We start from the raw sequence: 57671 nt of genomic DNA on the forward strand, positions 1-57671 counted from the left end.
ACCCGGGCCTCCAGCCGCCGGACCCGCTCGTCCGGATCACTGGGCGACACCGCCGCCCCGTGGCCGGCAGCCTGCATCACAGCAGCGGCGGTGACGCCACGACGTTCGCGGTCCCGCAGCACCCACTCCCGCAGGGTCGCCCGATTGACGCCCAGGTCAGCGGCGATGCCCTTGTACGTCGCACCGGGCGTGGACTCGTACAGGGCCACAGCATCTGCCTTGAACTCGTCCGAATAGTCCTTCAGCGCGATCGGCGGTCTTCTCGCTTCCTCCGGATCAACCAAGATCCAGTATCAGCGTGTCCCCCACTCAGGGGGAGGCCCCCTGTGCGGTCTGCGCTGGGAGATCCAGGGTCGGGACGGTGATGAGGATCTGGCCGCCGGGGAAATAGTCCAGGGCATTTGCTACTGCGGCCGCGATTGTCTTCCCTGACCCGGACTGCCGGCTACGCGCTGCCACGGCGCTCCGTGGACATCCAGACCCTTGCTGTTACTCGGAGGGCTGCGGTCCCCTCCGTTCCACATCGCCTTGGTCAGCTTCATACGCCGTCACCAGCCAGGCGGGAAGTCGACCCCGCTCCCCGACCCGGTGACCGTTTGCAATGCCCCAGAGCCGGATGCGCGCGGAGCGATTCCGTACCCACGCTGCGGCAGCGTCTTGGGCGTTCAACCGGGCGTAGACTTCGGCTTGCTTGCGCTCGTGTGACTCCCGAACTACTGCCAGGCGATCTTGCGAGCGGAGCCATCGATCGTACAACCGGTATTCGGCCGCGGTAACCGGCGTTCCGTCGTTCCTTTCTACCAGGCCCCTCCTTACCGCGTGTCCGCGCACTTCCTCTGCCGTCATCTGGGCGTACGGGAGTCTGTAAACACGGATGACTGGCCAGCCAGGTCTGACCCTGACCAGATCGCTGAGGAGCACTCCCCTGTTCTCCATGGCCACGAGGTCAAGGCGTTTCAATCCTGTCTCCCGTATGAGCCAGGCAGCAGGCATTGAAGTACCTTCGTCCTTCAGGGCTTGGTGGACCCTGCTCTCAGTCTCTTTAGTCATGTCGCCCTCCGTTCGACCTCCCTCAGTGGGCCGTCACTACAAGGAGCGTGCCTCCCCTAAGGGGACAGTGCTTCGGCGTAGTTTCGGCGCGCCACATCCGGCGCCTACGGTAGATGTCAAGCCAAATGAGATGTTCGTGTCGCTATGAGGCTTTTTGTTCGGGTTCGCTTCTTTTGGCCGGGTCGTTGATCCAGACCATGCCGGGTATCTCGGGTGGCCGTGGCCGTCGGGCGAAGCGTTCGGGGTGGCGCTCGAATGGCTCGGCCAAGGTGACGGCCCGCTGGTCACGGACCTCCTCGGCGGTGCCGAAGTGGGCCGAGGCAGGGGTGTGCAGGCCGCTCCCGGAGTGTCTGTGATCGTGGTTTTAGTACGCGATGAAGGCGTCCATCCACTCCCGTGCGTGCGCCAGGGAGTCGAACCGTTCGGGATAGTCGGCGGAGTACTTCGTGGTGCGGAACTGGCTCTCGGAGAAGGGGTTGCCATTGCTGACCTTGGGGCGGGAGTGACTCCTGGTGACACCGAGGTCGATCAGCAGCTGAGAGACCTTCTTGCTGGTCATCGAGGTGCCGCGATCCGCATGCGCGGTCTCGGGGACGATGCCGTTGCGGTCGATGGTCTCGCGGATCAACTCCTCTGCCCGCTCGGCGGTTTCGGCTACTTCGACGGTGTGGCCAACGATGTAACGGCTGTAGATGTCGATGATCACGTAGGCGTGGTACCAGATCCCCTTCTCCGGCCCGGGCAGGCGGGTGATGTCCCAGGTGACGACCCTGCGAGGGTCCGGTGGCGAGAAGTTCGGGCACGGTCTTGGCGGGGTGGGTGGCCTGGCGATGACGCTCTCCGCTCTGACCGGCTGCCTCGAGGATGCGATACATGGTGCGGCTCGAGCAGTGGTAGCGGCCCTCGTCCAGCTCGCGGGCCCAGATCTGCGTGGGCGGCAGCTCCGCGTAGCGCGGGGAGTCCATCCCCGCGAGGATCGCCTCGCGCTCTGTCCCGCTCTGCGCGCAGACCGGTGCCGGTCGCGCCTCACGCACGGTGGGCCGCGGGTGGAGACGACGGTGGTGGGTGGCCCGGGACCGGCCGGTCAGCCGGCAGGCCGCCACCGCCCCAACCAGCGGAGTCAACTCCCCCGTGGAGATGTCGAGATGCTCCTCGACCTCTTCGTTCAGTCCGCGCTCTCGGCAAGCAGTTCCAAGAGCGCGACCCCTTTTCCCATGACCTCCAGGGCGGCGTCCCTCTTCGCCAGTTCCCTCTCCAGGCGCTCGAGCCGCTTCCGCAGCTTCTCCACCTCGGCCTCGGCCAGGGACTTCTTCGACCGCACCGCGCTGGTCCGCTTGTCGGTCAGGTTCTCCAGCCCGCCGGCGTCCCTGGCCTGGCGCCACTCGATGACGTGGGAGTGGTACAGGCGCTCACGGCGCAGGATCGCGCCCTTCTCCCCCGGCCGGGGCCGCGTCGTACTCGGCCACGATCCGCAGCTTGTACTCCGGGGCGAACGAACGACGCCTCGGCTTCGCCGCAGGCTCTATCGCGGGGGACTTCTTGCTGGCCATAGGGGGTGATGCTCCTGTCTCGCCCTACCAGGCCAACCCGCCAAAACTGGATGTATCATCCAACGGTGACAGGGAGGGCTTCGCTGCGGATTGCTCTACGAGGCGAGCCCGCTGTCAGTCACGCTGCTGAAGCGGCAGTAGAACCCGTCGCGCTACCCTGCCAGCGGACCGCAGAGCGGTGCTTCCGATACCTGTCAGGATTCTGGACCACACTGTACGACTCGACCACGAAGTCATAGGCGTCCTCAACGGCGTCAGCGGCTTGAAGCCCCTCTGCCCACTGCACGGGGAAAACATCGAGGCGGCCTACATTCCGACCCGGGTGACCTTGGTTCGCGTTCACGTGTGCGCCACCCTTCGTCGGAGGTTCCTCCTTCTTCCGTTCTACGCTCGACCAGTCCCACAATCCCCCCACCAACCGGCGGAGAGACCGGTTGTCACGCCACCACTGGTCGGAGGAAACCAACCGAAAATGGTGGCCGGGGCCACGGTATTGATGCCACCGGACGTGACTCGGTTTGTTCAGGTGGACGCGTCTGCTCCCGTTGCCGGGTGGGCCCAGCGATCGGCGATGCTCAGCGGGCGGGGTTCTCCGGCCCGAATGGCGTGAATGACCGCGTCGTGCAAAGTGCGGCTCTCTGCCTCCCCGGGGCAGAGGACGGGGCTTCCGGCAAGCTGGAGCCACTCGGCTCCACCACTGTACTGAACAGTAACGTGTGCCAGACAGTCGTCCTTGGTCCAGGTCGTGTGGACATCCAGCTCGCCGGTAAGAACGGGACCCACTTCTGCGGTCTTCACACCATCGGGGTGGGCGAAGACCGCGCGGGTCGTCCACGATGCCCAGCTCATTTGACCTCCCTGACCATCTCGTTGTCTCGCCAGTGTGACCGCGTCCGCTTTCACTCGCCCGTCCTGGCCACAGAAAGCGTGTCCGCTCGACTTTCACTGCCCTCTGGATGGGCACTGTCACGTTAACGTCGCATGGCATGCCTAGGTCAATAGATCTTGCGGCGAGCGACCTAGCTGCACAGCCGGACGGGAAATTCTCCTCGTCGGCAACCTCGAAAACGATCGAATTTCCTGGCATGCCCACGCTATTTTCAGCAACGTGACAGTGCCTCCAGGCGCGGAAACAAGCAGCTCAAACAGGCTTTCTCCCTCTCCGTGTTCGCCGCCTTGGCCGACCCGGCCTCCAGGGCCTACCACGACAGGAAGACCAGCCAGGGCAAGCACCACACGCAAGCCCTTCTCTGCATCGCGAGACGACGTGCTCTTCGCGATACTCGCGACGGCACCTTCTGCGAACCCCAACCCGCCCCATCAGCTTGACCAACCCCATAGGGGACCCCCCCTGCACCACCGCGCGCACCGGCCTTGCCGCACGCGTCAGGGCTTGTCCTCTAGCCCGTCGCCGTGCTCGACGAGGCGGCGGCGGAAGGCAACGGTGAGCACCGCCGCCAGTGTCATGAATGCGGCAACCGCCCACATGCCGGCACGGAAGTCGCCGGTGGCGTCCTTGAGCCAGCCGGTGACGAAGGGAGCAGCAAATCCGCTCAGGTTGCCGCAGGAGTTGATGAGGGCGATGCCGCCTGCTGCACCGACGCCGCCGAGGAAGCCGGCCGGCACCTGCCAGAACACCGGAAGGGCGGCGAGTACCCCGGCGGTGCAGACGGAAAGGGCGATGACGGCCAGGTAGGGGGACTGCAAGTACAGCGAGCACGCCACGCCCACCGCACCGATGAATGACGGGGCGGCCAGGTGGAAAACGCGCTCCTCCTTGCGGTCGGAGTGCCTGGCGTTCCAAAGCATGCCGGCCGCGCCGCAGGCGAACGGGATGGCGGACACAAGGCCGACCTCGACGAGGTCGAGCCGCACGCCGAAGCCGCTCTCGAATCCGGCGATGACCTGCGGAAGGAAGAAGGTCAGGGCGTAGAGCCCGTACACGACGCCGAAGTAGACGGCGCACAGGACCAGGACGCGCGCATCTCGCAGGCTGCGGCGCAGCCCCGGGGGGTCGGGAACTCGCACACGGTCTTCTGCCTCGATGGTGTCCGCCAGCGCCTGCCGTTCCTGTGAGGTCAGCCATTTCGTCTCCTGCGGCCGGTCCGGCAGGAAGGCCCAGCAGGCGACGGCGAGCAGAATGGAGGGCAGTCCTTCAAGGAAGAACATGGTGCGCCAGCCAGCATCGAAGCCGAGGAGCCCTGCCCCGTGTTCCATGATCAGGGTGGAGACCGGGGCGCCGATGACCGAGGCCATGGGCAGCGCGAGAAGCAGCAGAGACATCATGTGGGCGCGGTGGCGGCGGGGGAACCAGTACGTCAGATACAGGACCATCCCGGGGAAGAAGCCCGCTTCCGCGACCCCGAGGAGGAACCGCACGATGAAGAAGGCGGTGGGACTGTCGACAAAGGCCTGAGCGCTGGCTGCGATGCCCCAGGTCAGCGCAATTCGTGCGATCCAGCGCCGGGCACCGACGCGGTGCAGGAGGAGATTGCTCGGTACCTCGAAGAAGAAGTAACCGAGGAAGAACAGGCCCGCGCCCAGCCCGAACGCCGTTGCGCTCAGTCCGATGTCGGCATTCATCCGCAGAGCGGCGAAGCCTACGTTGGCGCGGTCGAGGAAGTTCATTGTCGCCAGTGCGCCGAGCAGCGGCAATACGCGGAGCGCCGCTTTGCGAACCGCACCTGAAACGATCGGATCGGGGGTGGTCATGGAGGAACCGTTCCACCGTGGCGCTGATGGATGCAGGCGCAACGTGAACGGCGCGCGTCTGGGTTAAGACGTTACGTCGTTTGCTTGCGGAGTCGACGCAACGCGGCCCTTGACCCCGGATTTTGAACACGTCTATGCGGCTCGGGCCAGGGTAGTTGCTGTTGGTTGGAGGTCGTTCTCGTAGGCGATCGGGGACCGCTGGCCGAGGCGGGAGCGCCGGCGGCGGGCGTTGTATCGGGTCAGACATCCCATGCCGTCGAGCCTGGCCTCGCGGTCGCTGGACCAGCCTTTGCGGCCTTTGAGTGTCTCCCTCTTGAAGGCGGCGTTGAAGCTTGCCGCTATTGAGACCCGTGGTCCGTGTGCATGATCGCTTCATCGAGACTGCCGCGGGTTCGCCCGGCAGGCGCCAGCGCGTCGACGACGAGCTGGGCTCGCATGTGGTCGGCGATCGCCCGGGCGTGCTCGGTCTACGTCAGCAGCGACGGTGCCGACCAGCTCCAACGGGGGGGGGCAGGGACCGGAACGCGGTGATCTCGTTGCTCTTGGAGTCGACCTGACGCTGGGCGATCACCGTCTTCTCGCCGTGCAGGACCGCGGCAAGCAGGTGGACGGCGACGGGATCGTGGGTGCGCGAGCCGCGCAGGGACTTGCCGTCCACGGCCAGGGCCCGCAGTCCGTCGGCGGGCTCCAGCTGGCCGGCGAGCCAGTCGCCGACGGCCCGGTCCAGAGCATCGGCGTCGATGCGGGCCAGCAGCCGCCCCAGCGTGCACGCCCCCGGGACACTCCTCTCCAGGCCGAGGCGGGTCCGGATTTCGGGCGGGGCACCGGCCGCGAACCGGGCGATGGACACCAGCGCGGCAGCACCGCCAAGGACAGCGACGGCACACAGAGCCAACAGCGCGCCGAGGGTACCGACGCCCCTGCAGCCGACGCGGATCGGGAAGGACCTCCAGTACCTCGGCGAGATGGACCAGGTCCTCCGGCTCTGCGGCCGGCAAGTCCGCTATGCGGGCACGATGGCAGGACAGGACTTCGATCGTGGAAACTGACATACGGACGCGACCCCTGAACGATCAATGGCTTCAACACCTTGATCATCAGAGGTCGCGTCCTTCGTGCATCCACCGGCCCATCAGGTCGAACACCCACGATCAGGACCAACCAGCCATCTCGACAGACGAGAACGCTTCAGCCCTGGGGCCGACAACATCGCCAAGACCACCCGGGCGATCCGCTACGAACCCCACCGAGCACTCCGCATCCTCGGCATCACCCACAATCCGAACACCTACGGAACTTGATCAAGCCCTGCCCTGACTCGCCATCAAACGATCATTCTGGCGACGACGTGACAATGCCCTGCTGAATGAGTACATCAGCATCGCTGAATTCAGCACAAGCCTCAACACGCGGAAAATTCCGCGGATGCGCTCCATCCATTTCCTGGGGCTTCTCACGCCCCAAGTCGACAATCATATCCCACGCAAAACCGCCTCGGCTGCCCAGGTTCTAGGGGCGCTTCCCGTTAGCCCAGACATCCGAAAGTCATGCGCATCCGAACCTGAGTGCGTCCGAATTGAGTAGTGGTGCACTGCAGCCGCTCGAATGCTGTCACCGCTTCCTGCCGAAAATATCCCCCTTTCAGGCAAGCTTTTCACCGACGCCCGAACCCCAGGGTCGGCCCACCATGAGCGTAGAACCGGGCTTGCATTGAATGATTTCACGCCAAGACTGTCTGACGTTGCCCTCCAACCGCCCCGCGCCTCTCTCGCTGGAGTCACGGGAGCCCTGAACGCTTCGCCGCACCTCAGCGGGATATGAGCACTGCAGTGCAACTGGCAGTAGGTCTCCTTCGGTCACCTACTGCTCCGGTCGGCAGCCCCAGCGCACGACGAATACCAGACAGCACCGTGCCGGACTCCCGCACCAAAGAGACTAGTACCACTGCCCTTTGATGTCGTGCCGGATTGGCGAAAATCTGACGGAACGGACACATTTGACTCTATCTACCCATTACGGGGAAATCCTCACAGTTCACGCCATGCACGAAAACGGTCCCGCGCTGACCTCGAATCACCCCTCGGCCGGCGCAAGCGCGAGCAACCGGTCTGCCGTAAGCGACCTTTGGTGTTCAGCCGATGAAAAAATCGATTCCCAAGGCGGCCCACCGAGCTCTTTGATCAAAATAGGTCATGTTTGACAAGAGAGGTGGCATCACGCCGTCGAGGCACGGCAAACGCCCGTCGATGCCCGCTGACGACCCTCACGCATGGGGTCGTTATCGCAGCCCATCACGCGTTCTTGTCCGCGGACCCTCAAGGACCTGTTCTTAGTCCGCCAGACACTTCGAGACTGCAGTCGAGGTCCACGAGGATAAAAGCTCGAAGAGGACCCGCACCTGCCATTTTCGCAGCGTGGCGCCCCTTTATCCTCGATTCTTCACTTGCGGTGTGACGCTGGTCGGCTCGGTGGTTTGCCCGTAATGTCCTCTGTCGTTCGAGGATGGGCCGTCGCGTGACGCTGCGGGGCGTCGGGTTCCACGGGCCCGAGGGTGCTGCGGGTCCTCTCCTCTGCGGTGTCGTTGGGGTGGTGGCTGTCCGTCAGGTGAGGGATGGGAGCTGGGTGGCCCGCTGCCAGGCGGTGGCGAACGCCGGCGCCCAGGGCCAGGCGCGGTCGAGGTGCAGGGTGCGCCGGCGGGCGTGGGTGGTGAGGCGGGCGGGCAAGTGGTAGAGCTTCGTCCGGATCGTCTCCGGTTCGGCGGCGGCGAGTTCGGGTTCGTCGTGCAGGAGGAGGAGCCGGGTCCAGGCGTCCAGGTCGGCGGCGATCGTGGCGGCCAGCATCCAGGCGGCGTTGAGCTGTAAGGACTTGGAGGGCAGCAGCCCGAGCCCGACCCTCTTGATCGCTTTCACGCGGTCCTCGACCTCGGCGTGATCACGGTAGAGAGCGTCGACGAACCACACCTGTCCGGAGCCCGGAACCCCGGAAAGTCCCTGGTGGGCGGGGATGTTCGTGGCGATGATCTGGTAGCGCCAGCCGGTGTGCTGCTCGAAAGCGGTCAGCTTCTTCAGGTCGCGGCGCGAGGGTTTGACCCGGCGCACGATCAGCCGTATCCCCTCGGGCCAGCCGCCAAGGTCGCGGACCCCGGTCAGCTCGGCTGCCTGGTAGGTGACTTTCTGTCCGTCCGGCCCCTTGATCTCGTGGACCTCGCCGTCTTGGCGCAGGGCTTCACTCCATACGTTGTCGGGCAGCAGCGCGATCGCGGCCTCGTCGGCGGTGTTGATGGCCCAGCCCGTCACCCAGCGCACCCGGCGGCGGCTGGTGCTCAGCGCCTGCAGATGCTCAAGGAGGCCGTGGCTGAAGGCCGCGCCGTCGATCCTCACCAGCAGCTTCGACCACAGCGGCAGCGGGAGCTGACGTAGCGCGGCGGCCAGGACGCTCTTGTGGTCGGCGATGTCGTTGGACGCCGCGTTGCCCGGCCGCAGCAGCATCGTCACGCATTCGCGGGTGTTGGCCACCCACGCGCCCAGCGGATGATGCCCATAGCCGCCCTTGAACGTGCCGGCCGCGCCCTCCTTGCCACTGGTGCAGGTCACCAGGGTGGCGTCGAGATCGAGGACGTACCAGCCGGTGAGCTTGCGCCCGCATACCGAGATCCAGGGGAACCCGCCGGGGCGCAGGGCGAGCAGCGTCCACACCCCACGCCGTATCACGGCGCGCACGCGCTCCACCCGGGCTACGACCGGACCGTCGATGGCTTCCAGCGTGCGCCACAGAGTGCTGTCCGAGACCGGACGGGGGAACAACGGCCGCCAGTGATGCTGCAGTTGCTCGGCCTGCAGGATGTTCCTCGCGCCGAGGACGATCGCGCAGGCCAGCTGGACCAGCACCATCCCGCGATCCCGCCACCCCGGCCCGACGCCCTGCGGCAGCGCGACGGTCAGGGCCCGGGTCAGCCCGACGCGGTCCGCTGTCCGGCGCAGCAGCACCACGCCCGCGTGCCCGACCAGGTTCCTGCCGTCGGCCCGCACGACGAGCCGGTGATCCCATTCGGTAGCCTGCACCTGTTGGGTGCCCCCACTCTGCGACGTTCTTGATCTAGGAAATCCAGATCATCGCAGGTCAGGGGCACCCTTCCACTGTCAGGGCGTCACATCACTGACGAACGGCCCTCGTAGCTGAATACACGAGGTTATTACCCGGCTCTGCCAGCGCAGCGTCTCCTGGCCGGATTTCGTCGCCGGGAGTGGCGCCTGAGGTGACACCAACGGCACGGTGAATGAGAACGAGATGAAGGAGTTGCCAACGATGCATCGTCCCCCTATGGCTGTTCCGGCCGCTGCCGCTGTGCTGGCCGCAGGAGGAGCGTTGGTTACGTGAACCAGTACGAGCAAAGGACGAGTCAGTCCTGCACCCAGGTGAACCTCACGGTCACCCCCCTGGCTTCGTTCTAGCCCGCCTACCAGGGTGTCCCAACAGCGATCTGCTCGGACTGGGGCATTCCTGGGTGACAGCTCCGACGGCGGGGGCGCCGGTAGTGCTGGCGGCCCCGCGAAACAGGACGGTCGAGCAACCACTCGGTCTGACGATGGCATTAGGGCCCCTCCGGGCCAAAGTCGACGCGCGTAGCGCGCCAGCCTTCGTGTCAGCCGGCTCGGCCGTGCCGCGGACACACCGTGTCCGATCGGCTTACGTACCCCTACACGAAAGGGTGAGGCGACACCATGAGACGGAAGATTCTGTCGACGCTCGGCATGGGAACGGTGCTGCTGCTGAGCAGCGCCGTTCTTGCAGGCGGGCCTGCACACGCCGGCACGTTGGGCGTCTCGAGCACAGCGCTCGACAACTACCTGCTGGGAATGTCCTACGACAAGGACAAACTGCTGACCCACCAAGGGGACAAGGTCACCAACGTCCCGCCCAACCAGTCGGAGGAGAAGGACGGGAAGTTCATCGTCCTCACCAGGGAGAAGAAGTCCCTCTCCACGCGCACGGCCGACATAGCCGCGGTCGGGGCGAACGAGGACAAGACGTACCCGGGCGCGCTGCTTCAGGCCAACGTGTCCCTCCTGGATAACAACCCGACGCTCATCTCCGCACAACGGGCGCCGGCAACTCTGAGCGTCGACCTGCCGGGGATGACGGGGAGCACCAACTCGATCGTCGTCAAGCAGCCGTCCACCAGTTCAGCGCGGGCAGGCGTCAACACGCTTCTCGAGCGGTGGAACGCGCGCACGGCAACGACGTACCCGACCATCCCGGCAAGAATTCAGTACGACGAGACCATGGCCTACAGCATGTCCCAGCTGAAGGCGAAGTTCGGGCTGTCCTTCGACAAGGTGGCCTCGCCACTGAACATCGACTTCTCGGGCGTGGCCTCCGGGGACAAGCAGATCCAGGTGGTCAACTTCAAGCAGATCTACTACACGGTGAGCATGGACGCGCCCATCAGCCCGGGGGCGGTGTTCGATGCCTCGGTCACCCCGGAGGACCTGCGCGCCCGCGGCGTGTCCAACGCGAACCCTGCGGCCTACGTGTCGAGCGTGTCCTACGGCCGCTCGATGTACATCAAGTTGGAGACCGAAAGCCGCAGCACCCAGGTCCAAGCCGCGTTCTCCGCAGCCATCAAGGGAGGCGGAGTCAGCGGCGACACGGAGGTGCAGCACATCCTCAACAACACGTCCTTCTCCGCGGTGATCCTGGGTGGCGACTCCAGCGATGCCACGAAGGTCATCAGCGGCAAGGTCAGCGACCTCAAGCAGATCATCCAGGATGGGAGCCGCTACGGCCGTCTCAGCCCCGGCGCTCCAATCTCCTACTCCACATCCTTCCTCAAAGACAATCAACCGGCCACCGTCAACAACACGTCCGACTACGTCGAGACGAAGGCCACCGAGTTCTCCCGCGGGCGCATCTCCCTGCAGCACAAAGGGTGGTACGTAGCGCGCTACGACATCTCGTGGGACGAGCTGAGCCATGACAAAACCGGCAAGGAAGTCCTGACCCGTATGAACTGGTCCCAAAATGGTGTGGGCAAGACGGCTCCCTTCGGCGCGGAGATCCACCTCAAGGGCAACGCCCGCCACGTGAAGGTCCGCATCCAGGAGAACACCGGTCTGGTGTGGGAAGGCTGGCGCACCATCTACGACAAGGAAGGCCTGCAGCTGGTCGGCAACCGTGCCATCACCATCTCCGGCACGACCCTGCAGCCCTCCGTCGCCGAAGACATACAGAACTGAACTACGTGAGAGAGCCCGACTGAACGGGGTTCAGCGGCAGATGCCTCTCAGCCGCCCGCCGCTGAACCCCTACAACTCCAGAACCGGGATTCCGCACCGTAGGCGGAGCGCAGCGCTTCCTTTCCGTGTTCACCGGGATCTCACCCCACTTCCGACCCCACCGCCGCCCCATGACTACCGCCCGCAACCGCTTCGAAATGAGCCTCCGCTTCACCATCTGGAACCAGATCACCAGCAGCACCGGCCTGCCCGCCACGTCTGAATCGCATCCCCCACCGGACCTCGCACACGCGCCATCAAACGATCACGGCGTTGGGAAGGCGACAACGACCGTCATGATCGAGACGGCCATCGGCACCCCCTCGAGTCCCCTCGCACCGCTGACCAGCCGCAATACACACCGTCAGAACTATCTACAGCTGCCGTGTTGGCCTGATCTAGCGCACGGGTTTGTTTTTGCGGGGGCACGTCAGGCACATTGTTGAAGACTGAACGGCTGGGATGGGTTCGCGTGATCCGCGAAAGATATCCAGCCTGAACTCGAGGACGGGCGGAAGATCTCCGCCTGTCGGATGGAGCACTACATGAGTACCGCCTTCAAGGTCACAGGCATCATCGTCGCTGCGGTCGCCGTCGCCACCGCGGGACTGGGTACGGCTCAGGCCGCCCCCTCCCAGAATCAGAACTCCGCAGCCGCGAAGGTATCCTCGCCCTGCGTTCAGATCCAGCACGAGGTCGACGAGTGGCTTGCGGGAAACATCTACTATTTCGCAGATCCCCGTCCTGCGTGGCTGGAAGAGGCCCGGGAAAACGAGTGCACCATACAAGGTTTCAGCTAAACTCCTGCCCCGAAGCGGAAATGACATTCCACTCGCATTCTCTGCTTGGCCCCTGATCCTCTCCATCCCATCTAGGTGGGCCAAAGAGGCGGGTCCAGGTCGGTAGCGGCGTGACAGAGCCCCCGGCCGTTGTCGGTTTTCATTCCCTCAGTCAGCATCAGCGCCGCTCGCCTGGGGGCTCTGCTAACTCCGTGAACTCTTGGAACTTCGAAGCCAAAAAGTTCACATGAACCACAATCGCGAAAAGACCATGAAGAAGGTCCACCTCATCTAGACCAACACCATAAAACTCGTAACAAAAAGCGACACAAATGACATCACGAGACACTAGGAGCGGGTATGAGTTTCACAAAGCGGGCAGCCTGTGCGGCACTTGTGGCGCCCTTCATAGGGGTCGCCCTGCTGGGATCCTCTAGTACGGCGACAGCAGCCGAATCAACGAACGCAAGGTTCACCTCTTCCCAGGAGAACATGACCCCCCACGCCCTCGCGGCCGGGATAGAACTCAGCAACCTCGAATGGGTTGCCATGCGAACCATGAGCGGCTCGGTCACCTGGATGCTGCGCATCGACCACGACCCGCACGTCGAGCCTGGGGGCGTGTATTTCCTGTGGAATCCGGACACTTCTTCCCGCGCGGGCAACTTTGCGATCGGAGATGACGTCAGGATCGACACCGTCACCCGCTGGAAGGGTGCAATCTTCGCACCCACTCCCGGCGCCGATCACATCGAGGTCCGCTACGGGCAGGTCGACGCCCCCGGAGAAGCTGTAATCGTGGCAAGTATCGCGCGCTGCCCCAGCCACCTGATTTGCTGATGTAGAGCAGGTCGGTGGCGGTAAGGCAGCCGTCGATTAGGTGGGGCCGGCGCTGGATTCTGCGTAACTCTCTGCGGAGTTTGCGGTCGAGGTCGTCGGGTGTGCCGAAGGCGGTGCTGGCCATGGCCCTGCGCACGAGCGACCAGACGGCCTCGACGGGGTTGAGATCGGGTGCATAGGGCGGCAGGCGAATAGTGGTGAGCCAGTCGTGCTCGGCCTCATACCGCTTCAGCCCGGCGGCCAGGTGGGTGTTGAGATTGTCCCAGACCACCACGATCGGGCCGCCGAGCTGGATATGGGCTCTCACCAGCAGGTCTCGGTAGGGCACTGTCACGTTGTCGGTGGCGGTCTGGGATGATCTTCGGTCCGCCGCTGGTGTCGGAAGTCCGGCCAGACCTACGCCAACGCGCTGCGCCGCAGGCGTCCGCAGCCTGGTGACAAATGGCACCTGGGATGAGGTCTTCGTCAAGATCGGCGGGGTGCACAAGTACTTGTGGCGGGCCGTGGACGCCGACGGAAACGTCCTGGACACCCTGGTGCAGGGCCGGCGTGACAAGGCTGCGGCCAGGCGTTTCCTCCGCCGACTCCTCACCTCTACCGGGCAGGTGCCCCGGGTGATCGTCACCGACAAACTCGCCTCGTACGGGGCGGCGCATCGGGAAGTGATGCCGTCGGTGGAGCACCGTGCGCACAAGGGTTTGAACAACCGGGCGGAGAACTCCCACCAGCCCACCAGGCAGCGCGAACGCGCGATGAAAGGCTTCCGCAGCCCAGGCTCCGCGCAGCGGTTCCTGTCCGCGTTCACCGGGATCTCACCCCACTTCCGACCCCACCGGCACCTGACGACCGCCGGACGCCACCGCTTCGAGATGACCGTCAGGTTCACGATCTGGAACCAGATCACCGGCGCCGCCGGCATGCCGGCCACAGCCTGAGCAACCAGCCGTTGAAGGCCTCTTCCTACCCTCCCACGGTCACACCACCGACAACGTGACAGTGCCCCGGCAACACCTTGTGGTGGACCGTCGACTCGCCCACACCCAGCCACCGGCCGAGCTCCGCGCCCCAGGTCGAGGTCTGGAGGTCGTTCTTCTGGCCCTTCGGCGCCCGCGACTTCGCGTACAGCACCACGGCCGCCAGCTTCGGCGTGTCCTTCAACCCCGAGATCGACGGGTCCGCCAGCAGCGCCTCGACCGCCGCGAGCAGCCGCATCCTCCGACCGAGGCGCGGGAGTGTCATGAATCAGGTGGACACCCGCTCTGAAGGGATCCCTGATGGACGCGGAGAATGGTCACCTGATCGAGGACGCTGACGGCGTGTCGGTTGCGGTGCGGGATGCGAGTGTTGGCAGTGCTGGTGTGGCATCGAAGACGACGGCGACGAGCCGGGAAGCGGCGGCGGCGCACGGGCTGAGTCCCGCTCTGTTGGACGAGCTGGCCGAGCTCGCCGCGGGCAAGGCCCGTGACGGCGGGCTGCGGCTGATGGGCGAGGGCGGCCGGCTGGTCGAACTCACCCTGCACCTGATGCAGGCCGCTGTCGAGGCGGAGATGGACGTGCACCTGGCCGAGGGGCCGGCCGCACCGGCGGCCGGGGATCGCGGTCCGGGGCAACGCCCGCAACGGCGACCGGCGCCGGAAGGTGATGACGGAGGTCGGCAGCGTGACGGTGCAGGTTCCCCGGGACCGGCTGGGCACCTTCACCTCTGGCCTGCTGCCGAAGTACGCGCCGCACCGGCGGCCTGGAGGAGATGGTGCTCTCGCTGACCGCGAAGGGCCTCACCTCCGGGGAAATCGTCGCGCATCTCGCCGAAACGTACGGCATGGAGACCTCCAAGGAGACGGTCTCCACCATCACGGACAAGGCCCTGGACGCCATGGCCGACTGGCGCACGCGCCCGCTCGATCCGGTCCTGTTCGTGGACTGCGTGAACGTCAAGATCAGAGACGGTGCGGTGGCGAATCGCCCCATCTACGTGGTCCTCGCGGTCACCTGCGACGGCCACCGCGAGATCCTCGGACTGTGGGCCGGGGACGGCGGCGAGGGCGCCAAGTACTGGCAGAACGTCCTCGCCGAGCTGCAGAACAGCGGAGTGAGGGACGTCCTCATGCTCGTCTGCGACGGCCTCAAGGGCCTGTCCTAGGCCGTCAGCACCGTCTTCCCCGCCACGGTGGTCCAGCTCTGCATCGTTCACCTCATCCGCACCACGCTGAAGTACATCTCACGCGCGGACTGGGACAAAGCCGCCCGCGACCTCCGGCCCGTATATACCGCCGCCAACGAGGACGAGGCCCTTGCCCGGCTCGCCGAGTTCAGCGAGAAGTGGCAGGCCAAGTACCCGGCCGCGGTCCGTGCCTGGGAACGGTCCTGGAGCGAGGTGGTGCCCTTCCTGAGCTTCCCGCCGCCGATCCGGAAGATCATCTCGACGACGAACGCGATCGAGGGCCTGAACGCCCGCTGCCGGCGCTCGGTCAACGCCTGCGGGCACTTTCCGAACGAGACCGCCGCCCTCAAGCGCCTCAACCTCACCACCCTCGCGCCCTCGACCCGACCGGGAAGGGCCGCAAGCGGTGGACCAGCCGCTGGAAGGAGGCCATGAACGCGTTCGACATCGCCTTCGACGGCCGCCTCTCGGCCGAACGAGTGTGAGCCAACCAGACCAACAAGAAACCTCTACGCCAACCGAGTGGTGAACACGCTTTCGTGATACTCCCAGAAGATCAGCCAGCAACGCGACCAAGCCCTTCAGAAGGCCGAAGCCGCATAGGAGAGGACTCTACGATTCCAGGGGATTGACACACCACCGACAACGTGACAGCGCCGGCGTTGTCCTTGTTCGGCACGCCCGGCCATCGGCCGGGGTCAGTTTGAGGGACAGCGTCGCTCGCCACAGCCGCGGACGTAGAGCTCCGCCGAGGCGGTGATCTCGGTGAGGTTCCCGCCCCCGTTGATCAGGACACGGCCGTTGCGCAGCAGTGTGGCAGTCTGTCCCGCCAGTGCGGTGCTCATGGAGCCGGTCGGGCCGAACTTGCCGGTTCGCGGGTTGTAGACCTCAGCCGAAGCCAGGAAGGTGTTGCCAAAGCCCCCGCCCGTGACCAGGACCGTGCCGTCGGCGAGCAGTGTCGCGGTGTGCACGCTGCGCGCATCGGCCATGCTGCCTGTGGTGGTGAAGGTGCCCGTCTTGGGGTTGTACACCTCGGCCGAGGCAAGCGCCCCGGTGGTGTTGTCGCCGCCTGCGACCAGTACCTTGCCGCTGCGCAGCGTGGTCGCGGTGCGGAACTCCCGGGCCACGCTCATGGATCCGGTCGCGGTGAACGTGGCTGCGGCGGGGTCGTAGAGCTCGGCCGAGGCCAGTTCGCCGTCCTCGCCGTTGCTGTTGCCACCCGCGACGAGGACCTTGCCGTCGTTGAACCGGGTAGCCGTGTGTGTGTCCCGGGGGGTGGTCATGGGGCCGCTGGCGGTGAATGTGCCGGTGGCCGGGTCGTACAGCTCGGCCGACTCGGCGTTCCCGCCGAGTCCCCCGACGACAAGAACCTTGCCGCTGTGCAGTGGGGTCGCTGTCTGGAAGTACCGGGGCTGTGTCATGGATCCGGTGGCAACGAAACTGCCGCCGCCCGTGCCGTCGGCCGACGCCGTACCGGCAAGGGTCGCACCCGATCCGAGCAGCAGCGCGGTGAGGAGCAGGAGAGGCATGGCCCTGAGGCGGTGAACGATTGTGGAGAGTCGTTGGAAGCGGTACGCCACGGACGTCCCTGACCCTTGCAGAATAATTATATTCGACCTTCTTCGCCTGGCTGATGGAAGCCGCCGAGTCCTCGTCCGTCCTTGCTCAGACGGCGGGTTGGAGGACTCCGCGAGGCGCCATACTGCTTGGCTCCGATCACGTCGGCTCCGGCAATTCACTGCCGAAGAGGAAAAATCACCTGTTCGTCCCATCGGATGGTGCCGATCGTGAGTCGTGTAATGCGGGAGGGCGCCATTCCATGCCCCGGTCCGGCGGGTACCCGTGAAGGGTGTCTGTCCGTGGGTGGTTCTGGTCAGGGGTGCGCGTCGGCTGACGTGCCGGATGACGCCGGGTTCCATGGGCCCAGGGCTTGCGGGTGGGCCTCCTTTCTGGGCACTGTCACGTTGTCGGTGGTGTGACCGCGGGAGGGTAAGAAGAGGCCTTCAACGGCTGGTTGCTCAGGCTGTGGCCGGCATGCCGGCGGCGCCGGTGATCTGGTTCCAGATCGTGAACCTGACGGTCATCTCGAAGCGGTGGCGTCCGGCGGTCGTCAGGTGCCGGTGGGGTCGGAAGTGGGGTGAGATCCCGGTGAACGCGGACAGGAACCGCTGCGCGCCGCCGACGCTGCGGAAGCCTTTCATCGCGCGTTCGCGCTGCCGGGTGGGCTGGTGGGAGTTCTCCGCCCGGTTGTTCAACCCCTTGTGCGCACGGTGCTCCACCGACGGCATCACCTCACGGTGCGCGGCCCCGTAGGACTTCAGCTTGTCGGTGACGACCACGCGGGGCATCTGCCCGGTGGAGGTGAGGAGCCGGCGGAAGAAGCGCCTGGCCGCAGCCTTATCTCACCGGTTCTGGACGAGGATGTCGAGGACGTTTCCGTCGGCGTCCACGGCCCGCCACAGGTACTTCTGCACCCCGCCGTTCTTGATGAAGACCTCGTCGAGATGCCACTTGTCACCGGGCCGCGGACGCCTTCGGCGCAAGGCATTGGCATAGGTCTGGCCGAACTTCCGACAACAGCGCCGGACCGTCTCATAGGAGACGATCACGCCCCGCTCGAGCATCATCTCCTCGACCTCCCGGTAGCTGAGGGGGAAGCGGAAGTACAGCCACACACAGTGCGCAATGATCTCGGCCGGGTAGCGGTGGTTCTTGTTCGACGGCACCACAGACGACCGAACCCCATCCCTCCCCGGACACGGACAACCCGAAGATCATCCCAGACCGTCGGACAAGGTGACAGTGCCCGATCTGGGACCAAATCACCGGCGTCGCCGGCATGCCCTCCGCTGCCTGAGCAACCAGGACCCGACGGCTTCTTCACACCCTCAAACGATCACACCACCGACAACGTGACAGCGCCCGATAGCCCCCCCGTTATCTTTTTCGCGGTCCTGCAATGGGGCCGCTGGCCTCCGGGCCCGGTATGACTGTGTCCCCTCTGTCGAAGTGATGGCCTGGGGGGTGGTGTCGCCGGGGCCGTGGGGTGCCGTCGGAGATGCTGATGAGAGACCCGGCCACCGCCCGGTCCGGCGCAATGCCGGGCAGAGACGTGGGCGGCAGGTCTGCATAACGTGGATGCGCGAGCACGGTGCCAACGCCGAGGCCGGCCAGGTCAACCACCCGGGAGGGGTGCGATGTTAGACACCGGTGATGTGGGCGTCTTCCTGGGTATGGACGTCGGCAAGACAGCTCACCACGGCCACGGTCTGACGCCGGCGGGCAAGAAGGTCTTCGACAAACCGATGCCTAACAGCGAACCGAGACTGCGGGCCGTCTTCGACAAGCTGATCGCGAAGTTCGGCACGGTGCTGGTGATCGTGGACCAGCCCGCATCGATCGGGGCTCTGCCGCTGACCGTCGCCCGGGACGCGGGCTGCGAAGTCGCCTACCTGCCCGGCCTCGCGATGCGGCGGATCGCTGATCTGTATCCGGGCGAGGCGAAAACGGACGCGAAGGACGCGGCGGTGATCGCGGACGCGGCCAGGACGATGCCCCATGTCCTGCGTTCGCTGGAGCTGACCGACGAGGTCACTGCCGAGCTCACGGTGCTGACCGGCTTCGACCAGGACCTCGCCGCCGAAGCCACCCGCACCAGCAACCGGATACGCGGCCTGCTCACCCAGTTCCACCCCTCGCTGGAACGCGTACTCGGACCCCGGCTGGACCACCGGGCCGTCACCTGGCTCCTCGAACGCTACGGATCCCCGGCCGCTCTGCGGAAAGCCGGCCGCCGCAGGCTCGTCGAACTCATCCGCCCGAAGGCCCCGCGGATGGCCGTCCGGCTGATCGACGAGGTCTTCGACGCTCTCGACGAACAGACCGTCGTGGTCCCGGGAACCGGGACTCTCGACATCGTGATCCCGTCCCTGGCCGCTTCCCTCGCGGCGGTTCACGACCAGCGCCGGGCCTTGGAAGCGCAGATCAGCAGCCTGCTGGAGGCTCACCCTCTTCACCAGGTCCTGACCTCGATGCCGGGAGTCGGCGTCAGGACCGCTGCCGTCCTGCTGGTCACCGTCGGCGACGGCACCAGTTTCCCCAGCGCCGCCCACCTCGCCTCCTACGCCGGGCTCGCGCCGACGACGAAGTCGTCCGGGACCTCGATCCACGGCGAACACGCACCCAGAGGCGGAAACCGGCAGCTCAAACGCGCCATGTTCCTCTCCGCCTTCGCCTGCATGAACGCCGACCCGGCCTCCCGCACCTACTACGACAGACAAAGAGCCCGCGGGAAAACCCACACCCAGGCCCTCCTCCGCCTCGCCCGCCAACGCATCAGCGTCCTGTTCGCCATGCTCCGCGACGGCACCTTCTACGAGTCCAGAACCCCCGCCATCACCCTCGCCGCATGACCACCCCAAACAGCCCCATACCCGGCACCACGTCCTTGACGAAGGACATAGAGACCCCCCCAGCATCCACTGATCGGTTGATTTTCTAATGCACGGGGACTGGGATCCTGTCGCCTAAGCGGTTTTTTATTTACAAAGGAGGTAAAATGGAACAAATGAAAGAATTGTGGATTAATTGTGTTACCCACGTTCAAGACGTCGACCTCACCCCAACCCCTCAGGAATGTTCGACTTGCTATTCTTCTGAGCAAACGTTCCTCATCATGGCATGTAACGTAGATGCAAAGATTTGCGTTAACTGCATTATGAAAATGCAGGTGAATCCAACTTCCCACACGCTACTTTGTCCCTACTGCCGCACGAAAATTGAGGCTAGGTACTAGTTGTATCGCTTGGCCTCAGCCGGGGTCGCGGAAAGCTCTCATTCGGGGTGCTGTCACGTTGTCGGAGGCGGTCTGGATGATCTTCGGGTTGTCCGTGTCCGGGGAGGGGCTCGACCGTGTCGTCCGGAGTGCCGTCGTACAAGAATCACCGCTACCCGGTGGAGATCATTTCGCACTGTGTGTGGCTGTACTTCCGCTTCCCCCCTCAGCTACCGCGAAGTCGAGGAGATGATGCTCGAGCGGGGCGTGATCGTCTCCTATGAGACGGTCCGGCGCCGGTGTCGGAAGTTCGGCCAGACCTACGCCAACGCGCTGCGCCGCCGGCGCCAGCGACCCGGCGATAAATGGCATCTGGACGAGGCCTTCGTCAAGATCGGCGGGTTGCAGAAGTACTTGTGGCGAGCTGTCGACCAGGACGGCAACGTCCTCGACATCCTGGTCCAGAACCGGCGGGACAAGGCCGCGGCCAGGCGTTTCTTCCGCAGACTCCTCACCACCACCGGACAGATGCCCCGGGTGATCGTCACCGACAAGCTGAAGTCGTACGGGGCCGCGCACCGGGAAGTGATGCCGTCGGTGGAGCGCCGTGCACACAAGGGGTTGAACAACCGGGCGGAGAACTCCCACCAGCCCACCCGGCAACGGGAACGGGCGATGAAAGGCTTCCGCAGCGTCGGAGGCGCGAGGCGGTTCCTGTCCGCGTTCACCGGGATCTCACCCCACTTCCGACCCCACCGGCACCTCATGACCGCCGGACGCCACCGCCTCGAAATGATGATCCGCTTCACCATCTGGAACCACATCACCGGATCCGCCGGCCTGCCCGCGATGGCCTGAGCGCCGGTCCACGGAAGGCCTCGGCACACCCTGACCAGGACTGATTCATAGTCGTGTTGATCATGCTGCGTCGCAGGTCAGGGGCAGTCCGAGTAGGTCGAGCGGGCGGGTGAATGGTGTGTAGGAGACCTCTCGGAGCCCGGCGGCGATGTTGCGGTGGCCGGCGTCCCGCAGGGTGTTGATCGCGAGGTTGCGCAAGGTGGCCATGTTCTCCGGTCCGTGTCCAGTGCGGATTTTGGAGGCGTCCTCGGTGAACGTCGAGTCTCTGATGTGATGGACGGCCTCGATGCCCCACTGGGCGCTCCGTAGGAGGCGAGCTTGTCGGTGACGACCGCCCGGGGCACCTGCCTGGTCGTGGTGAGGAGCCGACGGAAGAAACGCCTGGCCGCGCCCTTGTCACGTCGGCTCTGCACCAGGATGTCCAGGACGTTTCCGTCGGCGTCCACGGCCCGCCACAGGTACTTGTGCTTCCCGCCGATCTTGATGAAGACCTCGTCGAGGTGCCACTTGTCACCGGGCCGCGGGCGCCTGCGGCGCAGGCTGTTGGCGTAGGCCTGGCTGAACTTCAGGCACCACCGGCGGATGCTCTCGTAAGAGACGATCACGCCCCGCTCGAGCATCATCTCCTCCACCTCGCGGTAGGAGAGCGGGAAGCGGAAGTACAGCCACACACAGTGCGAAATGATCTCCACCGGGTAGCGGTGGTTCGCGTACGACCGCGTGCTCGACGATATGAACGGGCCCCTCCCCAGACGGACAGTCCGAAGATCATCCCACCCCGCCACCGACAACGTGACAGTGCCCGATCGAGCGATCACGAACGAAGAGAAGTCGGACTTAACGACCACTCAAGCCGCTTTACACGACATAGCAGCCTCGGGGACAGCGTCGCGTCAGTCCAAGCAGCCCGGGACTGGGTTCTGACTTCCCCGGCAGTTGGCGGGAACGTTCTCGGAGACGACGAGGTCGCCGAAGGTACGCACCTGACCTTGGTTGTAGATTCCGCCAGGCTCGGCCTGCGAGGTGTTCCGCCTGACCTTGGTGTCGGTCAGCGTCACGGAGCCATCCGCAATGAAAACGCCCCCGGCCCTGCGGGACGCGGCCAGAGCTCGGTTGCCGTCCACGCGTGAACGCCGTAGAGCCACCTCTTGGGCGACGTTGATGTAAATACCGCCGCCGTCCGCGATCGTGGCGGTGTTGTTCTGCACCTTCGAGTCCTCCAACAGCGCGTTCCCCTCGATGTAAAGTCCGCCACCGAAGGTGTGGGCCGTGTTGTTGCTGACAGTGGTGTGGCGCAGGGTCAGGATGCTGGCGCCCTTGTTCATGATGCCGCCGCCGTCGTCTGCAGCTTGGTTGCCATCGACGACCGAGTCGATCAAGTCGAGGTTCGCGCCGCCGAAGTTGTAGATCGCGCCACCGGAATTGCCGTTGGCCCGGTTGCCGTTGAGGGTGCTGCCCTCGACCACAGATCGGGCCTGCAGGTGCAGCGCGCCACCCGTGTTGGTGGCGACGTTCCGGAGGAGATGGGAGTCGACAACGGTCAGCGCGCCGGAGGCATCGTTGTAGACAGCACCGCCGTCGTAGGCGGTGTTATCCACGAGCATGCTGCGTGCAATGTGCGTCACTCCCGAGTTCGCAATCGCGCCGCCGTTCGCTGAAGATCCATCGCCGCCGGAGTTGCCCTTGAGGGTGACCGTGTCCAGGTTCAGGCTGCCGCCCTTCTGTACCAGGACAGCACCACCTCCTGAGCCGGGCGCGGCGTGGCCGCCTGATAGCGTCAAGTGACGTAGAGTGAGGGCGCCGCCCGTTTCGACCTCCATGATCCGGAAGCTTCCGGCCGTGCTCGCCCGCTTGATGGTGGCGCCGTTCCCGTCGATGGTGATCTGTTGAAGCATCGCGGGAAGAGCGTTGCCGCTGCGTTCGGAGTCGATGGAGTACGTGCAGCCCTTGGCAAGAACGATGAGGGTTTCCGCCCTCGTGTTGGCCTGGTTGATCGCTTCGACGAGACGGGCGGGATCGCAGCGGACGTGGAGGACTTTCCCATCGGCGCCGTGACCCGGCACCACAGCCGGTGACCCCACGACACCAGGGGCGGCAACGGCTGGGGCCGCCACACCCGCCACCACGAGGAAAGCAGCAGTTACGGCCGGCACGCGGACCTTGGAGCGCTTCAAGATGACATCCCATCAGAGATTCCGATTGACACCCAGCATGCCTGCCCGCCTGCAGGTGGAGACCACACCGGCCGAAAGAGGGATCGGACAAGGCGCGCGGGTGAACTTGTTCCGCTTTGACGGACGCCTTGGTGCCTGAGTTCCGCAGTTGGCAGTGTTGCCTAAGGGCTTGCAGATCATCAAGGTGTTGCTTCCCGACCTGGGGCTCGTTGGTCTGGTAGGCGCATCCCGGACGAGACCCGTGACCAACTCTTCGCGAAGTTCGCGGTGTTGTTCCCGCATCTGGACGAGCGGCAGCGGCGGCTGTTGATGGGGGCCGAGGCCCGGCTGCTGGGGCATGGTGGCATCCGCGCTGTCGCTCGGGCGGCCCAGGTCAGTGAGACGACGGTCCGCGATGGCGTGTTCGAGCTGGAATCCGGCGACGAGCTGTTGGGGCGGGTCCGGCGTCCCGGCGGAGGACGCAAACGGGTCGCCGATCTGGACCCGGGGCTACGGCCGGCACTGCTGGCGCTGGTCGAGCCCGATGAGAGCGGCGACCCGATGTCGCCGCTGCGGTGGACGTTGAAATCGACCCGTACGCTCGCGGCGGAGCTGGCCCGGGCCGGGCACCGGATCAGCGCCGATACCGTGGGTGACCTGCTGCGGGAGGAAGGCTTCAGTCTTCAGGCCAACGCGAAGACGCTCGAGGGCAGTCAGCATCCGGACCGGGACACCCAGGGCGGATTCAACTGGGAGCAATGCTCGGAACCTGTGGATCGGCCTGGGGCGGGGTGCCTCGTGGGATGCGGAGGGCGTACCTTCCCGGGTGATCGACTCATGGTCACCGAATGGGCCCGCGTTCGAGCGCGGGTCGGGAAGGCACGCCCGTGCTCAGCGTAGTCAACGAAGACGGCACCACCGAGTCTGGTATCTCTCTGATCGACGAGATCGTCCGGGAGGGCGCCCGGCGGATGCTCGCGGCAGCCCTGGAGGCCGAGGTCGAGCAGTACATAGCCGAGCTCGCTGGCCAGCACGACGAGCGGGGCCGGAGGCTGGTGGTCCGCAACGGCCGTCACCGGCCCCGGTCGGTGACCACGGCCGCGGGACCGGTCGAGGTGGCCGCGCCGCGTGTGAACGACAAACGAGTCGACGCTGGGACCGGCGAGCGGGAACGGTTCTCCTCGAAGATCCTCGCGCCGTGGTGCCGGAAGTCCCCGAAGGTCAGCGAGGTCCTGCCCCTGCTCTACCTCCACGGCCTGTCCTCGGGTGACTTCGTGCCCGCACTCGAGCAGTTCCTCGGCGGCACGGCCGGCCTGTCACCGGCGACGGTGACCCGGCTGACGAAGCAGTGGACAGCAGATCATGCCGTCTTCCAGCGCCGTGACCTGGCGGAAACCGATTACGTCTATGTGTGGGCCGACGGCATCCACCCCAAGATCCGTCTGTCCCAGACCCATTCGTGCCTGCTGGTCTTGATGGGCGTCCGCGTCGACGGCACCAAGGAGCTGATCGCGATCGCCGAGGGGCTGAGGGAGTCCACCGAGTCCTGGGCGGATCTGCTGCGGGACTGCCGCCGGCGCGGCATGCGCGACCCGGTCCTGGTCACCGGCGACGGGGCAATGGGGCTGTGGCGGGCCCTGGCGGAGGTGTTCCCCGCCGCCCGCCATCAGAGGTGCTGGGTTCACAAAACCCGCAATGTCATGAACGCGCTGCCGAAATCCGCGCAGCCCGGCGCGAGGAAAGCCCTCCAGGAAATCTACAACGCCGAGGACCGCACCCACGCCCAGAAGGCGGTCACCGCGTTCGAGAAGACGTACGGGGCGAAGTGGCCGAAGGCGGTGAAGAAGATCACCGGCGAGGTCGACGAGCTGCTGGCGTTCTACGACTTCCCCGCCGAGCACTGGATCCACCTGCGGACCACGAACCCCATCGAATCAACGTTCTCCACAGTCAAGCTCCGGACCAAGGTCACCCGCGGCGCCGGCAGCCCCACCGCCGCCCTCGCCATGGTCTTCAAGCTCGTGGAATCCGCCCAGGCCCGCTGGCGCGCGGTCACCGCACCCCACCTCGTCGCCCTCGTCCGAGCCGGCAACCGCTTCGAGAACGGTCACCTCGTCGATCAGGACGAGACCCTCGCGGCATGAACCACCTCAGCTGATCCACAACTCTTGACTATTGCTCTTCAACTGGTCGTCGCAACACCTCGTGATCGTGGAGGTGTGGGGTGGTTCGTCGTCAGCAGGCAGCGGACAGGGCGGTGCGTCCGAAGTTGAGGTCTCCGGGGCATCCGAAGTACCAGCGTCATGTCGAGGCGGCGTTCTGGACGGAGATCGCCAAGGGCCTTCTTGCCGAGGAGGCCGCGGCCGTCGTCGGCGTGGCGCCGGCGGTCGCGACGCGCTGGTACCGCCAGTGTGGCGGCATGCGACCGTTCGATCCGAAGCCGCCTTCGGGCAGATACCCGTCGTTTCGCGAGCGGGAAGAAATCGCGCTTCTCAAAGCCCAGGGCAAAGGAGTGCGCGAGATCGCTCGAGATGTCGGTCGTGATCCTGGAACGAGTTCCCGGGAACTGAGGCGCAACGCGGCCACGAGAGCCGGCAGGCGTGACTATCGGGCGTCCGTTGCCCAGTGGAAAGCCGACATGGCTGCACGCCGCCCGAAAGCGGCAAAGCTCGTTGCCAACCCGCGGTTGCACGCCTACGTCCAGGAGCGACTGTCCGGTCAGATCAGCACGCCATGCGGCAGGGCTATCGCAGGTCCTGCAACAGGCAACTGGACGGGACGGAACAAGCCGCATCGCGCGGATCGGGCATGGGTCCAGGCTTGGAGTCCGGAGCAGATCGCGAACCGGATCAAGCTGGAATTCCCGGATGATGAGTCCATGCGCATCAGCCACGAGGCGATCTACCAGGCCCTCTACATTCAGGGCCGCGGAGCGCTGAAACGCGAGCTCATTCTGTGTCTTCGAACCGGTCGCGCTCTGCGTGCGCCGCGGGCGCGTTCACGCCGGAAGACCTGGGCGCACGTGACGCCGGAAGCGTTAATCAGCGAGAGGCCCGCCGAGGTCGAGGACCGTGCTGTTCCCGGCCACTGGGAAGGGGACCTGATCATCGGGCTGGAGCGTTCCGCGATCGGCACCGTAGTCGAGCGGTCGACCCGGTTCACGATGCTGGTCCACCTGCCCCGCGAGGAAGGGTTCGGGACAATCCCCCGAACGAAGAACGGCCCCGCCCTGGCCGGTTACGGAGCGATCTCCATGAAGAACGCACTCGCCAACACGATGTCGACGCTGCCCGAGCAGCTGAGGCGCTCTGTGACATGGGACCGCGGCAAAGAGATGTCGGCACACACGCAGTTCCGCATCGAGACCGGTATCCCTGTGTTCTTCGCCGATCCACACAGCCCATGGCAGCGAGGCACAAACGAGAACACGAACGGGCTCCTGCGTCAGTACTTCCCGAAAGGCACCGACCTTTCACGCTGGTCCGCCGAGGACATCGAAGCTGTCGCCCACGCACTGAACACCAGACCACGCAAGACACTCGGCTGGAAGACCCCAGCCGAGGCACTCAACGAGCAAGTACTGTTGCTCCAACAGGCCTGTGTTGCAACGACCGGTTGAGTCCAAGGAGTACACATCAGCCGATTTCCGCCACGAGATAAGGCAGTTGAACCGGCCTTCTTGGCGCCCTTGGACACCAGCCAAGCCTAGGCCCCCAGGCTAGCCCGTACACGGGTATATGAAACAGGCAGTCAAGCTCAGCGACTGTGGTGATGGATTGACATGGAGGCGCGGAGGGTCAGCGGTTTGCCTTCCGGGTCCCGGCGTGCTCTGTGGCGATGTAGTCGTAGACCACTCGGGCCAGTTCCTTTACGGTGTCGGTTCCTGCGTCGTACGGGCCCGAGGTCAGGAATGCGACCGCGATCGGGGTGTTGGGGATGAGGTAGTAGCCCACATCGTGCGAGACGTCGTCGAGGTCTCCGGTCTTGTGGGCGACGGGGACACCTGACGGCAGGGCTGCAGGGATCTTTTCATTGAGTGTCTGTTCCAGCATGAAGCCGAGCATCAGCTGCCTGTTGGTCTCCGACAGCACCTGGCCGTCCCACACCGAGCCGAGCAGAGAGATCACGTCGTCGGGGCTGGTGTAGTTCTCCGGGCCGACTTCTAGCATCTTGCGGGCCAGGACGGTCTCACGCTGGTTCATCGAATCGATCAGTGCGTTGACCGGTGCGAAGCCACCCAGGTAGTCGATCAGCACGTTGGCGGCGGTGTTGTCGCTGTACTTGATCATGTACTGAGCGAGCCGGTATAGAGTCACCTCCTGCGGAAACGTCTCGTACTGCAGCTTGCCGGTTCCACCGACCACGTCGGACGGCTCCACCAGGACGGTGTCGGTGTACCGCGCCTGGCCGCAGTCGATCCTGCGCATCAGTTCCGCCAGGATCCACAGCTTGATCAGGCTGGCCGCCTTCGGCCGGGAATGTCCGGCGATGCTGATCTGCTTGTCGCCGAAGCGGCCGGACAGGTCGCGCACGGAGACGGCCGCGGTGACAGGTGCGGCGTCGACGACGGCTTGGAGCCGCTCTTTCAGCGGCAGGAGGTGCCGGCCCGCCGCCGGATCGGTGGGGGGTTGCGGGTTGGTTACCGTGGGGCCTTCGAGACGGTCTCGGCCTGCCTGGAGAGTGCCGGTCTCACGACCCCGCAGCGGAACCTGGAAGCGGTAGAGCTTCCCGTTCACCCGCACCTGCCCGGTCGCCACACCGTCCTTGACTCTCATACCCGGGCTGCTGACGCGGCCGGTGTCCGCGGTGCACGACCGGTAGCGCACGGTCCGGGCGTCGGCGTCGAGGGAGAGGATCCCGTCCCCAGCCGGCATCCAGACAAGAGAAGCCCTCCTGGCGTCGGGAGGCGAGGCCGGCGGGCCAGAGGCCGCGGCGGAGAGTGATGCGGGCAGCAGGGCGGTCAAAGCCATACATACGAGCGGGGCCGCATACCAGCGTGCCATCCAGAACCTCCGGTGCGAACACTATGCGTTACGAACTGCACGAAGAGTAGTCAGCCGGCTGTGGCCTGCCGATCAGACACGCAGGGCGGACCCGCGCGCCAAGACCGAGTCCTATGAGCTCGTAAAACGATCGTGAGTTGTGTTGCTTGAGGTGTCTCCATCGGATGGGTGTGAGGGGCTCCGCGTTTTCCGGACAGCCAACAATTAGTTAATTCAGGCTATGAGGTTCCCCCGCTTCGCCATATGGGACCAGATCACCGGGGTCACCGTCATGCCCACCACGGCCTAACCCAGCGCGACCACTCTGCCCCCACCATGCCCTGACGCACCATCAGCCAGCCAGCCCACGAACAACTTGACAGCACCCTGGCGAATGGTCCGGGGCCGGTCCGCCGGCCACGGGCCCCTTGCAGACCATCGCCCCTTGCACGGCAGAGCCCCTTCGAGAGCCCGTATCCACCGGCTGGTCCCCCGATCGGTCCATGACCGGACCTCCGAAAGCGCGAAGAGTGTGCCTCGCAACATGCAGGCGCCTCCAACGGGGATCCGGCCTGGAACGCGCTCAGAAGGAGACAGGGCATGAAGTCGATCATTGCAACGGGCATCGCGACAACCGCCATCGGAGCGGCCGCACTGATGCTCCCAGGTGCCGCACCGGCGTTTGCGGCGGGTCCCACGATCCACAACCTCACGGCCCCCGCCATCAACAACGTGACGGCCCCCGGGATCCACAACGCCACGGCCCCCACGACCGGTGGGACGACCGCCGACGGCGACTCGGGCAGTGGCACGGCCACGGACGGCGGGAGCACGGATCCGGGCATCCCCGGCGGCACCGGGAAGGTCCAGTTCAAGTCGACGGCCCTCGGCCGGAAGAACATCCTCACGCCGGACAACATCAACATCTCCGGCACGTGCCCCTCCGGCACCGACACCGTGGCATCGATCACTTCAGCAGCCTTCGACGGTCCGGCGACGATCACCACCAATGCCGGCTCGGGCTTCGAAGCCACGGCAAAGGTGAAGTCGGGCCTCACCCCGGGAGAGCAGTCGGTCACCGTCACGTGCACCGCTGCGAGCCAGGTCCCGGGAGCCCCGCCGGTCAGTGAGGCGTTCCAGAGCACTTTCAACGTCGCGCTTCCCTACACCCCGCCCGTTGACCCGGGGACGATCCAGTTCAAGTCGACGGCCCTCGGCCGGAAGCAGATCCTGACGCCGGACAGCCTCAACATCTCCGGCACCTGCCCCTCCAACGCCAACGCTGTGACGTCGATCACCTCGAACGCCTTCGCCAACCCGGATGGCCCACCCCCGGGGAAGGCGACGATCACCACCGCCGACGCCTCGGGCTTCAGAGCCACGGCAGAGGTGCTCCCGAACCTCGCCCCGCGGACGTACCCCGTCACCGTCACATGCTCGGTGCCGAGCACGACTTCGAACGGCAATCCGACCAGCGAGACGTTCACCGGCAGCCTCTCCGTCGCGCTTCCCTACTCGCCGCCCACCCCCACCCCCACCCCCACTTCCACCCCCACGCCGCCCCCCACGCCCGTGACCCCGTACATCCCCAAGGGCGCGCCCGACACTGGTGTCGTGACCGGCGGCGGGCACCAGAGCCCGCTCGAGGAGACCGGTGAGGGCCTCGGTGTGGCCGCCGCCATCGGAGCGGCCGGACTCCTGGGCCGCCGCTGGCTGCGGGTGCACCAGCGGTGAGCGGCCACCCGAACCAGCCGATGTCAGGCTTCCCCGGGGCCCCCGGGGACCCGGGGCCGCCCGGGGAGCCCGGAGTGCCCGCCGGGCGCGACCGGCGGAAGGCCCGGCGGCTGTGGGTGGGCGCCGGCATGGTCCTGGTGGCGGCCGCCCTGACCGCCCTCGCCTTCGCGGGGCACGGCGGAACCTCTACGGCCAGCGCCGCGGGCCCGGCGGGGGCCGCCCAGCCGGCCGCCATGACCCGCTCCGTGCCGGAACGCATCGAGATCCCCTCGATCGGCGTGGACAGCAAGATCGTGCCGCTGGGGCTCGCCGCCGACGGCACGGCCAAGGTGCCCCCGATCGCGGCGGACTCCCCCGCCGGCTGGTGAGACGGCTCCCCCACGCCCGGTGAGACCGGTGCCAGTGTCCTGCTCGGGCACGTCACGGTGGGCTCGTACGGCAAGGGCGTCTTCTACCGGCTCCGTGAACTCCAGCCCGGCGCCCAGATCAAGACGGTCCGGGCGGACGGCAGCACGGCGGTTTTCACGGTGACCAAGTCGCAGGTCTACCCCAAGTCCCAGTTCCCGTCCGATGCCGTGTACGGGGCCACCAGCACTCCCCAGCTGCGGCTGGTGACCTGCACGGTCCCCGCCGGTCCGGCCGGCAGCGGCTACCGCGACAACCTCGTCGTCTACGCGGCCCTGGCCTCCGCCACTCCCTGACCGACGGCCGCACCCGGCGGGGCCCTGTCACGTTGTCGGCGGTCTGGGATGATCTTCGGGTCTCCGTCCGGCGGGGGGTGGGGTTCGTGTCGTCTGTTGTGCCGTCGTACAAGAATCACCGCTACCCGGCGGAGATCATTTCGCACTGCGTGTGGCTGTACTTCCGGTTCCCGCTCTCCTTCCATTTCCATGAGGTGGAGGAGATGATGCTCGAACGGGGCGTGATCGTCTCCTACGAGACGGTCCGGCGGGGTGCTGTCACGTTGTCGGTCGTGTGATCGCTGGGGGGTGCGAGGAAGCCGTCGGCGGCTGGTTGCTCAGGCCGCGGAGGGCACGGCGGCGACGCCGGTGATCTGGTCCCAGACGGTGAAGCGGAGGCTCATTTCGAAGCGGTGGCGGCCGGCGGTCATGAAGTCGCGTCCGGTTCGGAAGTGGGGTGAGATCCCGGTGAACGCGGACAGGAACCGCTGCGCCAAGCCGACACTGCGGAATCCTTTCATCGCGCGTTCGCGTTGCCGGGTGGGCTGGTGGGAGTTCTCCGCCCGGTTGTTCAACCCCTTGTGCGCACGGTGCTCCACCGAGGGCATCACCTCACGATGCGCAGCACCGTACGACTTCAGCTTGTCGGTCACGACCACCCGCGGCACCGTCCTGGTGGCCTTCGTCAGCCGGCGGAAGAAACGCCTGGCCGCGGCCTTGTCACGCCGATTCTGGACCAGGATGTCGAGGACGTTGCCGTCGGCGTCGACGGCCCGCCACAAGTACTTCTGCACCCCGTTGACCTTGATAAAGACCTCGTCGAGGTGCCACTTGTCGCCGGGCTGTGGGCGCCTGCGGCGCAGCGCCTTGGCGTAGGCCTGCCCGAACTTCCGACACCAGCGGCGGACCGTCTCGTAGGAGACGACCACGCCCCGCTCGAGCATCATCTCCTCCACCTCGCGTAAAGGAGAGCGGGAAGCGGAAGTACAGCCACACGCAGTGCGCGATGATCTCGGCCGGGTAGCGGTGATTCTTGTACGACGGCACAACAGACGACACGAGCCCCGCCCCACCCCGGAAGACCCCAACCCGAAGATCATCCCAGAGCGCCACCGGCAACGTGACAACGCCGGGCTGACAGCATGAATGGATGGATGCATTTGACTTGGACGAGTTCGTCGTGCGCCGGGCGAGTGAGTCGGATGCGGACGCGTTGATCGGGATCGACACGGTCGCAGTCGAAGGCAGTGACGAACGGCAGGCGAGCATCCGAAGGTGGTGCCGGCAAGGCCTGGCGATCGTGGCGGAGCACGCGTCCGGCCCGCTGGGCTACTGCGTGGTCGAGTACACGTTCTTCGACCAGGGCTTCGTCACCATGCTGATGGTGGCACCGGCCGCCCGCAGCCAGGGCGTTGGCCAACTGCTGCTGCACGCCGCTGCGGCCTCGTGCACGACCCCGAAGCTGTTCACCTCGACCAACCTCTCCAACCACGCGATGCAACGCCTGCTCCAACGCGTCGGATGGGCCCCAGCGGGCCTTCTCCACGGCCTCGACGAAGACGACCCCGAACTGTTCTACCTCCACCGTCAGCAGACCGAACCCACGCACCCATAACCCTGCGGCGTCCCGTGCACGCGCGCGAATACGAGGTGGTCCCGACGGGTTCAGCCGAGGTGCCGGGGCGGGTCAGGACCTCGGCGAGGCGGTCGATGGTCTGCAACAGGAGTCGGTAGTACACCCAGGTGCCCCGCCGTTCGGAGTCGATCAGCCCGGCCTGCTTCAGCAGCTTCAGATGATGGGAGATCGTCGGCTGGGACAGCTCGAAGGCGGGGGTGAGATCGCAGACGCAGATCTCCCCGCCGTCCCGCGAGGCGATCATCGACAGCAGCCGCACCGGGTCGCCTAGTGCTGTGACCGGAAAGGTTTGCCGGGTTGTTCGTTGTGCTGGTTGGTAATGCTTCCCCGGACCAGTGGGGAGGCGGGATGGCGAAACCGGTCCGGTTCGCGGGCTGACCGAGCAGGAGGGGCAGAAACTCCAGCACATCGTCCGGCGGGGCAGTACGAGTTCGGTGCGGTTTAGACCGACCGGCAATAGGCAGCCTCTGTCGAGTGATCGAGCGCGGTGGATGCAGTGCGGGCACGGGTCCACGTGATCATGGAGTTCTCTACGCTCAGTGATCACGAAGGACGGCCGTGCCCGCGCTGCCATCTTGCCTGCTCGAACCCCTCTGGGACCAGTTCTCCGCCCTCCTGCCCGCCCGGCGAGAGTTCGCTGCGGACCACCCGCTGGGCTGCCACCGCCGCCGGATCGCTGACCGGACGGTCTTCGAGCACGTCGTGCTCGCGCTGGTCCACGGCTCAGGCTACGAGCGCATCTCCACCCCCGGATGCTCCGACCGCACCATCAGACGCCGCGTCAAGGAGTGGTCTGAACTGGGGATATCCGAGAAGGTCCACGCACTGGCTCTCGAGGCGCACGACCGGATGATCGGTCTCGGGCTGGGCGAGATCTCGGTGGACGGCTGCATCACCAAGGCCCCGTCCGGCGGTGAGAAGGCGGGACGCTCCCCGGTCGACCGGGGCAAGCAAGGACTGAAACGCTCGGTCGCCTCCGACGCCTGCGGTGTCCCGATCGGAATCGTCTCCGCCGGCGCGAACCGGCACGACTCACCCCTGCTGGGCCCCACCCTGGAGGCGGCGAAGGCACAGGTCGGCGCAATGCCGACGGCGGTCAACGTCAACCTCGACCGCGGCTACGACAGCACCACGTCCCGTGCGCTTACTGACTTCAGCTCTTTGGGGTGAATGTTTGCGAAGTCCCTGATGGGTCTGGGTGGGTGGCTGTATCCGTGGTGTGTGAAATATGCGGATGGGGGCGGGCTGACTCCTGCGGGACGTCGGCGCCGGGAGACGGTTCGTATGCAGGCGGCTGAGCTGTTCGAGCAGAAGATCAATCCGTCGGAGGTCGCACGGCGGCTTCGGGTGAGCGTGAAGTCGGCTTATCAATGGCATCAGTTGTGGCGGGATGGTGGTGTTCAGGCTCTGGCCTCCCGCGGTCCGAGCGGTCCACGGTGCCGTCTGTCCCCGCGGTGTCTGGAGAAGCTGGCCGCGTATCTGGAGCAGGGCCCGGCCGCTCATGGCTGGGTGGAGGACCAGGTGTGGACCGCGTCGAGGGTGGCCACGCTGATCGGCCGGAAGTTCCACGTCACCTACAGCGTCTCGGGCGCTACCCGGTTGATGCACCGGCTCGGCTTCAGCCCGCAGGTCCCCGCCCGGCGGGTCGCCGAACGCGATGAGCAGGCCGTGAGTATGTGGCGGGAGGCGACCTGGCCGGAGGTAAAAGGGCGAGGGCGGCCTGCGGGGGCTACGTCTGCTTCGAAGACGAAGCCGGGTTCACCCGCAGGCCGCCCCGGGGGCGTACCTGGGGCCGGCGAGGAGTGACTCCGGTCGTCACCATCAGCGGCCGGCGGTCGGGACGGCTGTCGGTGGCCGGGCTGATCGCGATGCGGCCAGGCTCGAGGACCCGGCTGTGTCACCGCCTACGGACCCATCCCGCGGGCAAGGGAACACGTCGCAGCATGAGCGAGCGGGACTTCATCGCGCTCGTCGACGGAGTCCACCAGCTGGTCAGGGCACCGATCGTGCTGGTCTGGGACCGGCTGAACACCCACGTCTCCCGCAGGATGCGCGACTTCGTCGCCGAGCGTGAATGGCTGACCGTGTTCCTGTTGCCCGCCTACTCACCCGAACTCAACCCAGTCGAGTGGGTATGGGCCCACGTCAAACGCAGCCTCGCCAACCTCGCCGTCATGGCCCTCGACCGCCTCGAAGCCCTCGTCCGCAACCGCCTCAAACGCCTTCAATACCGGCCCCACACCCTCGACGGCTTCATAGCCGGCACCGGCCTGACCCTCGACGCACCACCCTCACCCTGAAAAGCCGAAGTCAGTATAGCCGAGTTCGGATTCACGGCCGAGATCGCGCGTAAGGGCGTGCCAGCCCCGATCCAAGCCGGCAAGCGCTGGGTGGTCGAGCGCACGCACTCGTGGATGAACGACTACGGCAAGCTGCGGCGCTGCACAGAGAAGAGCGGCAGCATCGTGGACTTCTACCTGTACCTGGCCGCCGCCCTCGTCACGCTCCGCATGCTCATCCGTCGAGCAACGAGCCGCTACCGCTGGGCCGACCGCCCCACCACCCGACGCCTCAAGTGATCCATTTGCCGGTCGGTCTTAGGCGGGCGATGATGCTGCTGGCTTCGGCCGGCGGGAGCACGGTCCCCGTCATAGCCCGCCTGGTACAGGCGGACGAGGACACCGTCCGCGATGTGATCCACAAGTTCAACGAGATCGGGCTCGCATGCCTGAACCCTCGATGGGCGGGAGGCCGTCCCCGCCTTCTCCACCGTGATGACGAGGACTTCGTCGTCCAGACGGCCACTACTCGTCCGACCGTGCTGGGCAAGCCCTTCACCCGCTGGTCGATCCGAAAGCTCGCCGATCACCTGCGGCGCAACCATGCCCGCCCCATCCCCATCGGCCGAGAGGCACTGCGGTGCTTACTCGCCCGCCGCGGGATCTCCTTCCAGCGCACGAAGACCTGGAAGGAGTCCCCAGATTCGGACTTCGACTCCAAGCTGGGCCGGATCGAGTACGCGATCAACGAGCGGCCGGACCGCACGTTCGCGTTCGACGAGTTCGGGCCTTTGGGAATCCGCCCCACCGCAGGCTCCTGCTGGGCCGAGCAGTCCCGGCCCGACCGCCTGCCGGCCACCTATCGGCGCACCCATGGCCTCACCTACTTCCACGGCTGCTACTCCGTCGGCGACGATCGGATGTGGGGCATCAACCGGCGCCGCAAGGGCATCGACCACACCTGGGCCGCCCTGAGGACGATCCGGGCGGCCCGCCCGGACCGCGCCCCGATCTACGTGATCCTGGACAACCTCTCCGCCCACCTCAACTGGAGAATCCGCAGGTGGGCGGCGAATAACAAGGTCGAGCTGTGCTTCACCCCGACCTACGCGTCCTGGGCCAACCCCATCGAGGCTCACTTCGGGCCGCTACGGCAGTTCACACTGGCCAACTCGCACCATCCCAACCACACAGTCCAAACCCGGGCCCTGCACGCCTACCTGCGCTGGCGCAACCAAAACGCCCGCCACCCCGACGTCCTCGCCGCCCAACGACGTGAACGCGCCCGCATCCGCAGCGAAAGAGGCATCCGCTGGGGCGGCAGACCACTCTCAGCAGCGGGCTGACCGCCCAACCCGGCGAACCTTCCCGGTCAAGGCACTAGCGCCTGAACACGCGCGCTAGATCGGCTGCGGCCTCTTCGTCCAGCGGGGCGGTCAGCAGGGTCGGACAGCAGGCGTCGGCCGCGTTCTGGCCGAGCACCACAAGCTCTTGTTTCGACATTCTTCTATGTTGACGTTCTTCGATATAAGGCGCAAGGTTGAATCGAAGAACGTGAATGCAAGCTGTTCCGGGCCCCGCCAGGCCCCGTTACCCAGGAGCCAGTCATGACCGAGCAGTCCACCGACCTGCACGAGACCGTCCGCCAGCGCTACGCGGCCGCCGCGGTCCAGGTCACCGAGGGCGGTAGCGCCTGCTGCGGGCCGGCCGCGATCGAGATCGACGACAACTTCGGCTCCGGCCTCTACACCGGCGGCGAGTGTGAGGACCTGCCCGCAGAGGCCGTCGCCGCCTCCCTCGGTTGCGGCAACCCCACCGCCGTCGCCGATCTGCACGAAGGCGACCGGGTGCTAGACCTCGGCTCCGGCGGCGGTATCGACGTCCTGCTCTCCGCCCGCCGCGTCGGACCCACCGGCAAGGCGTACGGCCTCGACATGACCGAGGAAATGCTGGCCCTGGCCCTCGCCAACCAGAAGAGGGCCGGCGCCACCAACGTCGAGTTCCTCAAGGGCACCATCGAAGCCATCCCCCTGCCCGCCGCAACGATCGACGTCGTGATCTCCAACTGCGTGATCAACCTGTCCACCGACAAGCAGGCCGTCTTCACCGAGACCTACCGCGTCCTGGTCCCCGGCGGCCGGATCGGGATCTCCGACGTCGTCGCCGACGACACCCTCACCCCCGCCCAGCGGGCCGAACGCGGCGACTACGTCGGCTGCATCGCGGGCGCCCTGTCTTTCACCGAGTACCGAGCCGGGCTCGAAGCAGCCGGGTTCACGGACATCGAGATCACCCCCACCCACACGGTCGCGGACGGAATGCACTCCGCCATCGTCAAGGCCGCCAAGCCCCACACCCAGGACATCAGCACCGAGCCGGAGACCGCTGCTTCCGCCATGCCCGCCAGGTCGGACTCCGCGGCCGGCTGCTGCGGGAGCTGACAGGCGGCGTCCAGTCCGTCCCGTCGTCATCGTCGCCGAGCCCGGCGGCGTCCGGGTCCCGCAGGGGGCGCAAGGCCCCTGCGGCCGGGGTGGAGGCGGTGAAGCCGTAGCGGCCGAGCACGTTGAGGGGGCCCCGCCGCAACCATGCGGCGGGGCCCTGAGCGTTGGTGCGGGGCGGGGGTCAGACCTTGTCGAAGTAGGCGGTGAGGTGGCAGCTGCCCTTGAGCTCGAGCTGGAAGACGGAGGGCGGGTTGGCGGCCATCCCGCCGTCCACGACGATGCGGCTGAGGCGGTAGCCGGCGGCGGGAGTCGCGGTGATCTTGACCTTCGTTCCGGCCAGGAAGAGACCGCCTCCGCCCTCCGCGATCACCGTTCCGGTGGCCACGTCGCTGGAGACAGCGGAGAGGGCGACACCCTCGGGAGCGGCGCCGGGCCGGGTGCGGTACTGGGACAGGACCGGGCCGGTCAGGTTCATCACCCGACCGGCGTCTGCCGCGTCCTCCCGGGGCAGGGCGGCGCCGCGGGGCGCGTTGTTGAAGCTCTGGCGGGGGTTGGAGTACCACTGCTGGACCGTGCAGCGCGAAGCGGACGCGCACGTGTTCTTGTAGCCCATGACGTCGACCCAGGTCCGGTCGGCGGGCAGGAAGCCACGGTTGTCGGGGTAGGACGGATTGCGCTGGGCGTTGACGGTGTCGTGGAAGAGACCGAAGTTGTGCCCGATCTCGTGCGCCAGGGTCTCCGTCATGAACTGGAAGAGGTTATGCACGCCGAAACCACTGACATCACTGTTCCCGGAACTGGCCTGGGGGGTGGCGACTACGCTGGTGGAGCTGTCACCCGTGAACGAAGGACGCATATGGCTCGCCCCTACCACCCCGGACCGAAACAGTTCGTCTTCGCCGCCGATGACGGCAACTACCAACGGGTCTCCGTGGGCGACCCCCAGGAAGCCTACGTGGCGTTCTCCGCGTTCTTCCGTGACCGGGACTCCGACACCTACACGATCAGTGACGAACCGTCGGGGCAGAGTCTGGTGCTCATGCCCGGGCAGGGTGTGATCTCCCGGATCAAGGATGCGGGCCGTACCCGGTCGGAATACCTCCAGGTCGACAGGGGAAATCGCTACCTTCCGAGCGCGATGCTGTTCTTCGAGAACGGATACGCCGGGCTCGACCGCTTCGGCCAGTGGTTCTCCGACCGCGCCGACCTCTACGCGTCACCGGAGACCCGCGGCGCCGCCCGCGCGGCCGCGATCACGACGGAAGTAGCGGCGATCCAAGAAGTCGGGCGGATCTGGGCGGATTCGGGCTGTGTGGACCCGAGCGACCAGTACTACGTCTTCTTCGACTCGCACGGTGTCGACGACGACCGGGCCGAGCGAGCCGAACTGCTCGAGTTGATCGGCTTCCTGGGCCTCGAACGGGTCGACGCCCCGGCCGGGGCCGCCGGAGGCGAAGTCTGGGTGCGCACCGACCCACGCCTCGACGTCGAATGCGCGCGGTGGTCGTGAACACCGTTTTCACGCGCCGGAGCAGCTGGATCCCGAACGTGATCCGCGAGGACGGCGAGCTGAAGCTGATGCTCGGCGCCGGCGCCGACGCCAACCACGATCCGCGCACGTTCACGTTCCCGATCGGTGAAGCCCATCTCGCGGTGATCCGGGAGGACCTGGCCAGACACCTGCTGCTGTGGAGCGCGGTCCTTCCGCTGTGCGACGCGGCCAGAACCCGGGACCGGCTCGACGAGAACGCCGCCGTCGCGCTCCTGGACCCGCTCCTCCTCGGCGCGCCCGCGGAGGTCGACGCGCTCTTCCGGCGCGTCCCGTGGGACAGGAGCCCGCTCATCGCCCACGGGGCCGACATCGGTCTGCTCGAGCGCGGCCAGGTGTGCGCGGCCATGCGCGCGGCGACAGAGACGTCGAACGGGAAACGAGCTCAGGAGTACCACGCGGACCGCCGTCGCGCCGAGCGCGGAGCCGTCCTCGGTCCGCTCGACGCCGCGATGCTGAGGTACACGGGCCAGTACCTGCACGGCTCGACGGTTCCGAGGCGGTTGCCCGACGCCGTCGACCCCGCGCTGCTGCCCGAGGTCATGCGGGTGATCGCCACCGCGGAGCGGGCCTGCGCCGGACTGCGGATCGGCCGCGATCCGCGACGGGGAAAGCGCGCCACGGACAAGCGCGACTGGACTCGGATGGAGACGACGGTCGAAGCGGCCGTGCGCCGTACACACCCCGGGCTCGTCGACGACGCGGTGCGCACCGTGACCTTCCTGATGTGCTCGGAGGCCGCGGACCGCTCCCGGAGCACACCCATGGAGGATGACGAGGAAGCTGCCGGCCACCGCGCCGACTCCGGCGGCAGCGCGAGGAAGACGGTCCTGTCGTTCACCGACGACAAGGGCGTCGAGAAGAAGTGGCGGCGGGACGGCCCCCGCACTGCCGCCGCTGAGTTCTGGGAGTTCGTCGGCGATCGCTCTGCCGCGGACAACGAAGTGTTCACCATCGAGGACGAGGAGATGGGCGAAGGGATCCAGCTCCACTTCTACGCGGACTCCATCGCCCGCGTCACGACGCTCCGCAAGGGTGAAGGCGGGGCGGAGCCCGAGTACCGGGTCGAGTACGGCCTGGTCGACGGAATCGCCGGGTACCGGGACCTGGTGAGCACCTTCGTCCGCGGCGGCTGCGCCGCGCTCGAACAGCACGGTCCCTGGATGCCGGACGTCGCCGAGTTCGAGCGCGCGCGTCGGCGGCGCGCCGCCCGGTGACCCCGGCGCACCTCGACCGCGGCACCGGGAGGGGGCCTCAGGGCGGAGCGTCGCCCGCCTCGCGGTGCGCTCGGGCGACCTGCGCCAGGTCGCCGAGCCGGTCCAGGCCCTTCACGGCTTGGGCCGTGCGGGGGTTCCCCGCCAGGCGTGCGCGGTGCCGGTCGAGGAAGGACCAGTAGCCGACGGTATAGGGGCAGGCCCGTTCTCCGGTGCGGTCGGTGGGCCGGTACCGGCAGCCCTCGCACAGGTCGCTCATCCGGTGGATGTAGGCACCGCCCGAGGTGTAGGGCTTGGTGGTCATCAGCCCGCCGTCCGCGTACTGGGACATGCCCCCACGTTGGGCGGCATCACCCAGTCGTAGCCGGAGTGGAGGAGAGCCTCCGCGATCTCCTGCACGCGGTCCAGGGTGATCCCGGTGCGCTGCTCGACGGCCAAGGGATGGTCTGTGGGCTCGAGCTCGACGAAGGGTCGTTCTGCGACCGGGCGGGTGTGCACGTGCGTCTCCAGGTTGAAGGGTCGCGGTCGGGTAGACCGGCAGGTCGGTGGTGAGCCAGCCGAAGTACGGCTCCTCGGCCTCGCGGCCGGGGGGGATCCCACAGATCCGCAGCCCGGGAGAAGCTCTCGCGTCTCAGCGAGACCCAGACGCCCCAGGAGAACACCTCGCCGCTGCCAATGACCGGTATCTCGATCATGTCCTTGACGAGGAACACAGCCGGTCAGCCGAGACCGTGCGCGGCGAGATCGGCCGGATGGAGGGGCTGAGCGCGTCCGTCGGGCTCTCCGGAAGTCTGCCGGTCCGGTTGTGCCCCGCATGCGAGCAGGACATCGATCCAGCCCGGTATCACGCCCATGATTCCTGCTACGTCTGCTATCAGTCCGTCGATGAAGACCACCGGCAACGGCGGGCACAGGTTGAGATCAGATCGCTGAAGTCGGAGCTGACCGACCTCGACGATGTCGTCACGCGCACCCTGGCCGACCTCGGGGCAGCCCGAACCCTGCAAGAGGAGTTCCAGGGCAACCAGGCCGAGCTCGCACAGCAACTCAACGACGGGCGGGCCGCTCAACTCGTGCCCTTCGTTGCCGCCCTGGAAGAACTCGCCGCCCAGATCGCACGGCTAGAGCACAAGCTGACAGCATTCCCGGCCATCGAAGCCATCTTTTCAGCGCCGCGACCAGGCCCGCAACGCTTTAAGCGCCGCACAGCAGGTGGTCAACGAACTCGAGAGCAAGCCTGCAACGCCCCGCACGCGGGCGCGTCGCCCGTGGTGCGGTGCTCGGCGTTCGCAGATCGGATGAACGAGTTCTTGGCGGAATTCCGGGGAGACGCGTGGTTGGGCCGCGACGTGTCCATCCGACACTCCGACCTGACCTTCTACGTCGGTACGCGTCCGTGGGACCAAGCTCTGGGTGCCGAAGCCAAGGTGCTGTTCTTCCTCGCCTACAGCTACGCGACACTCTTCCTTGACCGCGACCTGGACGAGGAATGCGCCTTTCCGGGCCTGCTCCTTCTCGACAACCCCTACCCAGCAGGGGATCGACGAGAACGTCGTGCGCCGCGTGCTGCACAAGCTCGCGCAGGCCGCTCGCGACACCGGCACCCAAGTCATCAGCACCCAGGCACACCCGCCGCAGGCAGACGCGAAAGCCATCCGGATGATCCCCATGCCGCGGGTGTACGCCGCCCCGTAAGCGGCCGATGCATGGCCATACGAGTCCACGAAGATTCTGTTCCACGCCCGGAGGCAGGACCGTAAACGATGGCCGATGCACTCCGGTGCTCCGGCTCCTGCCTGCCCTCTGGCTCCACCGCTGCGGCCTCCCCACCACCGGCCCCTCCCTGCCGCACTCCGCGGTATAGCTCGGCGGCACGGACTGACCGACCACAGCCGACATCGACGTGCTGACACCCGCCGACACCGGCAAAGCCCCCACCGAACCCGCCGGCCCAAACCGGGCAGACCTGTGGTCCCGCCACAAGACCTCCGGCCAGGTCCTCGACCACCCCAGCAACGGCGCCGCACGCCTCGCCGACCCCCGGACACTCACCGGCGACACCTGGACAGCGGCCGGGCGGCCCCTGGCCACCTCGCTCGGCGACGGCAACGGCGACGGACTGGCCGACCTCTGGTTCACCACAACCTACGACCCTCAGTCCCAACGGAGCGGCGACCTGTACTTCCAGCCCGCCACTACGACCGGATGGGGCACACCCGTGGAGATCGGCAACGCCGGCTGGGGCTACATCGAATCCCTCTCATGACGGAGCGGCAGCGTTGCTGCACCCGGCACTCCGAGCAGCCCGGTAGGGCCCACAACCACTCCGCTCGGCCCCGCTGGGGTCTGCCGGAGCTGAGCCTGGCAGACCCCGGGGAACGAAACCGCACCAGCGCCTCTTCGTCAATCCCAGGGCACTCGCCGAGACCGGCTTCGCACTGACCAGTCCCCCGCGCTCGCACGGGGGTCCAGGGTGCCCGAGCGCCGCAGGCTGTTCAGGATCACGGCGCCAGCCACCGGACCAGCCTCACGCCCGTATATCCGGACCACAGCACCTACCGGCGCGGAATGCTGCCGCGCAGGTACACGACGCGATGACGAGGATGAGGTTCAGCTCGCCGGCGCGGGCCAGCCCGCCAGCGGCCAGCAACAGGGCAGGGGCGGAACCAGGTGCTGATCAGCTGCGCGGCAGTCGGCGAGCTCTGGAGCGGCCACGATCATGCAAGCGGAGGGTGCGGGGAACCTGACCGATCAGGGTGGTCAGCGTGTCCACCGGCTCACGCCGACCGTGACGGCCAGCAGGATCGCCGGTGCCGCGGAGGTGGGCGGCGGACGCGCTCGCGTTGCGCCGGTCGCGGCCGGGGTGGCGATCAAGTCGGTAGAGCTGTCAGAAGCTTCACATGGCCCTGGGCAAGTTTGGGGCCCGGAGGGAGACGGCGTACATGACCGTGCCGAAAATGCGATGAGCTGCGATAACGCACCGTGGCACAGTGGCCGCATGTCCAACGATATCGCCTATCCCGTTTTTTGCACCCCCGACCTCGCGCTCGCCCTGAGCACCGCGCGCCACCTCATGGAGTTCGGCCGCCGCGAGTACTCCGAGGTCTCCGTGTCTGTGCAACTCCCCTCTGTCGCCGAGGTGCGGCGGGTGGCGGAGGAGCTGCCCGGGGTGTGGTTCCAGGGGCAGGAAGAATGCGGGGAGTTCGAGGGGGTGTCGTTCGAGGACCAGCCCGCCCTGGTCGTCGGTGTCCAAGCGACCGGTCTGCCGGCCGACCCGTCCGCGTACGAAGGGCGGCTGCCGGTCGAGTGCTCGCTGGTCGACCAGCCGGTCGACAGCATCGAGGACGCCTTCGCGGCAACGATCGGCGCGAACATCGGCGAGATCTGCTGGGCGAGCCTGTGCTGGCCGGACGCGCCCGAGGCGGGATTCGCCGGCGAGTCCAAGCACGCCGAGGTGACGCTCCTCCTGAACACCCGTACCCGCGACCTCGACCTGCCGGCCGACGACCACACCGTCCTCGTCCACATCCGCAGCGCCCTGTTCAACGGCCGGCAGACGCGGGAGCCGTATGCACACTGGCTCGCCGAACAGGTGGGACTCACGATCATCGGGCCCGGGCATCGCTTGTAAGGCAGTCAGCGCCCGCCACGACGGGTTTCGGTGTCTGGTTTGGTTCACTTTCAGCAGCACCGTGTCCCGGTGGCAATCAGGTACACACAATCCGGATGCTGTTGGTGATCTTAGAGCCTGGTGATGATGGGGCCAGGGGTTCGAGTGGGGGTTTCTGTGGCCTGGGAGGCATGGAGAGAGGGGCCCTCTGGAGAGTTTTTCGTTGCCACGAACAACCCCGGAGGACCCCGTGCCGCAGTTGTACCAACTTGCCGCGCCTCACCGCAGACAGCTTCACCCGCCCCGCGTGCAGGTGTCTGCCGTGCCGGTTCGGGAACGTGCCGTCCGGGGCGCCGGTGCACGAGCGGGCCTTCGAGACGGATATGACCGAGGCCGAGTGGGACGAGGTGCGCGCGGCCATCCCGCCGCCGCCGTGGATGGAGGGGCGCGGGGGCCGGCCGGAGGAGTATTGCCACCGGCGAATGTTGGACGCGCTGCGCTATCTCGCGGACAACGGGGGAAAGTGGCGTTCGCTGCCCGAGCCGTTCCCGCCGCCGCGCAAGGTCTTCGACTTCTTCCGCCGCTGGGTACGCCAGGGCGTGTTCGCCATGATCCACTCCTTGCTGGTGAAGGAGATCCGCCGCCGCGAGGGCCGTGCCGAACAGCCGACGGCCGCGATCATCGACGCGCAGTCACTCAAGGCGGCCGAGACGGTGGGTGCCGCGAGCCGTGGGTTCGACGGCGGCAAGCAGGTCAACGGGCGCAAGCGGCACATCGTCGTCGACACCCTCGGCCTGGTCCTGCTGGTGGCCGTCACCGCCGCCGACGTGAACGACCGCACCGCGGCCATGGCCCTCTTCGACCGTCTGCGGCTGCTGTTCTCCCAGGTCACCAAGGTCTGGGCGGACCACGTCTACGACGGCGAACTCGTGCCCTGGGCCCGCCGGCACCTCGGTTTGGACTTGGAGATCCCTGTGCACCCCGGCCGCCGCAAGGCGCAGGGTTTCAAGGTCATCCCCAAGCGGTGGATCGTGGAACGCACGCTGGCGTGGATCACTCGGCGGCGTCGCTGCGTGCGCGACTACGAACGCCGCCTGGACCACCACGCCGCCTTCGTCCTGCTCGCGGTGGGCATCGCCATGAGCCGCCGACTGGCCGGCCGTGCCGACGCCCCTGCCCGGCGGGTCAGCCGGGCAGCCTGGTGAACCTCCCGTCGCCTCGCTTCACGATCCACCCTCGGGCCGCCAGCCGGGAACACACGTCCCGCGCCCGCTGCTGACGCGCCGGCGTCGCCTCCCAGCCCAGTTTCTCGGCCACTTGCCGCGCCAGCACCGGACCCTTCACCTCCCGCACGACCGCCAGCGCCGCCCGATACACCCCGGGCAGCACACTCTCGTCCCGTCCCGGCTCCCACGACGCCACCGCTCCACGCACCACCGGCGTCTCCTCGCCGACCGCCACCTCTTGCGTTCGCACGGGCCGGACCGGCGAGGATGCCCCGGCCGCGTCAGCGATCTCCTCCACCTCCGTCAGCACCGGACTCAACACGGCCGCCTTATCCGTCAGTTCCAACCGCTCCTCCAAAGCGAGGCGCAGCCGGCGCACCGCGTCCTCCTCCGCGCTCGCCTCAGCCAGCCAGAAGTCCACCTGCTCCTGGGCCTCGGCCAGCAACGCCTGCCACTCCATGGCCTTCCCCCGCGCCAGCTCGGCCTTCGCCGTCATCAACGACACCACGGACACCATCGAGACCTCCCGCATCACTCCCGGAACCTCTCGATGCCTCTCCCCGCACCCCGGCCTCCACCCACCCGACGGAGACGATCACCCGCCAGAGCGGCCCCACTCGCACTGGCTAACCCTTGATCACCAGGCTCTGACAGCACCGTCCGCGGTGTACCCGAAGGACCGATCACACCAGCCTTTTGGCCTGGCACTTCAAGTTGGCGGCAACTCACTGCTCACCACCGGACACGGGACGTGGTTGTGGTGCCGGTGGCGCACCCTCGCGTGGCGGTGGACGATGGAGTGACTCACCCCGCTTAGGAGGAGCAGATGTTCACACAGGTACTGGTCAAAGGAGCGGTAGCCGCTCTGCTGGTGGGAGCCGTGGTGGGCGCTCCGACCGTGGCAGCGTCGCCTGCGCAGACCCCGCCCCCTTGTGGACCCGCTGTAGTGGTCACCGTCAAGACCACCGTGGATCTGCAGCTGGACTACAAGGACCTGGACCTACCGCTCGTCTTCCAAACGATGCCTCCGGACAGCATCACTGGCGGCAATCCCGGCTCCTGGACCGTCTCCTCGTGCCCGGGCTCGAAAGGGCCCAACGACGCGAAGATCGGATATGGCTCACACGACGGAGGCAGCAAGGTCGAGGTAGAGACGGAGTTCGGCGACTATCCCTCCCGCACAAGTTGCTCTGTGACCGGCAAGCTGAAGTGCAGTGTGGACACCGGCGAGGGCCTGGCCCCGACGGTCAACGTTTCATCGTAACGGCACCGCCACCTTGTCCGGCGGTCTGGGTCTGAAGCTGAACGGAAAATCGGGTGTTGTCACGTTATCGAGGGCGTGGTCGCCTGAGGGTGCGTCAGGGTGTGACAGTGCCTGTCGTCGGCTGTGGTTCAGGACGTAGCGGACATGCCGGTGGTGCCGGTGATGTGGTTCCAGATGGTGAAGCGGATCCTCATTTCGAAGCGGTACCGGCCGGCCGTCTTCAGGTGCCGGTGGGGCCGGAAGTGGGGTGAGATCCCGGTGAACGCCGACAGGAACCGCTGCGCCCCGCCGACGGTGCGGAACCAGGGCTGAGAGCCTGGTGATGATGGGGCCAGCGGTTCGAATGGGAAGTTCCGGGGCCCAGGAGGCATGAAGAGAGGGGCCCTCTGGAGAGTTTTTCGTTGCGACGAAACAACCCCGGAGGACCCCGTGCCGCAGTTCTACCAACTCGCCGTTCCTGCCGACAACTTCGCCACCCGTGCGTGTCGGTGTCTGCCGTGCCGGTTCGGGAATGTGCCGTCGGACACGCCGGTGCGCGAGCGGACCTTCGAGACGGATATGACCGAGGCCGAGTGGGACAGGTCCGCACCGCGATCCCGGTGCCACCCTGGATGGACGGGCGCGGGGGCCGGCCCGAGGAGTACTGCCACCGCAGCATGCTGGACGCACTGCGCTATCTCACCGACAACGGAGGCAAGTGGCGTTCGCTGCCGGAGCCGTTCCCGCCGCCGCGCAAGGTCTTCGACTTCTTCCGCCGCTGGGTGCGCCAGGGCGTGTTCGCGCAGATCCACACCGTGCTGGTCAAGGAGATCCGCCGTCGTGCCGGACGCTCCGAGCAGCCGGCGGCCGCGGTCATCGACGCGCAGTCCCTCAAGGCAGCCGAGACGGTCGGCTCCGCGAGCCGGGGCTTCGACGGCGGTAAGCAGGTCAACGGCCGCAAGCGGCACATCGTCGTCGACACTCTCGGTCTGGTCCTGCTGGTGGCCGTCACCGCGGCCGATGTGAACGACCGGACCGCCGCGATGGCCCTCTTCGCCCGCCTGGCCCTGCTGTTCCGGCAGGTCACCAAGGTCTGGGCGGACCACGGCTACGACGGCGAACTCGTGCCCTGGACCCTGCGGACCCTCGGTATCGACCTGGAGATCCCCGAGCACCCCGGCCGCCGCAAGGGCCACGGTTTCAAGGTCATCGCGAAACGGTGGATCGTGGAACGCACGCTCGCGTGGATCACCCGGCGGCGCCGCTGCGTCCGTGACTACGAACGCCGCACCGACCACCACGCCGCGTTCGTCCTGCTCGCGGTGGGCATCAACATGAGCCGGCGCCTGGCCGGACCCGCCGACGCCGCGGCGCGGAAGGTCAGCCGGGCAGCCTGGTGCACTTCCCGTCACCCCGCTTCACGATCCACCCCCGCACCGCGAGGCGGGAACACACATCCCGTGCCCGCTGCTGACGCGCCGGACTCGACTCCCAGCCCAGCCGCTCGGCCACCTGCCGGGCCAGCACCGGCCCCTGAGCCTCCCGCACGACGGCCAGCGCCGCCCGATACACCTCCGAGAGCACGCCCTCTCCCAGACCCGGCTCCCACGAGGGCACCGGCACACCCGCCGCCGGCCCCTTCCCCGCCGCCTTGGCACCTCCCACCCGGACCGGCACGGACTCGACCGCATCGGCGGCTTCCTCCACATCCGTGATCACCGGGCTCAACGAGGCCGCGGCCTCGACCAGTTCCGACCGTTCCTCCAGGGCCAGACGCAGCCGGCGCACCGCGTCCTCCTCCGCCGTGGCCTCTGCCAGCCAGAAGTCAACCTGCTCCTGAGCCTCGGCCAGCAACACCTGCCACTCCGTCGCCTTCCCCCGCGCCAACTCGGCCTTCGCCGTCATCAACGACACCACGGACACCATCGAGACCTCCCGCATCGCTCCCGGAACCCCCTCGATGCCTCTCCCGACCCTCCGACCACCACCCGCATCAAGAAAACGATCACCCGCCAGAGCGACCCCACTCGCACCGGCCAACCCTTGATCACCAAGCTCTCACATCACCCTGCGCAGCTGTTTGTCAGGGCTGCTCGGCTGCGGCGGTCAGGGTGGGGGTGATGTGGAGGTGGGTGTCGAGGCGGGTGAGGGCAAGAAGTCTGGCGAAACGGTGCGGGAGCGGGCCGGCCAGGGTGAGGGTGAGCGCGCGGTGTCCGGTGATGAGGACGCTGAGGAAAGTGGAGTCCGCGAAGGAGATCTGGCTGACGTCCACAATCACCCTGCCAGGCGCTCATGTGCGGCTCCTCGCAGTTCCTTGTCGAGCAAGGGGCTGGTGTGTGTATCGAATTCGCCGTGGCACAAGATGATCCGGATACCGTTCTCGTCCGGCATCCGCTGCACGATCGCCCCCATCCTCAGCTCCTTGCCTTTCCTCTCATGGCAGGCCGCGGCACAGCCTCGCGGCCCTCAGGGACCCGGCTACGCACCGCCGGGATGCAGAGGCGTTCCGGGGATTACGGGCGCGCGCCAGCCCAGTGCCTACTGTTCGCCACGGCTTCCCCACCGGCTGACCGGCGTACACCTCTGACGCCATGTCAGTAACACTATCCGGGCGCACGTTAGACGTCGGGCAGCCAGCCATTGGTGAAGTCGGAGCGTTCCCGTGCGCGCTGTGCCTTTTCTTCGAGGAGTCGGCGGAAGCCTGCCATGGCGTAGCGTTCGCCGGTGCTTGTTCTGGGTCCGGGGATGCCGGCCACGGTGGCCATGCACTGCTGGGGCTGGGTCTGCCAGCCGGTGACCTGGACCCGTAGCCGCATGCGCTCCGCGCGCCGGTGCAGTTCCAGGAGGTGGAGCAGGCCGTCGACGTTTATGGCCGTGATGGCGTGCAGGTCCACCAGGAGATCGCGTTCGTCCATGGTCACGCGGTCCAGAGCGCGCTGGAAGACTTCTCCCGCGCCCTCGTCGAGTTCCCCGGTGGCGCTGATCACCACCGCGCTGCGGCAGTGCTGGATGTCCACGTTGATCAAGGTGCTGCTCCCGTCACCCGAAGGCCCCGTACCCGCGGGCCCCCCATCCTTGCTCGGTCGGCGTAGGGCTGGCATGCGGCGCGCTGAAGCGCGTAGCGGCCCGGGTCCGTGTCCGGGGCACCGAGAGGAGGCGGACGGTGTGGGCGGGTCAACCCGCTCCAGAGCTTGGGGTCCTGGCGTCTGTTGCGGCACCGCCGCTCATGGCGCGGCCGGGCCCCGTGTGCGGCGGGGCACCACAGACGCCAGGACAAGAGGGGCCGGCCCCCGAATGCTCGGAGCCCAGGAAGCCGGGGTCATCCCCCGCATCCCCTTCAACGATCAGACACCCCCATAGGCAGCGCCTCACGCAGGCTTTTCCGTCGCTGGAGACTCCCTGGGAGACACCAGGCCCGATCCGGCACCACCCATGCCCGCCTTCCAGCCCCACGAGGGCGAGAGAAGCGGTTTCAGCCGTATCGGCGGTCATGGTCGAGGCGGGAACGCTGGACCACCCGCGACCGCAGCGGTCACCGTCGCCCCTGCCGTGGCCTTGCCGCTGAGCGACGCCGACACCTGCATCATTTGTCTGATATATACGTTTTATGTGGCGGGCTGCACTCAGGCAGTCCGCCGTCCTGAAAGGTGACACTCATGCCGGAAAAGTCGCAGGGTATGCAGGATGCCGCGGAGCAGGTCAGGAAGATCGAGTCCAACATCAAGTCTGCCCCCGAGGACTGGAGCAAGAAGCGGGAGACCACCGAACTCCTGCGCGAGCTCAAGTCGACGGTCGAGCAGCAGAGCCGCTGACACCCCGTCGCAGACCCCGCCGCAGCGCATGATCCCGGCATCCCCACCAAGGCCAGGTCCGGCCGCGGACGAGAGCGGCGCCCCCCGCGCTGCGCGCGGTGTGCCACCAGACGTCCCCGTCTCATCGTGCGTCTGAACGCGGCGGCGATCTCGAACGCGGTCTCCAGAACATGCTCGGCGTGACCAACGCCGAGATCCTCCCCTCTGGGGACCGCGACCGGGCTCGACCAGCCCCGCCACCCCGGCATCCCCGGATGGGTGCTGTCACCTTGTCGGGGTGAGGGTGGGATGATCTTCGGGTTGTCCGTCTGGGGAGGGACCTGTCGTGTCGTCTGTTGTGCCGTCGTACGCGAATCACCGCTACCCGGTGGAGATCATTTCGCATTGTGTGTGGCTGTACTTCCGCTTCCCGCTTAGCTTCCGTGAGGTCGAGGAGATGATGCTCGAGCGCGGGGTGATCGTCTCCTACGAGACGATCCGCCGCTGGTGTCGGAAGTTCGGCCAGGCCTACGCGAACGCGTTGCGCCGGCGGCGTCCACGACCCGGTGACAAGTGGCACCTCGACGAGGTCTTCGTCAAGATCGGCGGGGTGCACAAGTACTTGTGGCGGGCCGTGGACGCCCACGGCAATGTCCTGGACATCCTGGTCCAGAACCGGCGGGATAAGGCTGCGGCCAGGCGTTTCTTCCGGAAACTCCTCAAGCAGACCGAGCAGGTACCCCGGGTCATCGTCACCGACAAGCTGAATTCCTACGGGGCCGCGCACCGTGAGGTAATGCCCTCGGTGGAGCACCGTGCACACAAGGGGATCAACAACCGGGCGGAGAACTCCCACCAGCCCACCCGGCAGCGCGAACGCGCGATGAAAGGATTCCGCAGCCCCGGCGGAGCGCAGCGGCTCCTGTCCGCGTTCACCGGAATCTCACCCCACTTCCGGCCCCACCGCTATCTGATGACCGCCGGCCGGTACCGCTTCGAGATGAACGTCCGCTTCACCATCTGGAACCACATCACCGGCGTCGCCAGCCTGCCCGCCACGGCCTGAGCAGCGGGCCACGGAAGACCTCGGCACACCCTGACGCGCCATCAAACGATCACACCACCGACAACGTGACAGCGCCCCAGCGAGGGTGGCGGTGGGCCTTGTCACGTTGTCGGCTGCATGATCGCGTGATGGTGTGTCAGGTTGTGGTGGGGCCGGGGCGGGGCTGTGGTTCAGGCCGTGGCGGGCATGCCGGCGGCTCCGGTGATGTGGTTCCAGATCGTGACGCGGATCATCATTTCGAAGCGGTACCGGCCGGCGCTCATCAGATAGCGGTGGGGCCGGAAGTGGGGTGAGATTCCGGTGAACGCGGACAGGAACCGCTGCGCTCCGCCGGGGCTGCGGAATCCTTTCATCGCGCGTTCGCGCTGCCGGATGGGCTGGTGGGAGTTCTCCGCCCGGTTGTTGATCCCCTTGTGTGCACGGTGCTCGACCGAGGGCATCACCTCGCGGTGCGCGGCGCCGTAGGACTTGAGCTTGTCGGTGACGACCACCCGGGGCACCTGCCCGGTGGTGGTGAGGAGCCGGCGGAAGAAACGCGTGGCCGCAGCCTTGTCACGACGGCTCTGGACCAGGATGTCCAGGACGTTGCCGTCGGCGTCCACGGCCCGCCACAGGTACTTCTGCTCCCCGCGGATCTTGATGAAGACCTCGTCCAGGTGCCATTTGTCGCCCGGTTTCGGCCGCCTGCGGCGCAGGCTGTTCGCATACGCCTGCCCGAACTTCAGGCACCACCGGCGGATCGTCTCGTAGGAGACGACCACGCCCCGCTCGAGCATCATCTCCTCCACCTCCCGGTAGCTGAGGGGGAAGCGGAAGTACAGCCACACGCAGTGCGAAATGATCTCCACCGGGTAGCGGTGATTCGCGTACGACGGCACCCCAGATGACACGAACGGATCCCCTCCCCAGACGGACAACCCCAAGATCATCCCAGACCCCCACCGACAACGTGACAATGCCGCGTCGACGGCCCGCCACAAGTACTTCTGCTTCCCGCTGATCTCGATAAAGACCTCGTCGAGGTGCCATTTGTCGCCGGGCTTCGGGCGCCTGCGGCGCAGGGCGTTGGCGTAGGTCTGACCGAACTTCAGACACCAGCGGCGGACCGTCTCATAGGAGACGATGATGCCTCGCTCGAGCATCATCTCCTCGACCTCGCGGAAGGAGAGGGGGAAGCGGAAGTACAGCCACACACAGTGCGAAATGATCTCCACCGGGTACCGGTGATTCTTGTACGACGGCACCACAGACGGCACGAACCCCACCCCTCCCGGACACCGACAACCCGAAGATCATCCCAGACCGCCGGACAAGGTGACAGTGCCAGGCGGTATGCCCCATCGACTTCCCCGATGGGACTACCAGACCTTTCCGCATGCAGTTTACTGGAACAGCTCACATCAATAACGACATAAGGGAAGTTTTGAGATGGAGAATGTTACCGAGGATCAGATTCCGCAGGAATCGCTGGAGGGTGCCGCAGATGACTTTAATCATCTCGCTTCGTCGGGCTTCCACTCAGGAATTTGCAGCGTCTGCCTGCAGACGAGAAAATTCACCTTCACCACGAAGTGTCATTTCGACGCATGCTACCTCTGCCTGGCAACTTGGGCGTTCTACACGCCGCGCAGACCCGGTATGGAGGTTCCGTGCCCGAACTGCCGAAAGGGACTCTTCTACGACTCGGACGCTCCATCACTTCCAGTGCAGGAGAGTTTGACAGTCGGCGATCTTGAACAGATTGCGCAGACGCATTCCCATCACGATGGGTCCGACTTCGACGATTCCGGAGAAGGTTATATTGGTGGAAATAACTAGAATCCCATCTACCGGAAATCTAATTCTGTGTAGCTTTCCTCATCGGCGAGGTTTTCGGTCAGGGCCAAGCTATGTGCGGGTAGCTGCTCTGAGGGACATCGGAAGCGAAATTTGCAACATAAATTGAGGCCCTCCTATGGAATCTAGTACTGGTCCGGACCGGGTGGTTTATGTGGCAGCGCACGGCATGGACCCAGGAGGTCCTGGGACTTTCGTTCCCGAAGGAGTGACCGTCGCATTCTTTGCCAAGCCCCGTACGAGTCTTAGCGCTCTCGTCGGTATGCGCGTACTGGAGCTTCTCCATGATAAAGGGGAAGAGGAGTTCACTGGCACCGCTGACGGCAAGGTGAAAGTCCCCAACTATATCCTCGGATCCTTCTCCGATCTAAAATATGCCGCACGCATCCAGATCGGAAAGGTGGAAGCCGAGACGGCGAAGGTCGAGGCTCCACTTTGCTTCGTCGGCGGAAAATTTCTTCCCAGTCCCTCGCAGCTATGCACCGACCACGGGACGTGCCGCCCGCCTCGGCATCATTGCGCCGGAGTTTTCGGGCTCCTCGACGAGTTCAACCTTATTCGCATCTCCTGCTGTCGCCCGCGTCCGCAGGAGATCAGGCCGCATGACGCGGTCACGCGAGAGCTAGTGAGAGACCCTGACCCTGAAGCCTTCCGCAGTGCGCGGAAAACGGTGAGTGCATTCGAGAAGTTGATTTATGATGTCCAGAAGGATTCTGTGACCGATGATGAAGTAAAACTCGAGGCCGCTCGCGTCGCCTTTGAAAATTTTTCACCAAAGGATCAGGCGAGAACGCTGGGAGATTCGCTGATCGCTTCACTGTGGTATGAAATTCAGTGCGCCAGAGATCAGCGTGCCAGGGAGGGTGACTGGGGGCTCTACGTCTATTACGCGACGATGGATGGCGAGGTCAAGCGGCAAATTGTCCAGAATAAGAACCTGAAAGCCGCACTGGTAAAGTGCAGGCAGCAGGCAGACGCGCTGTCCGACAACACCAAGTGTCATAAATGGTTCGACAGCCTGCCCGCTCAAGATCAGCGCTGGGTCACCAAACTCAGCCCGGATGTCGAACGCTGGGCCAAGCCCATGTTCGCGTTCAACAGGATCCGAGATGCCGGCGTCTACGCCCTCTGGAACAAGGGACTGCCGATCAGTGCCTTCGCTGCACTCAAAGGTCTCACTCAGGGCGACCGGATCATCAAGGCCTACGCCGAGAGCGAGCCGGCGACCGTCGAGGTGTCCGGAGTCGGCGAGGCCTTCGTGACCCGCTGGAAGGACCCCAACACCGCAGACGCCGACCGCCAGGCCGACTGGGACATGCTGCGGGAGGAGGAACGAAGGGCCTTGAGCCAGCTCGTCCCGCAGACGGTCGCCGCGTGGCAGATGCGTGAGTACCTGCACGGTGCAATCGGTGCGCTTCCATCCCCCTGCATCCTGACTGCCTACCTGTGGTTGCTCCATCAGGAAGAGGGCGTCCAGGACGCAGCAGCACTCCACCCTGACTGGACCGACGTCATTGACAACGGGCTGGAGATCTTGGACCGCTGGGCCGATCAAGCCACCACCGACGCCCACCGACTGTCGGATTGGCAGACTTGGCCCGAACACGAGCGGGAAGCACTCAGCCAGCTGGCCCCAGACGCTGTCAATGCCTGGAAGACCCGGGCAGGAGTTCCCTGAGCTGGGTGTTTAGCCTCGACGGGGCGCTGTCACGTGATCGAGGGCGCGATCTGACTCCAGATCGTTCTCGCCCGGTGGTGGGGGGCCGGCGCAGGAAACGCCTGGCCGCACCTTGTCACGACGGTCTGCACCAGGATGTCGAGGACGTTTCCGTCGGCATCGACAGCCCGCCACAAGTACTTCCGCACTCCGCGGATCTTGATGAAGACCTCGTCCGGGTGCCACTTGTCACCAGGCTGCGGGCGCCGCCGTCGCAGACTGTTCGCGTACGACGGCGTGCTCAACGACACGAACGGCCCGCCCCCTGGAACCTCAGGTCCCAGTCTCCAGGTGCCCTGCGGAAGGAGATTGCCCAGCTCAAGCGGGCGAACGAGATCCTCAAGGCCGCCTCGGCCTTTTTCGCCCAGGAACTCGACACGACCCAGCGAAGGTACTGACGTTCCTCGACGAGCGTGATCACCTCGGTGCCGAGCCCGTATTCCGGGAACTGTCCATCCCCTCCTCCACCTACTACCGGTGGCGCCGGGCCGAGAAGGAGCCGTGCGAGCGACACCGCCGGGACGCCGAGCTGACCGGGCAGATCCGGCAGGTCCACGACGCCTCCGGCGGGATCTACGGCTCACCGCGCATGCACGCCGTACTCGGCACCTGATCCTGATCCCTACATGACAAATCTGTATGCCCGCCGACACGGCCTCCGCCTCGGACGGTGTCGCTATGTTCTCGCTGGTCACAGGTGCAATCCTCCATGATCGGAGTTACACCGTTTCTTTTGCAGTCCCCACGTGCTGCGTCGCGGCTGCGATGCTCGCCGACGCGCGGTGTCGTGCAAGGTGTCGGAACAGCAGACATGGGCGGTCCGGGTGGAGTCGGCCGAGACCCAGGCTGAGGCGGAGCGCCTGGAGGCGGTGCGGGCTGCCGCGCAGGAGCTGGCGGAACACGCGGCCGCGGCTGTGGCAGCCGCTGAGGGCGACGTGGAGGTGGTGAAGGAACGGCTGGGGACAGTGCGTGCGGCGAGCGCCGAGGCGGCGGCCGGTCTGCGGGAGGCTGGGCGGACGGCGGTGAAGGCGCGGGCGCGGGCGGAGGCTGCAGCTCGGCAGGTTGAGAAGCTCACGAGCTCCTGAGCCGGGGCAAGTCGAAGGGCGAGTGCGCGCAGGCGCCGAGGCCGGTGGCGCGCGTGGGCGGAGTCAAGGCGGCGGGCGTAGGGGACTTCCTTCGGTGCGTGCCGGGGTGGTCTTGGCGGGGTAGGCGCGGTACGTAGGGTTGCGGAGCGCGGTCAAAGCCGCGCGCATCAGCGGTGCTGGCGCCACCATTCACGCATTCACGACATGCCCGCGAAGAAGCAGGCCGAGGCCAAGGCGCCTGCCCGCAAGCAGCCCGCGAAGAAGACCACGGGCCGCAAGCCGCGCAGCGCGTAACAGGGCTCAGATCTTGGTCTGAACCGGGCTATGCCGTGCTGGGCTCACGTCATCGATTGCGGCCGGTCGGGGGAAGAAGGTAGCCCAGCCGGCCTCTGACCCATAACCTGGTGCCGTTCGTGACGTTGGGGCCTTTATGCCTCACTTCACCATTGCCCGCATCGCGTCGGGAGCAGTCCTGGCCGGTGCCCTTGCGCTGACATCGACTTCCGTTGCCCAAGCTGCTCCCACCGGCGAACGTTCCACTGGGAGCGCTCTGGCCAGTCCGCTCGGAGTGGACAACCTGCTGTCGCTCCGTTTCCTCACACCGACGGTCCGCGATGCCAAGCGCCAGGTGACCGGTCTCATTTCTGGGCTGTCACCAGCTCCCATCGGTGCTACTGGCCTCGGACGACTGCTCAACTAGAGCTGCCGATCACTGATCGGAGTCACTCCGCCGTCACATTGACTCCCGCCTTCGCTCTTGAATGCACTTTGAGCGGTTTCTAGGCAGCCAGCATGGGGCGAGCCTCGAGGATCGGGGCCCACATCGGGCCATTGCGGGCAGGTCCAGAGACTGCCCGAGTCGCGGGAAGCTACGGGCCCCGGTCCCTCACGATCGCCGACCGGGATGTCCGCCGCCAGCAGCGGCTGGTCCGCGCCGCCCGCTTTCCCCGCCCCAAGCGGCTCGAAGACTTCGACTACGAGAAGAACCCCACGTCAGCCCCGAGGTCGTCGCCGATCTCCAGTCTCCGTCCTGGGTCCAGCAGGGCCGCCCGCTGGTCCTCATCGGGGACTCGGGCACCGGCAAGTCCCACCTGCTGATCGGGGTCGGCACCGCGATCGCCGAAGCCGGCCTGTCCGTCCGTTACACGACCACGTCCGCGCTGGTCAACGGGCTTGCAGCGACCAGGCCGAGGAGGACGGGAAGGAGTTCGTGATCGGCTTTGGGCCGCAGACCCGCCCTGGCCACCTCGCGCAGGACGTCGCGGACGCGAGCATCGGAGAACGTGGGAACGTCGTCGCCGGGCGGAAGCCCGTTCCAGCGCAAGGCATGCCAGGTGCCGCCGGTCTCGAAGTACACCTCCCGGCAGTCCCGGGGGTCCCGGTGGATCGCCCGCTTCCCCCGATGGCGGCCGGTGCGGGCGGACGGCAGGCCCCGGTGCGGCTCCAGCACCGGTTCGCCGGCCCCGTACCAGAGCCCGCCGACTTTCACCCCGCGACGGCGGTCGATGGCGACGAAGTGGACGGGCAGCAGCTCGTAGTACAGCTCCGGGCGCGGGATCTCCAGGGAGATCCCGTCCCGTGCGGCGGCCGCGGCGAACAGGGTGTTCGGGCTGTGCCGTCCGCCCGGATCCCAGGGCGGCGCGTACTGCTCCAGGCGCCGGTTCTGCCACAACTCGACGATCCAGGTGGCGAGCAGGTGCTCCATCTCGCGCACCGTCCACACCGCGTCGCCTTCCGGATCAGCCCCTCGGTCGGCGACATCGACGCCCGGGTAGCCGAGAAGGAGTTCCAACAGGAGCGACTGGATCCCGGCGAACGCGCGCTCGCAGGCGGCCTTGTCGGTGGGACGCATCATCCGGGCTGGCAGCAGGTCGACCCCGAGGGTCCGGGCCACCTGGACCAGGTGGTGGTTCTTGTAGACGGAGCCGTGGTCACTGGTCACTGTCTCCGGCGCGAAGAACGGGCGGGCGGCGACCGGGTGCCCGGCGAGTTCGGCGACCAGGGCAGCCGGAACTCCCGGATAGGGCCACTCCATTTCCGGTCCCCACCTGGGCCGCATCGGCAGCGGCAGCAGCACATCCCGCAGCAACATCGCCACCTCCACCGATGAGTCGGAGACCGGTGTCAGTCGGAAGGCGACGAGGGAATGGGTGCAGGCGTCGAGCGCGAGCGTGAGGTGGACTTCGATCGGCTCGCCGAACACGTCGTCGAGGACCTTCACCGGCAGCGGCGTCGTATCCAGCGCGACCACCTGGCCCGGCCGGCTGACCACCACCCTGCCCCATCCCGTCTCCACTGCCGCCGCCGAGCGCACGTACCGCTGGCGGGCACCGTCGGACCCGAACCACTCCCGCCACACCTTCATCAGCGTCGTGTAGTGCGGGACCACTACCTCTTTCCCGGGGAACTTCTCCCGCACGTACTGGTGGA

Annotated in this window: 45 protein-coding genes and 21 pseudogenes (2 of these 66 only partly in view); 36 read left to right on the top strand and 30 right to left on the bottom strand. The window is 66.5% G+C overall.

What is annotated here, in order from left to right; genetic code table 11:
* From OG435_RS00305 to OG435_RS00325, 5 genes are all read right to left on the bottom strand, one after another.
* Window positions 1–251, bottom strand: the 5' portion of a protein-coding gene (locus OG435_RS00305; protein ID WP_430625736.1) for a transposase. It extends 94 nt beyond the left edge of the window; the window shows 251 of its 345 coding nt (coding positions 1–251); the start codon lies at window positions 249–251; its stop codon lies beyond the left edge, outside the window.
* A gap of 238 nt (window positions 252–489) precedes the next feature.
* Complete coding sequence (locus tag OG435_RS50580) at window positions 490–1050, bottom strand: Lsr2 family DNA-binding protein (RefSeq protein ID WP_430625545.1); 561 nt, start codon at window positions 1048–1050, stop codon at window positions 490–492.
* Window positions 1051–1414: 364 nt separating this feature from the next.
* Window positions 1415–2080 (bottom strand): DDE-type integrase/transposase/recombinase, encoded by a 666-nt coding sequence (locus OG435_RS00315; RefSeq protein WP_266874720.1) that lies wholly within the window; start codon window positions 2078–2080, stop codon window positions 1415–1417.
* A gap of 135 nt (window positions 2081–2215) precedes the next feature.
* Entirely contained in the window at window positions 2216–2371 is a 156-nt protein-coding gene (locus OG435_RS00320) for a hypothetical protein (RefSeq protein ID WP_266874721.1), read from the bottom strand.
* A gap of 88 nt (window positions 2372–2459) precedes the next feature.
* Complete coding sequence (locus OG435_RS00325; RefSeq protein WP_266874722.1) at window positions 2460–2600, bottom strand: hypothetical protein; 141 nt, start codon at window positions 2598–2600, stop codon at window positions 2460–2462.
* 1110 nt (window positions 2601–3710) lie between these two features.
* On the opposite strand from OG435_RS00325, the pseudogene OG435_RS00335 reads away from it, so the two are divergent.
* Window positions 3711–3929, top strand: a pseudogene (locus OG435_RS00335) (IS110 family transposase); the annotation flags it as partial.
* 57 nt (window positions 3930–3986) lie between these two features.
* On the opposite strand, the gene OG435_RS00340 reads toward OG435_RS00335, so the two are convergent.
* The 3 genes from OG435_RS00340 to OG435_RS00355 form a co-directional block, all read right to left on the bottom strand.
* Entirely contained in the window at window positions 3987–5312 is a 1326-nt protein-coding gene (locus OG435_RS00340; RefSeq protein WP_266874724.1) for an MFS transporter, read from the bottom strand.
* Between the two features lie 472 nt (window positions 5313–5784).
* On the bottom strand, window positions 5785–6207 hold the full coding sequence (locus OG435_RS00350; RefSeq protein ID WP_266874725.1) for a transposase family protein: 423 nt from the start codon (window positions 6205–6207) through the stop codon (window positions 5785–5787).
* Between the two features lie 1705 nt (window positions 6208–7912).
* A complete protein-coding gene (locus OG435_RS00355) occupies window positions 7913–9373 on the bottom strand; it encodes an IS1380 family transposase (RefSeq protein ID WP_266874726.1) in 1461 nt (486 codons plus the stop codon).
* Between the two features lie 660 nt (window positions 9374–10033).
* On the opposite strand from OG435_RS00355, the gene OG435_RS00360 reads away from it, so the two are divergent.
* The 4 genes and pseudogenes from OG435_RS00360 (at window position 10034) to OG435_RS00375 (ending at window position 13206) form a co-directional block, all read left to right on the top strand.
* Complete coding sequence (locus tag OG435_RS00360) at window positions 10034–11548, top strand: thiol-activated cytolysin family protein (protein ID WP_266874727.1); 1515 nt, start codon at window positions 10034–10036, stop codon at window positions 11546–11548.
* A gap of 86 nt (window positions 11549–11634) precedes the next feature.
* Window positions 11635–11799 (top strand): annotated as a pseudogene (locus tag OG435_RS50585) (IS6 family transposase); the annotation flags it as partial.
* A 333-nt stretch (window positions 11800–12132) separates the two neighbouring features.
* Window positions 12133–12387 carry a hypothetical protein gene (locus OG435_RS00370; RefSeq protein WP_266874728.1) on the top strand — a complete coding sequence of 85 codons (255 nt, stop codon included), beginning with the start codon at window positions 12133–12135 and terminating at the stop codon, window positions 12385–12387.
* A gap of 471 nt (window positions 12388–12858) precedes the next feature.
* Entirely contained in the window at window positions 12859–13206 is a 348-nt protein-coding gene (locus OG435_RS00375; RefSeq protein WP_266882297.1) for a hypothetical protein, read from the top strand.
* 7 nt (window positions 13207–13213) lie between these two features.
* Here the strand turns inward: OG435_RS00375 and OG435_RS00380 are convergent.
* Window positions 13214–13528: pseudogene (locus OG435_RS00380) on the bottom strand (transposase); the annotation flags it as partial.
* A gap of 39 nt (window positions 13529–13567) precedes the next feature.
* On the opposite strand from OG435_RS00380, the pseudogene OG435_RS00385 reads away from it, so the two are divergent.
* Window positions 13568–14141: pseudogene (locus OG435_RS00385) on the top strand (IS6 family transposase); the annotation flags it as partial.
* A 25-nt stretch (window positions 14142–14166) separates the two neighbouring features.
* Here the strand turns inward: OG435_RS00385 and OG435_RS00390 are convergent.
* Window positions 14167–14445 (bottom strand): hypothetical protein, encoded by a 279-nt coding sequence (locus tag OG435_RS00390; protein WP_266874729.1) that lies wholly within the window; start codon window positions 14443–14445, stop codon window positions 14167–14169.
* 170 nt (window positions 14446–14615) lie between these two features.
* Between OG435_RS00390 and OG435_RS00395 the strand changes: the two are divergent.
* Window positions 14616–15852 (top strand): annotated as a pseudogene (locus OG435_RS00395) (IS256 family transposase).
* Window positions 15853–16065: 213 nt separating this feature from the next.
* Here the strand turns inward: OG435_RS00395 and OG435_RS00400 are convergent.
* Entirely contained in the window at window positions 16066–16896 is an 831-nt protein-coding gene (locus OG435_RS00400) for a Kelch repeat-containing protein (protein WP_266874730.1), read from the bottom strand.
* Between the two features lie 489 nt (window positions 16897–17385).
* Window positions 17386–18096, bottom strand: a pseudogene (locus OG435_RS00405) (IS6 family transposase).
* A gap of 468 nt (window positions 18097–18564) precedes the next feature.
* Here OG435_RS00405 and OG435_RS00410 point away from each other — a divergent pair.
* Together OG435_RS00410 and OG435_RS00415 are read left to right on the top strand one after the other, a co-directional pair.
* Window positions 18565–19779, top strand: coding sequence for an IS110 family transposase (locus OG435_RS00410; protein ID WP_266874731.1), 1215 nt, complete (start codon window positions 18565–18567; stop codon window positions 19777–19779).
* Window positions 19780–20278: 499 nt separating this feature from the next.
* Window positions 20279–20999: pseudogene (locus OG435_RS00415) on the top strand (IS6 family transposase).
* 272 nt (window positions 21000–21271) lie between these two features.
* Here OG435_RS00415 and OG435_RS00420 read toward each other — a convergent pair.
* Window positions 21272–21733: pseudogene (locus OG435_RS00420) on the bottom strand (IS6 family transposase); the annotation flags it as partial.
* 159 nt (window positions 21734–21892) lie between these two features.
* Entirely contained in the window at window positions 21893–23173 is a 1281-nt protein-coding gene (locus tag OG435_RS00425) for a right-handed parallel beta-helix repeat-containing protein (protein WP_266874732.1), read from the bottom strand.
* Between the two features lie 309 nt (window positions 23174–23482).
* Here OG435_RS00425 and OG435_RS00430 point away from each other — a divergent pair.
* From OG435_RS00430 to OG435_RS00440, 3 genes and pseudogenes are all read left to right on the top strand, one after another.
* Window positions 23483–23890: pseudogene (locus tag OG435_RS00430) on the top strand (ISAzo13-like element transposase-related protein); the annotation flags it as partial.
* A 149-nt stretch (window positions 23891–24039) separates the two neighbouring features.
* Window positions 24040–25296, top strand: a complete 1257-nt coding sequence (locus OG435_RS00435; RefSeq protein WP_266874713.1) for an IS256 family transposase — start codon at window positions 24040–24042, stop codon at window positions 25294–25296.
* An 80-nt stretch (window positions 25297–25376) separates the two neighbouring features.
* The gene (locus OG435_RS00440; RefSeq protein ID WP_430625546.1) at window positions 25377–26771 is read left to right on the top strand and encodes an IS30 family transposase; all 1395 of its coding nucleotides are present in this window, start codon (window positions 25377–25379) and stop codon (window positions 26769–26771) included.
* A 178-nt stretch (window positions 26772–26949) separates the two neighbouring features.
* Here OG435_RS00440 and OG435_RS00445 read toward each other — a convergent pair whose 3' ends face one another.
* Window positions 26950–27909 carry a serine hydrolase gene (locus OG435_RS00445; RefSeq protein ID WP_266874733.1) on the bottom strand — a complete coding sequence of 320 codons (960 nt, stop codon included), beginning with the start codon at window positions 27907–27909 and terminating at the stop codon, window positions 26950–26952.
* Between the two features lie 825 nt (window positions 27910–28734).
* On the opposite strand from OG435_RS00445, the gene OG435_RS00450 reads away from it, so the two are divergent.
* The 4 genes and pseudogenes from OG435_RS00450 to OG435_RS00465 form a co-directional block, all read left to right on the top strand.
* On the top strand, window positions 28735–29868 hold the full coding sequence (locus tag OG435_RS00450) for a hypothetical protein (protein ID WP_266874734.1): 1134 nt from the start codon (window positions 28735–28737) through the stop codon (window positions 29866–29868).
* A 74-nt stretch (window positions 29869–29942) separates the two neighbouring features.
* Window positions 29943–30236, top strand: coding sequence for a hypothetical protein (locus tag OG435_RS00455; RefSeq protein WP_266874735.1), 294 nt, complete (start codon window positions 29943–29945; stop codon window positions 30234–30236).
* Window positions 30237–30293: 57 nt separating this feature from the next.
* A complete protein-coding gene (locus tag OG435_RS00460) occupies window positions 30294–30569 on the top strand; it encodes a sortase domain-containing protein (protein WP_266874736.1) in 276 nt (91 codons plus the stop codon).
* Between the two features lie 86 nt (window positions 30570–30655).
* Window positions 30656–30820, top strand: a pseudogene (locus OG435_RS00465) (IS6 family transposase); the annotation flags it as partial.
* 66 nt (window positions 30821–30886) lie between these two features.
* On the opposite strand, the pseudogene OG435_RS00470 reads toward OG435_RS00465, so the two are convergent.
* A pseudogene (locus OG435_RS00470) lies at window positions 30887–31607 on the bottom strand (IS6 family transposase).
* 106 nt (window positions 31608–31713) lie between these two features.
* Between OG435_RS00470 and OG435_RS00475 the strand changes: the two are divergent.
* Window positions 31714–32163, top strand: a complete 450-nt coding sequence (locus OG435_RS00475; protein WP_266874737.1) for a GNAT family N-acetyltransferase — start codon at window positions 31714–31716, stop codon at window positions 32161–32163.
* Between the two features lie 31 nt (window positions 32164–32194).
* On the opposite strand, the pseudogene OG435_RS00480 reads toward OG435_RS00475, so the two are convergent.
* Window positions 32195–32458, bottom strand: a pseudogene (locus tag OG435_RS00480) (ArsR/SmtB family transcription factor); the annotation flags it as partial.
* A 284-nt stretch (window positions 32459–32742) separates the two neighbouring features.
* On the opposite strand from OG435_RS00480, the pseudogene OG435_RS00485 reads away from it, so the two are divergent.
* The 4 genes and pseudogenes from OG435_RS00485 to OG435_RS00505 all read left to right on the top strand — a co-directional run.
* A pseudogene (locus tag OG435_RS00485) lies at window positions 32743–33327 on the top strand (transposase); the annotation flags it as partial.
* A 78-nt stretch (window positions 33328–33405) separates the two neighbouring features.
* A protein-coding gene (locus OG435_RS50590) for an IS630 family transposase (protein WP_430625547.1) occupies window positions 33406–34484 on the top strand; the annotation gives its coding sequence in 2 pieces (ribosomal slippage) (window positions 33406–33907 and window positions 33907–34484; 1080 coding nt in all).
* A gap of 36 nt (window positions 34485–34520) precedes the next feature.
* Window positions 34521–34763 (top strand): annotated as a pseudogene (locus tag OG435_RS00500) (IS5/IS1182 family transposase); the annotation flags it as partial.
* Between the two features lie 11 nt (window positions 34764–34774).
* A pseudogene (locus tag OG435_RS00505) lies at window positions 34775–35809 on the top strand (IS630 family transposase); the annotation flags it as partial.
* Window positions 35810–35849: 40 nt separating this feature from the next.
* On the opposite strand, the pseudogene OG435_RS00510 reads toward OG435_RS00505, so the two are convergent.
* A pseudogene (locus OG435_RS00510) lies at window positions 35850–35966 on the bottom strand (transcriptional regulator); the annotation flags it as partial.
* Between the two features lie 104 nt (window positions 35967–36070).
* On the opposite strand from OG435_RS00510, the gene arsM reads away from it, so the two are divergent.
* Window positions 36071–36904, top strand: a complete 834-nt coding sequence (arsM, locus tag OG435_RS00515) for an arsenite methyltransferase (protein ID WP_266874739.1) — start codon at window positions 36071–36073, stop codon at window positions 36902–36904.
* Window positions 36905–37085: 181 nt separating this feature from the next.
* On the opposite strand, the gene OG435_RS00520 is transcribed toward arsM, so the two are convergent.
* Window positions 37086–37760 (bottom strand): InlB B-repeat-containing protein, encoded by a 675-nt coding sequence (locus tag OG435_RS00520; RefSeq protein WP_266874740.1) that lies wholly within the window; start codon window positions 37758–37760, stop codon window positions 37086–37088.
* Between OG435_RS00520 and OG435_RS00525 the strand changes: the two genes are divergently transcribed.
* The gene (locus tag OG435_RS00525) at window positions 37761–38414 is read left to right on the top strand and encodes a DUF6357 family protein (protein WP_266874741.1); all 654 of its coding nucleotides are present in this window, start codon (window positions 37761–37763) and stop codon (window positions 38412–38414) included.
* Window positions 38396–39670 (top strand): DUF6357 family protein, encoded by a 1275-nt coding sequence (locus tag OG435_RS00530; RefSeq protein ID WP_266874742.1) that lies wholly within the window; start codon window positions 38396–38398, stop codon window positions 39668–39670. The genes OG435_RS00525 and OG435_RS00530 overlap by 19 nt, the downstream gene beginning before the upstream one ends.
* Window positions 39671–39707: 37 nt before the next feature.
* Here the strand turns inward: OG435_RS00530 and OG435_RS00535 are convergent.
* Window positions 39708–40033: pseudogene (locus OG435_RS00535) on the bottom strand (cryptochrome/photolyase family protein); the annotation flags it as partial.
* A pseudogene (locus OG435_RS00540) lies at window positions 40031–40377 on the bottom strand (DUF2199 domain-containing protein); the annotation flags it as partial. The pseudogenes OG435_RS00540 and OG435_RS00535, both read right to left, overlap by 3 nt.
* A gap of 21 nt (window positions 40378–40398) precedes the next feature.
* Between OG435_RS00540 and OG435_RS00545 the strand changes: the two are divergent.
* The 4 genes from OG435_RS00545 (at window position 40399) to OG435_RS00560 (ending at window position 44482) form a co-directional block, all read left to right on the top strand.
* The gene (locus OG435_RS00545; RefSeq protein WP_266874743.1) at window positions 40399–41427 is read left to right on the top strand and encodes a hypothetical protein; all 1029 of its coding nucleotides are present in this window, start codon (window positions 40399–40401) and stop codon (window positions 41425–41427) included.
* Between the two features lie 143 nt (window positions 41428–41570).
* Window positions 41571–41933 carry a hypothetical protein gene (locus OG435_RS00550; protein WP_266874744.1) on the top strand — a complete coding sequence of 121 codons (363 nt, stop codon included), beginning with the start codon at window positions 41571–41573 and terminating at the stop codon, window positions 41931–41933.
* A 732-nt stretch (window positions 41934–42665) separates the two neighbouring features.
* Window positions 42666–43298: a hypothetical protein gene (locus OG435_RS00555; protein ID WP_266874745.1), complete on the top strand. Its 633-nt coding sequence runs from the start codon at window positions 42666–42668 to the stop codon at window positions 43296–43298.
* Window positions 43299–43615: 317 nt separating this feature from the next.
* Complete coding sequence (locus OG435_RS00560) at window positions 43616–44482, top strand: IS5 family transposase (RefSeq protein WP_266874746.1); 867 nt, start codon at window positions 43616–43618, stop codon at window positions 44480–44482.
* Here the strand turns inward: OG435_RS00560 and OG435_RS00565 are convergent.
* Window positions 44463–45020, bottom strand: a complete 558-nt coding sequence (locus OG435_RS00565; RefSeq protein WP_266874747.1) for a hypothetical protein — start codon at window positions 45018–45020, stop codon at window positions 44463–44465. The genes OG435_RS00560 and OG435_RS00565 overlap by 20 nt on opposite strands.
* Window positions 45021–45329: 309 nt before the next feature.
* On the opposite strand from OG435_RS00565, the gene OG435_RS00570 reads away from it, so the two are divergent.
* Complete coding sequence (locus tag OG435_RS00570) at window positions 45330–45767, top strand: hypothetical protein (protein WP_266874748.1); 438 nt, start codon at window positions 45330–45332, stop codon at window positions 45765–45767.
* A gap of 128 nt (window positions 45768–45895) precedes the next feature.
* Here OG435_RS00570 and OG435_RS00575 read toward each other — a convergent pair.
* A pseudogene (locus tag OG435_RS00575) lies at window positions 45896–46069 on the bottom strand (IS6 family transposase); the annotation flags it as partial.
* Window positions 46070–46366: 297 nt separating this feature from the next.
* Between OG435_RS00575 and OG435_RS00580 the strand changes: the two are divergent.
* On the top strand, window positions 46367–47461 hold the full coding sequence (locus OG435_RS00580) for an IS5 family transposase (protein WP_430625548.1): 1095 nt from the start codon (window positions 46367–46369) through the stop codon (window positions 47459–47461).
* Window positions 47462–47829: 368 nt separating this feature from the next.
* Here OG435_RS00580 and OG435_RS00585 read toward each other — a convergent pair whose 3' ends face one another.
* From OG435_RS00585 to OG435_RS00595, 3 genes are all read right to left on the bottom strand, one after another.
* Window positions 47830–48018 (bottom strand): hypothetical protein, encoded by a 189-nt coding sequence (locus tag OG435_RS00585; protein WP_266874750.1) that lies wholly within the window; start codon window positions 48016–48018, stop codon window positions 47830–47832.
* A 2-nt stretch (window positions 48019–48020) separates the two neighbouring features.
* A complete protein-coding gene (locus OG435_RS00590; protein WP_266874751.1) occupies window positions 48021–48158 on the bottom strand; it encodes a hypothetical protein in 138 nt (45 codons plus the stop codon).
* Window positions 48159–48364: 206 nt separating this feature from the next.
* On the bottom strand, window positions 48365–48763 hold the full coding sequence (locus OG435_RS00595; protein WP_266881484.1) for an STAS domain-containing protein: 399 nt from the start codon (window positions 48761–48763) through the stop codon (window positions 48365–48367).
* Between the two features lie 639 nt (window positions 48764–49402).
* On the opposite strand from OG435_RS00595, the gene OG435_RS00600 reads away from it, so the two are divergent.
* Window positions 49403–49558 (top strand): hypothetical protein, encoded by a 156-nt coding sequence (locus OG435_RS00600; protein WP_266874752.1) that lies wholly within the window; start codon window positions 49403–49405, stop codon window positions 49556–49558.
* Window positions 49559–49883: 325 nt separating this feature from the next.
* The gene (locus OG435_RS00605; RefSeq protein ID WP_266874753.1) at window positions 49884–50603 is read left to right on the top strand and encodes an IS6 family transposase; all 720 of its coding nucleotides are present in this window, start codon (window positions 49884–49886) and stop codon (window positions 50601–50603) included.
* A 170-nt stretch (window positions 50604–50773) separates the two neighbouring features.
* Here OG435_RS00605 and OG435_RS00610 read toward each other — a convergent pair whose 3' ends face one another.
* Complete coding sequence (locus tag OG435_RS00610; RefSeq protein ID WP_430625737.1) at window positions 50774–51532, bottom strand: IS6 family transposase; 759 nt, start codon at window positions 51530–51532, stop codon at window positions 50774–50776.
* A gap of 33 nt (window positions 51533–51565) precedes the next feature.
* Window positions 51566–51859: pseudogene (locus tag OG435_RS00615) on the bottom strand (IS6 family transposase); the annotation flags it as partial.
* A gap of 172 nt (window positions 51860–52031) precedes the next feature.
* Here OG435_RS00615 and OG435_RS00620 point away from each other — a divergent pair.
* The gene (locus tag OG435_RS00620) at window positions 52032–52421 is read left to right on the top strand and encodes a hypothetical protein (RefSeq protein ID WP_266874754.1); all 390 of its coding nucleotides are present in this window, start codon (window positions 52032–52034) and stop codon (window positions 52419–52421) included.
* A 280-nt stretch (window positions 52422–52701) separates the two neighbouring features.
* Window positions 52702–54117, top strand: coding sequence for a hypothetical protein (locus tag OG435_RS00625; RefSeq protein ID WP_266874755.1), 1416 nt, complete (start codon window positions 52702–52704; stop codon window positions 54115–54117).
* A gap of 122 nt (window positions 54118–54239) precedes the next feature.
* Here OG435_RS00625 and OG435_RS00630 read toward each other — a convergent pair.
* Window positions 54240–54371: pseudogene (locus tag OG435_RS00630) on the bottom strand (DDE-type integrase/transposase/recombinase); the annotation flags it as partial.
* 531 nt (window positions 54372–54902) lie between these two features.
* Between OG435_RS00630 and OG435_RS00635 the strand changes: the two are divergent.
* Window positions 54903–55241, top strand: a complete 339-nt coding sequence (locus OG435_RS00635; protein WP_266874756.1) for a hypothetical protein — start codon at window positions 54903–54905, stop codon at window positions 55239–55241.
* Window positions 55242–56002: 761 nt separating this feature from the next.
* Window positions 56003–56455 carry an ATP-binding protein gene (locus tag OG435_RS50310; protein ID WP_353962767.1) on the top strand — a complete coding sequence of 151 codons (453 nt, stop codon included), beginning with the start codon at window positions 56003–56005 and terminating at the stop codon, window positions 56453–56455.
* Here OG435_RS50310 and OG435_RS00640 read toward each other — a convergent pair.
* A protein-coding gene (locus OG435_RS00640; RefSeq protein WP_266874757.1) for a hypothetical protein crosses the window boundary here: on the bottom strand, window positions 56383–57671 show its 3' portion. It continues 253 nt past the right edge of the window; only the last 1289 of its 1542 coding nucleotides appear in the window; its start codon lies off the right edge, out of view — the gene reads right to left on this strand; the stop codon is at window positions 56383–56385. The two genes, OG435_RS50310 and OG435_RS00640, sit on opposite strands and share 73 nt — an antisense overlap.

It is taken from the genome of Streptomyces sp. NBC_01264, assembly GCF_026340675.1.
Lineage (GTDB): Bacteria > Actinomycetota > Actinomycetes > Streptomycetales > Streptomycetaceae > Streptomyces.

What these genes read in the sequence shown, in the direction of transcription:
- OG435_RS00620 (WP_266874754.1), top strand. Translation starts at nt 52,032, where the DNA reads ATGGAGAATGTTACCGAGGATCAGATTCCGCAGGAATCGCTGGAGGGT.
- OG435_RS00530 (WP_266874742.1), top strand. Translation starts at nt 38,396, where the DNA reads ATGCGCGCGGTGGTCGTGAACACCGTTTTCACGCGCCGGAGCAGCTGG.
- OG435_RS50310 (WP_353962767.1), top strand. Translation starts at nt 56,003, where the DNA reads ATGCACTTTGAGCGGTTTCTAGGCAGCCAGCATGGGGCGAGCCTCGAG.
- OG435_RS00555 (WP_266874745.1), top strand. Translation starts at nt 42,666, where the DNA reads ATGTCCAACGATATCGCCTATCCCGTTTTTTGCACCCCCGACCTCGCG.
- OG435_RS00590 (WP_266874751.1), bottom strand. Translation starts at nt 48,158, where the DNA reads ATGGGGGCGATCGTGCAGCGGATGCCGGACGAGAACGGTATCCGGATC.
- OG435_RS00450 (WP_266874734.1), top strand. Translation starts at nt 28,735, where the DNA reads ATGAAGTCGATCATTGCAACGGGCATCGCGACAACCGCCATCGGAGCG.
- OG435_RS00600 (WP_266874752.1), top strand. Translation starts at nt 49,403, where the DNA reads ATGCCGGAAAAGTCGCAGGGTATGCAGGATGCCGCGGAGCAGGTCAGG.
- OG435_RS50580 (WP_430625545.1), bottom strand. Translation starts at nt 1,050, where the DNA reads ATGACTAAAGAGACTGAGAGCAGGGTCCACCAAGCCCTGAAGGACGAA.
- OG435_RS00520 (WP_266874740.1), bottom strand. Translation starts at nt 37,760, where the DNA reads ATGCGTCCTTCGTTCACGGGTGACAGCTCCACCAGCGTAGTCGCCACC.
- OG435_RS00625 (WP_266874755.1), top strand. Translation starts at nt 52,702, where the DNA reads ATGCGCGTACTGGAGCTTCTCCATGATAAAGGGGAAGAGGAGTTCACT.
- OG435_RS00410 (WP_266874731.1), top strand. Translation starts at nt 18,565, where the DNA reads ATGTTAGACACCGGTGATGTGGGCGTCTTCCTGGGTATGGACGTCGGC.
- arsM (WP_266874739.1), top strand. Translation starts at nt 36,071, where the DNA reads ATGACCGAGCAGTCCACCGACCTGCACGAGACCGTCCGCCAGCGCTAC.
- OG435_RS00375 (WP_266882297.1), top strand. Translation starts at nt 12,859, where the DNA reads ATGACCCCCCACGCCCTCGCGGCCGGGATAGAACTCAGCAACCTCGAA.
- OG435_RS00525 (WP_266874741.1), top strand. Translation starts at nt 37,761, where the DNA reads ATGGCTCGCCCCTACCACCCCGGACCGAAACAGTTCGTCTTCGCCGCC.
- OG435_RS00570 (WP_266874748.1), top strand. Translation starts at nt 45,330, where the DNA reads ATGTTCACACAGGTACTGGTCAAAGGAGCGGTAGCCGCTCTGCTGGTG.
- OG435_RS00325 (WP_266874722.1), bottom strand. Translation starts at nt 2,600, where the DNA reads ATGGCCAGCAAGAAGTCCCCCGCGATAGAGCCTGCGGCGAAGCCGAGG.
- OG435_RS00565 (WP_266874747.1), bottom strand. Translation starts at nt 45,020, where the DNA reads ATGGTGTCCGTGGTGTCGTTGATGACGGCGAAGGCCGAGCTGGCGCGG.
- OG435_RS00610 (WP_430625737.1), bottom strand. Translation starts at nt 51,532, where the DNA reads ATGATCTTGGGGTTGTCCGTCTGGGGAGGGGATCCGTTCGTGTCATCT.
- OG435_RS00400 (WP_266874730.1), bottom strand. Translation starts at nt 16,896, where the DNA reads ATGCCTCTCCTGCTCCTCACCGCGCTGCTGCTCGGATCGGGTGCGACC.
- OG435_RS00340 (WP_266874724.1), bottom strand. Translation starts at nt 5,312, where the DNA reads ATGACCACCCCCGATCCGATCGTTTCAGGTGCGGTTCGCAAAGCGGCG.
- OG435_RS00370 (WP_266874728.1), top strand. Translation starts at nt 12,133, where the DNA reads ATGAGTACCGCCTTCAAGGTCACAGGCATCATCGTCGCTGCGGTCGCC.
- OG435_RS00360 (WP_266874727.1), top strand. Translation starts at nt 10,034, where the DNA reads ATGAGACGGAAGATTCTGTCGACGCTCGGCATGGGAACGGTGCTGCTG.
- OG435_RS00390 (WP_266874729.1), bottom strand. Translation starts at nt 14,445, where the DNA reads ATGACACTCCCGCGCCTCGGTCGGAGGATGCGGCTGCTCGCGGCGGTC.